The sequence below is a fragment of the Aeromonas sp. L_1B5_3 genome, assembly GCF_963866575.1.
Classification (GTDB): domain Bacteria; phylum Pseudomonadota; class Gammaproteobacteria; order Enterobacterales; family Aeromonadaceae; genus Aeromonas; species Aeromonas jandaei.
The window spans coordinates 1-56,696 of record NZ_CAWMDN010000116.1 but is presented as its reverse complement, the minus strand read 5'-3'; the positions used below and the strand labels follow the sequence as shown (position 1 = coordinate 56,696).

Genomic DNA, 56,696 nt, shown 5'->3' with positions numbered 1-56,696 from the left:
GCAGCGATGGCATCCAATGCACTCAGATCGGCCGGATCAGACATGGCCACCGTCACCCGATCATCGGTGAGATTGACCGCCAGCGCCCGGTAACGGCGCGCCTGCACCTCGGGTAACAGCGGCACGGCGGCAGCATCTATGGTGAGGTTGTTGAGATCGAAGAAAGGCACATCCAGCTGACGGGCGAGGAATTGCAGCAACTGCACCTCGCTGATAAAGCCGAGGTCGATGAGGGTGGTGCCCAGCTTGCGGCCGGTCTGACGCTGCTGCTGCAGCGCGAGCTGCAGCTGATCATCGGAGATGATCTGCTCTTGTACAAGCAGGTCGCCGAGGCGCATTTTCAGTCTGGGTTGTGCCATTGCTACTCCGATTCCTGTTGTTCTCTTCCCCCTTGCTCCATCTGATCCGGTGATCGTCAGGGAGCAAGCTGGGCAATCCGTTGTTCCAGCCAGTTGGTGGATGCTTCACCCAGGTTGCCATGCAGCTGGGCATTACGATAGGCATCGAGGGCACGCTGGCTGTGGCCCTGACCATCCTCGGCCACACCGAGCCCAAGCCACCAGCGTCCCTGATCAGGCTGCTGACGCAGCAGCTTCACATAGAGATTGGCCGCCTCGACATTCTGTCCCAACTCCTGCGCCAGTCCGGCCCAGGTGGCGTAATAGTCCAGATTGCTGGCGAGATCGGGCTGATAACCAGCCAACCAGCCCAGCGCCTGCTGCTGCAACCCCTCGCTAATGGCAAGACGCGCCAGTAGCAGGCGAAAATCGGCCTGTTGCGGATCGAGCCGGATCCCCTCCTCCAGCAGCTGGCGTGCCTCGGTCAGCCGCCCTTCTCCGTAGAGCAAGCCAGCCAGCTGTTCACGGGCGCCCTGGTTATAGGGATCGTGGGCCAGCACGTCGTAGTAGTTGTCCTGCGCATCGCGCATATTGCCCTTGGCCATAGCGGTAGTCGCCTTGCGCTCTGAGAGCGCTGCCAGCTCTTTGGGTGACAGCTCGACCGTTTCAATCTTGAGCACGCTCGGCTTGCGCGGTGCGGCGGCAGCCTGCTGTTCTGCGGCCAGCTCGGCATACAACTCGGGCTGCAGCTCCTCATCGGTCGGCGTCCGCTGGTCAATCTCGCTGGAGGCGTCAAAGGGAGCACCTTCCCCCTGAGCCAGCGATGCCTCGTCTTCTGCCTCTTCCTCTGCAGGTTCCGCCTGACGGGGCAGTGGCAGGGTAGCGGCCACTTCGGCCGATGCGGCTGAAGCGACCGGCTCGGCAACCCGGGCAACCGCATCGGGAGCGGCCTGCTCACTGACTACATTGGCCTGCGGAGCTACCACACGGGTTTGCTGCCAGTAGATCCAGGTGCGCCACCCAAGGATCCCGAGTGCCAGCCCGCAGAGCAGGGTGAGCAGCAACATCCACCAACCCTGCTGGCGCGCCGGAGCGACATAGACGGCAGCCCCTTCGGCGCCTTGCTGGCGCTGCTCCAGATCTTTCAGCATCTGGTTGATCACGCTCATGACCAGACTCCATAAGCCAGGGCACATCCCAGCAATAGCAACAGTGGCCACCAGCGCTGCGGCGCAAAGCGACTGGCATCGTCGGTATCGCGAATGGCGAGCCCTACCAGCCGGCCATCAACCTGACGAGCACCCTGACCATAGGCCAGCATCAGGCACTTGTGCGCCAGGATGTTGATAAGCCTTGGCACCCCGCGCGAGGCGCGCCACAGCAGGCGCAAGGCGCGGCCGGCGAACAGCGGCGCACCACGATAGCCGGAGACCTGCAATCTGTGCTCCAGATAGGCACGAGTCTCGTCAAAACTGAGTGGTCGCAGGCGATAGGAGAAGCCAATGCGCTGGCGCAGCTGACGCAGATTGGTTTTGGCCAGCCGCACATCCAGTTCGGGCTGACCAAACAGCACTATCTGCAACAGTTTGCTCGACTCGGTTTCCAGATTGCCAAACAGCCGAATGGCCTCCAGCGTCTCGTCCGGCAGAGCCTGTGCCTCGTCGATCAGAACCACCACCCGACTCCCCTGCTGATGCAGGCTGATCAGATGGCGATGGATGCGATCGGTGAGATCCAGCTCGCTCTGATCCCGCACTGACAACCCCAGCTCCAGCGCCAGTGCGGTGCGCAGCTCGGCCGGACTGAGGTGGGGATTGGGCAGCCAGGCCAGGCGTACCGGGCACTCTTCCGAGCCCAGCTCGCTCAGCAGTTTGCGGCAGAGCAGGGTCTTGCCGGTACCCACTTCGCCGGTCACCTTGATAAACCCTTCCCCCTGAGCCAGCGCCCAGTTGAGCACCTGCAGCGCCTCTTCATGAGGCGGCAGGCCGTAGTAGAAACCGGTGTTGGGGGTAAGGCTGAACGGCGCCTCCTGCAGGCCGAAATGGGTCAGGTACATCAGTCGTTACCTGCAACCGCGGGCAAGAGGCCTCTGCGAACAAATCGCAGCAGACCATCCGGAATAAGACTGACCGCTCGCTGAGTCATGGGTTAGCCCTTGGAGGGATACCATTTGTCGAGCAGGTCGGCGGAACGCTGCAACTCGTTCTGCCAGGTGCCATCTTCCACCACAGTCGGCTTGAGCAGAATCACCAGCTCTACCTTCCTGTTGCTTTCACTGCGGTTGGTAAAGGCTTCGCCCACCCAGGGGATATCACCCAGTAACGGCACCTTGCTGACAGCCTCCTTCTTGTCAGTCTTCATCAAACCACCGATCACAATGATGTCGCCATTTTTGGCCTGTACCACGGTATCGGACTCACGAATAGAGCTCTTGGCGAGTGGTAATTCCAGGATGTCGCTGTCAGTCACCTTGATGGTCTTGGTTTGCTCTTCGGTATCAATGACTGAGGGGTGAATATGCAGCAGCACTTTACCCTCTTCATCGATCTGTGGCGTGACATCGAGAGAGATACCCGAGAAGAAAGGAGTCAGCTCAACATTGGGCGTAGTTCGGTCACCACTCGCCGTACTCACCGTTGTAGTCGAAGCATTGGTGACAAAATATTCGTCGGTACCGACTTTAATCACCGCCTTCTGGTTATTGGTGGCGGTAACGCGCGGGCTGGAGAGGGTATTCACATCGCCCTGGGTCTTGAGCAGATTGACGGTCACATCGAAGTTGCCGTCGGAGATCTTGAAGCTGGCTCCACCACCGAGCGCGGTAAAGATCTGGTTGGATGTACTGGGCAACTGAGTATTTGCCAGAGAGCCGCCAGTGGTCATCCCCTTGCCATCGGCAGTTGCAGAGAGTTTGTTCCAGTTCACTCCCTGCTCATAGCCTTCGTTAAGCGAGACTTCAAGAATCCGAGCCTCCAGCACCACCTGACGCTTAAGATGATCTTCCGACTGGCTGAGGAACTCACGCACTGCCTTGAGCTCTTTAGGATAGGCCCGCACCGTCACCAGACCCGCCTGTGGGCTAGTGATCACGGCTCGTCCATCCCCGTTACCAATCAGCGTCTGCAGTGCATCGCGCAGATCTGTCCAGTAGTCGCTATTGCTGTCGGTCTCGATCCGGGTGCCATTGCCACTGTTGTTCGAGTTGCTCGAGTTATTTGTCGTGCTATTAGTCGTGCTGTTGCTGGATGAGCTGTCGAAATTGCTGTTGCTACCGTTGTTGTTGTCATTGGCGGTCACCCCGCCAGTACTGACCGAGGTGCGGGAGAGGCCGCGGCGGGAGAGCATCAGATAGTTGACCGGGATGGTCTCGGTACGCAGGCCCGCAGGCCCGCAGGATAGATATGGAAAACACTCCCCTTGCGCTGCACGTCGAAGCCATACATATCGCCAACTACCGCCAGCACTTCGGGCAGGGTGACATCTTTCAGTTCGACCGAGACCAGCCCGGAGACCCCGGGATGCACCGCCACGCTATAGCGGGAGCCCTTGAACAGGGAACCGAAAAACTCCACCGCCTCCACGTCATGGGCAGCAATACGCAGCCGCTTCTCCGGCATGGCAACCGGCATCTGCGGCCGGTTCAGTTGCAGCAACTCGCTCTGCACCGACTTGGGCAGCGTGGTCAGGGGGGCATTTTGCTGCTTCTGCTGCTCATTCATCGCCTGCTTGAGCGCGTCCTTGGCCTGGGTTGGCTCTGGGTGCTTGTAGGTAGTGCAACCTGCGGCCATCATGGCCAAGGTGATCAGACAGAAACGGTGTATTTTCATGTAATTAGTGCACCCTGCAATGAAACTCGATAAACCCGGCTTACCTGCCAATGGCTAGTGCGGCTCAAACCCTGATCTTGCTGGCAAACAGTGCCACCGAATGGCGTTTTCCCGCCTTCTCCAGCACCACCGCATCGGCATTGATGGCCACCAGCTTGTAGCCGTCCACCTGCTGCCCGACCCGATAACTCTTGCCATTGAGCACCGCCAGTGCCGGGCCATTACCCAGCATGATGCTCTGCAGCTTCGGCAAGCCGGCGCTGTTCTGGCCGGTTGCACTCGCGCCAACCGCCACATCGGCCAAGGGCGCAGTGGGATCCTGCAACACTTCGACCGGCTCGGCTTGCGCCAGCAACGCAAAGAGGCACGCCCCCAATGCCAACCATCTAGCCACGAATAAACTCCTTGCTGGTACTCAGGGTGTAGATCTCCATCTCCACCACAGCCCCCGGATAGGCTTTCACCTGATAATCGAACTGTTTCCAGTAAAAGTGGCGAGGCAACGCCTCCAGCGCCTTGAGATATTGATACACATCGAAATAGCCGCCTTCCAGCTGGAGACGGATACCGTGTTTGTAAAGATTGACCTTCTGCCCCTGCTCTCCGGCCATCAGTGGCGTCGGCTCCAGTGAACTGAGTGCCAGCATATGGAGATTGGCAGAGCGGGAGAGCAGCGCCTCCAGCACCTGCGGCATCTCGTGCGCCGGGATCAGGTCGACAGTCTGGGCCTTGAGCGCCTCATCGACAGCGGCAAGATCACTATCCACCCGGGCCAGCTGTTCACGAACCCCCTGATTGGGATCCCGTTGCAGACGAGCCTGCTTGCCCAGATTCTCCAGCCCCAGTATCTCGAGGTCGCGTTCGGCCGCGCTCAGGGCCATGCGATCCTGCCGCAGCCGGGTATCAGCCCCATCCAGCCAGCCATAGACGCAGGCAGCCACCAGCAGCACCAGCCCGGTCAGCAGGATCAGCACCCGCTCCCGCTGGCTCAGGGCGTTAATTCGCCGGGACCACTCCTGCCATTGTGCTTTCAGGTTCATCAGGGCTTCTCCCGCGCAATGCCACTCAACTGGAACGCAAGACGCCCCTCCTTGTCACGACTCAGGGTCAACTCGCCAAACTCCCTGCCCATCAGGGTCGGTGCCTGCTTGAATCGGTTGACCCAGGCCGGCACATCCTGACTGCGACCGGCAAAGCCGGAGAGATTGATCCGCCCTTCGAGGATCTCGATCCGTTGCAGGGAGAGATTGCTGCTGCGAATGCGGGAGAGATCGGCCATCACTCCGGCATACCCCTGCGATTTTTGCAGGGATAAGGATCCCAGCTGGCGCAGCAGCTCCTGTCTGGCCCCCAGATCATCCTGCTTGTTGAGCAACTGCTGCTGCAGAGCCGGATCGGCCAGATGGCGCGCCAGATCTGCATCGAGCCGCTGCGCCTCGCTGCGCTTGAGCGCCAGCTCGGCGTTGACCTGTGCCAGCGCCCTGCTGACACTGTGCTGCTGCCAGCTGTAACCGGCGCCGACCAGCAAGATGACAAGCAGGGTGATGCCCCATGCCAGCACCATCTGGTTGAGGCTGGCCCACTGCCGTTTGGGGTGAAACTCGGCGCCATAGAGGTTTATCTGACGTTTCATCAGGCATCCTCCCCGATGGCGGCAGCATAAGCCGAGAGGTATTCGACACCGGCCAGTACCGCCTTGTTGGCCATGGCGGAGACAGCGAGGCCGAAGGTATGCTCCATGTGGCGAACCAGGGTGCCGATAAAGGGCGAGGCGACGGCCAGCTGCATCTGGCCAATCTCCGGCAGTTTGAGCTGGCCGACCAGATAATCGAACGAGCGCTGGATCTCCAGCGCCAGCGAGTCGAGCAACATGCTGTCAGGCTCCTGTTCGCCGGTCAGGGAGGCAAAGCCGCGCAACTGGCGGGAGAAGCAGAGCCCCCCCTGATGGAAAACCAGCAGTTGCAGATCCTGCCCCTTCGGCTGCCAGAGCAGCATGCGCACCGCCTCATCCGCCTCATAGAGGGAGGTCAGCGCCAGCTCGTCACTGATAATGGATTGCAGGGTGGCAATGCCGTTGATCGCCTCCGCCAGTTGCTGCACCCTGCTTTTAGGCAGGCAGATGACATTGATCCGCGGTCGACCGGCGGGTGGAGTGGGCAGATCCACATAATCCATCGCCAGCTGCAGCACCGGCTCGTTGACATAATCCTTGATGGCCCAGGGGAGCGCCCCCGCCATTTCGGCATCGGGGACGGCGGGCTTGTCGATCTGGATCTGCTGATAGAGCGGGGCGGCCAGGGCAACGCGTACCCGGGATTTGGCAAGGCCGTGGCGAGTGAAAAGTTCGTTGACGGCGAGCGGCCACTCTTGCGGGCTGTTGATGGCGCGCGTAGCAAACACTGGGGGATTGCCCACAGCTGCCAGCATGATCCTGTCATTGGCCAGCAAGAGCCCCACCTGGCGGCTTGGCGTCGACCGTCTGAACAGTTGTTTCATGTAAGCCCGCCCGTCATTAGTGATTAAATGAGTGAAACATTAACATAAACAGCAGATTAGCCTCCAGACAAAAGAGGGACTCACCATTGCAAGCCAACCCTTCACCGTCGGCGTTTGAAATCAGTGCCATTGGCCCGTCACCACTGCAAGCGATCCACCATCCACTGCTGGCCCGCTATGGCGTCGAGCTCTGGTGCAAACGGGACGATCTGCTCCACCCGCTCATCTCCGGCAACAAGTGGCGCAAGCTCAAGTACCATCTGCACCATGCCCGCGAACACGGCAAACGCCACCTGCTCTCCTTTGGTGGCGCTTACTCCAATCATATCCATGCCCTGGCCGCTGCTGGCCATCAATTTGGCCTTCGTACTACAGGTATCATACGGGGCGAAAGTGACTCAGTCAGCAACTCTACCCTGAGCGATGCCAGACGCTGGGGCATGGATCTCGTTTTTGTCGATCGGCAGAGCTACCGGCGGCGGCAGGAGCCGGAATGGCTGGCTCAATTTGAAGCCGCGGACACCCTCATCGTTCCCGAAGGCGGGAGCAGCCCGCTGGCCATCCCCGGTGTCGCTGAACTGGTTGGCGAAGTGCCCTTCTCGCCGGATCTCTGGGTGCTGCCCTGCGCCAGCGGCGGCACCCTGGCCGGCCTGATTGCCGGCAAGCGGGAAAGGGAGCAGATCCTCGCCATAGCCGTGCTCAAGGGAGGCGACTTTATCGCCGACGAAGTGCGCCGCCTCTACTCCGCCGCCGCCACAACCCCAGGCTGGCAGATCGCACTGGATCATCACGATGGAGGTTACGCCAGATTCAGCCCGGCGCTCTGGCAGTGGGTACAGGCCTTCAGCGCCGAAACCGGTCTGCCGCTGGAACCCATCTACAGCGGCAAGGCAATGTACGGGCTGTTTCGCGAGCTGGCTGCGGGTCGCATAGCCCCGGGCAGCAGGATCGTCTTTATCCACACCGGTGGCATGCAGGGGCTGGCCGGGCTCAGAGAGCAGGGCCGCCTCTGAGACATCAGGCCTCGGCCGGTTCCATCACCAGTCGCTCGGGCAGCGCAAACCAGGGGCCCTGCCCCGCATGTACCCCAAGGTGGCGCAGCATCTTCCACTCGTCACCACTCTCGACCCCAACAGCCAATACCCGGGTCGGGGTATTGGCGCAGCCGCCCACCAGACTGCGCACCGCCATCTGGTTCACCTGGCGAGCGTGGATCTCCCGCACCAGGCTGGGGTGGAGCTTGAGGAAGTTGATTTCGAACTCCTTGATGTACTGGGTGCTCACCACATCCTGGCCGGCATGATCGATGGCCAGCATGCATCCGAGCATCCGCAGGGAGCGCAGCGGTCGCTTGAGGGCTTCGAAATGGCGGGTAACCTGCGCCTCGGAGAGCTGCAGGATCAGCCGCTCGTTGGTACTGCGCGGCAGCTGGAACAGAGCGAAGAAGAGCCAGCGCTGGAAGTCGCGATGGAGCAGGCTCTGGGCGCTGAGAGCCAGACTGACCGGACAGCTCTGGTCGGAGCGCTGACGCAGCAACGCCAGGGTCTGTTCCGCCACCAGCCGATCCAGCTGGAGCAACAGCCCCACCTTCTCGGCCATCGGCATGAAGATCCCGGCCGGCAGCGGCCGCCCCTGCTCATCCTCAAGATAGGTGAGCAACTCCTGCTGCAGCACCACCTGCCCGCGATCCTGCTGGATCGGCTGGATATAGAACTCGATGGCCTGCTCCTCGAGGCGGCGGCTGAGCAGAGTACGCCAGCGCACCGTCCCCTTGCTGCTCTGCTCCTCATCCAGCTGCTTTTCGTAGAGGAACCAGCCGTTATGCCCTTGCAGACGGGCGCTCTTGAGGGCCAGCTCCGCCTCCTCCTGTACCTTGAGCAGGGAGTCCTGCGACTGATAGCAGACGGCACCGAGATAAACTGCAGTCTCCGGATTAACCTCCTGCGGCCAATGGAGACGCTGCAGGCTCTTGAGCAGCTGACTGGCACTGTCCACCATCTCGCTTTCGGACATATTGGGCAGCAGCACGGCAAACACTTGCCCAGCATAGCGGGCCTGCAGGGCACCACTGTGTTTGCGCACGAAAGCCCCGATAGTAGCGCTTGCCTCCAGCATCAGGTCATGACCCAGCAGATCGAACTGCTCGGCCTCCAGATCCTCGAGACAGGCGAGATCGATCAGCAGCACGCCGCCGCTCATCACGCTCGCCTCCATGATGGCGCTTTCAAGCCGGTTATCGAAAAAGAGACGGTTGCCAATGCCGGTCATCTTGTCGACGAAAGCATTGCTGCGGATGAAGTTGTCGAAGCGGCTGCGCTCCTTGCGGGCATCCGCCAGCTCGGCCAGCAGATGGTCGAGCGCCTGACTGGCGGCAACCGGCCACTCTTCGGCAGGGTCGTGATTCAGTTTGGAGAGTTTGTCATCGAGGATCAGCTGGGCACGCTCGGCCAACAACTCGGCACCGCGTAGTTGCTGGCGCAGCCAGCGAATGGAGTACCAGAGGCCGAACACCACGATAAAGACGCCGAAGGAGATACCGGACATCGCCTTGATGGAGTACTCCGCCTCCTTGAAGGGGCGCTCCAGCTTCAGATTGGCCTGCATGCCGGCCTGATGGATAAGCGCCTTGCTGTATGGCAGCAACAACTGATCATCGACCGAACGCTGCACATCGCGAAACCAGTAGACACGCTGATCGTTCTGGCGCACCTCCAGCTCGACGACGTGGGAAGCGCGCAGCAGGGTGGGCAGCCAGTGACTCATCTCGTTCATGTCATGGGAGACATCGAGCTGCTTGTCGATCACCTCGACCAGCGCATCGACCTTCTTCTGCTGCAGCTCCATCCCCAGCTCGCGAAAGCTGAACACGCCGCCAATCAGCACGGTCGCCATGGCGGCAATCACGCACAGGGTGATAAACGAGACAAGCTGTGTAGTCAGTTTCATGCGCCTTTCCGTATGCCCAGCATCATCCATGTGACCTCATGGTAGCAGCGGCGATCAGCGCCCTGCTATGGATGGAGATCCCGCTTCTGCAATTTCAAAGGGGCGAGGATACCGAAAGCGGGGGGAGATTACCAAGCGCGGAGCACACGAAGAGAGAAGAGCGGAAAATGGCAGAAAGAAAAATGGTCCCTGAAAAGGGACCAAAAGGAACACTCATATCAAAACTAACACTCTGTGCTACTGACAAAAAACAGATACAGGAGTATTGAACACACGGTGAGTCAAACCGCGGGGCTACTCTAATGCAGTTCGGATAAGTCGGGCAATTGTCATTTATGACAGGTTAACGATTGAATCTCTCAATAACAAAGATACAAAATCATTTAAAATCATTACGTTAATAATTTAATCAAGGCAACTAATAATCCCGCTTCAAATTGATTGTACTAATGCAATAAACTCGATGTTGCCCATATGGGCCCAACCATACAGCAGGTCGCCCCATGCGCACCCCATCAATACTTATCTATTTGTTATTGTTGGTTTTTCCTGTTCTTTTCGGTCAACCGATTGCGTACTGGCTGGCTGAGCCTCTTGCAGAAAGAATGCAGGAGCAGAAGATGGCCGAGATAAAGCAGGCCAACATCGAACGCTACAAAATTATTAACGAGATTCTCTCTACCCAGTTGAAACAGTTCGAGTTCAACTGCGGCGCCAAGGATATGGCGTTACTGCGTAACCCCCGTTTTTACAACACCCATATTCGCCTGCAAGGGTTGGAGCTTGGCTCGGGGCAGGTTTGCTCCAGCCTGGGGCAAGGAATCTCGATTGCCATCAGCCCACAACCTGATGACATCGCCATAGGCCCGTTCGGCCTGACCGCCACACCACCCGGCTTCAATACGGAACAGGAACTGGTGGTCTATTACAGAGCCACCAACGGCAACATTGCCTATTGGGTGCTGGACAACAGCTGGATCCACGAAATCCTTCAGACCCCCTGTGCTGACTGCTTCTATCTCGAATTCAACCTGATCAACAAAGATTCGTACGTCCCCATGCTGCCGCGTGGAGACAAACGAATCAAACAGGAGCCAGGCCCGAACAGTATCGACTCTTATGAACCTAACACCTTGACCAAACAGACGTTGTGGGCAGGCCAGGCGCTGACACGTTATGCCAGAGCGCAGGCTGAAACCCTGGCTTTATGGATTGGCGTTGCGCTGGGTATTCTGCTGGCTGGAGCCTACTGGTTGCATCGCCACTATCAGCGCTCGCTGCAAGGACTGTTGCAGATCGGTTTGAAAAATCAGGAATTTGAACCTTTCTACCAACCGGTAGTGGATAGCCGAACCGGAGAAGTCGTTGGCTTCGAGGCGCTGCTGCGCTGGCGCCGCAGGGGGGAGCTGGTTCCTCCCGGCGCCTTTATCGACTATATCGAAGAGCAGGGGCTGATCCTGCCGATAACAGCCCAATTGCTGGAGCGGGTACTCACAGACCTCTCCTCTATGGCGGCAACTCAGTGGGTCAGCGTCAATCTGGTGGCGGCCCATGTCGAGCAGCCTCTACTGCGCAACCTGCTGCAACAGCATCAGTGGCCCTCCCCCGCCCAGCTCACCTTTGAACTGACCGAGCGCAAACCCCTGACCGATATCAAGAGTGCTACCAGCGAGATCAATGCCCTGCAAGAGCGGGGCTATCACATCAAACTGGATGACTTTGGCACCGGCTATGGCGGCTTCGCCTATCTGCAGAGCCTCGGGATCCGCCAGATCAAGATCGACAAGATGTTCGTCGACACCATAGGCACTGACGACCTCAAACGCAGCGTGCTGGATGCCATCATCGCCTTTGGCCGAGAGTCGGGGATGGAGATGATTGCCGAGGGGGTCGAGACCCGGGAGCAGGTCGACTACCTGTATCGACAGGGAGTCTATCTGATACAGGGCTATGTCTTTGGCAAGCCCATGCCGCTGCAGGAGCTGCTGCTCTGGCAACAGGCCTTCCGCCAACCCATGGCGGAAACGGCCTGACGACAAAGAAGAGAACGCTCTTTCCCGGAGCTTGCTCCGGGATCACTCACTCAGCGGCAGGATAGCGGTACTCACCACCGCGAAAACGGGCCCAGAGGCAGTCGCCCAGATCAAAATGCCACCACTCGCCGGGATAGTTGCTGAACCCTTCCCGCCGCATCAGCCAGAACAGCAGACGGCGGTTGTCACGGATCCGCAACCGCCGCGCCTCGCTCATTCCCGCACAGGGGCGTTCGAAATAGTCGCTCTCGGCCCGCTCGCTGATATCGTCAAAGCCGGTACCAAAGTCGAGCGGCTCGCCACTCGCCAGATCGTGCAGCAGCAGATCGATGGCTCCGCCCGACAGATGGGGCGGTACCGGATAGTGACCGGGGTCAGAGGGATGGGCACAGAAACGGCGAGTCTCCTGCTCAAGCCGGGCGCCATCGCAGTCGAGATTGGCTGCGGCAATTTCGCCCTTGATCCGCTCGAAGATGGCCAGAGACGTGGCGCGACTGCGAAATCCGTCGAGCAAGGTGAGCCCCAATCCCGCAGGCAGCGCTGCGGCTACCCGCGCCAGCGCTTTGGCAACCGGCTCCCGCACCCGGATCTGCGGCTCACTGCCCGCCAGACCGAGCCGGTAATAGACGGGATCGATGCGGATCCTGGCGCTGGCGGCCACGATCACAAGCGGATCACTGGCCGAGAGCGCCGCCTGTTCGGCAGTGCTGGCCGGTTCATAGTCGTGAGAGATGGGTGGCAACGGCATCAAATGGACTCCTGAGCAGAGGGGGAGCCATTTCAGCAGAGCCTTGCCAGCGGGACAAGCCTGCCATCGGCACCGCCACAAACCGAGACCTCTTCCGCTCCAGGCCCCCGATTTACATCTGTTAACAAAATGGGCTGCCCCTCGAGGCCAAGAGCTTTTATCATAAGGGGCTGGTTAGGGTGCAACCGCCCGTTGCACATTCCATTCATCTCCCGACCCACCGGTCGCCCCAGAAGAGAACCATTGCCTATGAAGACAGTTATCCGGCAAGAGATTGCCCTGCCCGTCGGCCTGCTCACCCTGCTCTTTTTCAAGACGCTGGGCAGCGACCTGCTGACAGAGACAACTCCGCTCGGGATCTATCTTCCTGTGTCGGCGGGGCTGCTTGCCATCGTCACCTGGGCCATCTTCTCGGTGGTGCGCCACTCCGATGCCCTCGCCATCAAGCTGGGCGAACCCTTTGGCACCCTGATCCTCACCCTCTCGGTCATCTCGCTGGAGGTGGTGATGATCTCCTCGGTCATGCTGACCGGCGAGCCCAATCCGGTGATGGCCCGCGACACCATGTTCGCCGTGGTGATGCTGGTCACCAACGGTCTGGTCGGCTTCACTCTGCTGTTTGGCGGCTGGCGCTACCACACCCAGAGCTTCAATCTGGACGGGGTCAAATCCTATCTGGTGGCCATCATCCCGCTCGCCCTGCTCTGTCTGGTGCTGCCCAACTTCACCGAAGGGGGCACGGTTGGCAGCATGTCGCGCGCCATGTCATGGATGCTCATCACCATCTCGATCCTGCTCTACGGGGTCTTCCTGCTAATCCAGACCCGCAGCCACAGCCACTTCTTTGTCGACAGCGATCACGAGGATTACGAGGAGCACCACGGCCCGCTGCAGAGCAACGTCTATCACACCCTGCTGCTGCTCGCCTATCTGGTGGTGGTGATCCTGTTGGCCAAGACCCTGGCCATCCCCATCAACTACGGGGTCAAAGTGCTGTCAGCACCGCAGGCGCTCGGCGGCTTTATCGTGGCCTGTATCGTGCTGGCTCCCGAGGCGGTTGGCGCCATCAAGGCCGCCATCAACAATCAGCTGCAGCGGGCCATGAACCTCTACTTCGGCTCGGTGCTGGCCACCATAGCCCTCACCGTCCCGGCCGTGCTGTTTATCGGCTCCATGCTGGGTCAGGAGGTGCGCCTGGGCCTCTCCGCTGCCGACATGGTGCTGCTCATCACTACGCTCATGGTGTGCAAGGTGACTTTCAGCAGCGGCCGTACCAATGTGCTGCACGGCGCCACCCATCTGGTGCTGTTCGTGGTCTATCTGTTCCTGATGTTCGAGCACCAGTGACCGACTATCGCAGAGACGAAAAGACCGCCCGATTGGGCGGTCTTTTGTTATCAGCGCCGGGATCTCACGGACACCAGTGAAGCGTCTTCCCCCTCATCCCATCCCCTTCTCCCGCCAGGGGAGAAGGGGAATCGAGGCTTACAGACTGGGTAGCACCCCGGCCGGAACCAGATCGTTGTAGCTGGCACGGCCCAGCAGCGCGGCAGCAGCCTCGATATCGGGGGCAAAGTACCTGTCCTTGTCGTAGAAGGGGACATGAGCGCGCAGCCGCCCCTTGGCTACTTCCACCCCCTCGCTGGCCCGCAGCGGAGCACGGAAATCGAGCCCCTGCGCCGCCGCCAACAGTTCGACCGCCAGAATGCCACGGGTGTTCTCGGCCATGTCCGCCAGCCGGCGGCCGGCGAAGGTCGCCATGGAGACATGATCCTCCTGATTGGCGGAGGTGGGCAGGCTGTCTACCGAGGCCGGATGGGCCAGGGTCTTGTTCTCGGAGGCGAGCGCCGCCGAGGTGACCTGAGCGATCATGAAGCCGGAGTTGACCCCGCCATTGTTGACCAGAAACGCCGGCAGGCCGGACATCCGCGAGTCGATCAGCAGTGCCATCCGCCGCTCGGAGAGCGAGCCGATTTCGGCGATGGCCAGCGCCAGATTATCGGCCGCAAAGGCCACCGGCTCGGCGTGAAAGTTACCGCCAGAGATGATCTCTTCGTCATCGGCAAACACCAGCGGATTGTCGGAGACCGAGTTGGCCTCGCACACCAACACCTCGGCCGCCTGACGGATCTGGGTCAGGCAGGCCCCCATCACCTGCGGCTGGCAGCGCAATGAGTAGGGATCCTGCACCTTCTCGCAGTTGTGGTGGGACATGCCGATCTCGCTGAGATCACCGAGCAGATGGCGATAAGAGGCAGCGGCATCGATCTGGCCACGCTGACCGCGTACCGCGTGAATGCGGGCATCGAACGGACGGCGGCTGCCAAGGGCCGCCTCCACGCTCATGGCACCGATGGTGATGGCTCCGGCGAACAGATCCTCGGCGTGGAACAGCCCTTCCAGCGCAAAGGCGGTGCTTGCCTGGGTGCCGTTGAGCAGCGCCAGCCCCTCTTTCGGTGCCAGCGCGATGGGCTCAAGCCCGGCGATCCGCAACGCTTCGCTCGCATCGATCTCGCGCCCATCGTGACGAGCCTTGCCTTCACCGATCAGCAGGCAGCTCATATGGGCCAGCGGCGCCAGATCGCCGGAAGCGCCGACGGAACCCTTCTTCGGCACCAGCGGATAGACCTCGGCGTTGACCAGCTTCATCAGCGCCTCCAGCACCGCCAGCCGGATGCCGGAGAAACCCCGCGCCAGCGAGTTGAGCTTGAGCACCATCATCAACCGCACGGTGGCGTCATCCATATAGGTGCCGATGCCCGCAGCGTGGGAAAGCACGATGGATCGCTGCAGCTCGTCGAGCTGATCCACCGGGATCCGGGTGTTGGCCAGCAGGCCAAAGCCGGTGTTGATGCCGTACACCACGCGTCCCTGCTCGATCACTCGGGAGACAGTGGCGGCAGAGGCGTGGATCGCCGGCAACGCCGCCGGATCCAGTGCAATGTGTACCGGCTCGCGGCTGACGCGACGCAGGGTGGCAAGATCCAGCTCGCCCGGGGTAATAGTCAATTCAAACATGGTGTTACACCTTTCCTTTGACACCGTTGGCGCCGTCAATCATCGGCAGATCCAGTTTCTCCTCGCGGGCGCAGTTGATGGCAATTTCGTAGCCCGCATCGGCGTGACGCATCACCCCGGTGGCCGGGTCGTTGCGCAGCACGCGACCGACGCGACGGGCCGCATCGTCGCTACCGTCACAGACGATCACCACACCGGAGTGCTGGGAGAAGCCCATGCCGACCCCGCCGCCGTGGTGCAGGGAAACCCAGGTCGCGCCACCAGCGGTGTTGAGCAGGGCGTTGAGCAGCGGCCAGTCGGAGACGGCATCGGAGCCATCCATCATCGACTCGGTCTCGCGGTTCGGGCTCGCCACCGAGCCGGAATCCAGATGATCGCGGCCGATGACGATGGGGGCTTTCAGCTCGCCGTTTTTCACCATCTCGTTGAAGGCCAGACCGAGGCGTACCCGATCCTTGACCCCGACCCAGCAGATCCGCGCCGGTAGCCCCTGAAACGCGATGCGCTCGCGGGCCATGTCGAGCCAGTTGTGCAGGTGAGGATCATCGGGGATCAGCTCTTTTACCTTCTGATCGGTCTTGTAGATATCTTCCGGATCGCCAGAGAGGGCCACCCAGCGGAACGGGCCTATCCCCTCGCAGAACAGCGGGCGGATATAGGCGGGGACGAAGCCGGGGAAGTCGAAGGCGTTTTTCACCCCCTCCTCAAGCGCCATCTGACGGATGTTGTTGCCGTAATCCAGGGTCGCCGCGCCGCGCTCTTGCAAGGTCAGCATCGCCTCCACCTGACGAGCCATGGAGCGGCGAGCGGCCAGATTCACCTCCTGCGGGGCACTCTGTTGCAGCTCGCGCCACTTTGCCACGCTCCAGCCCTGCGGCAGGTAGCCGTGCACCGGGTCGTGGGCGGAGGTCTGGTCGGTCACCACGTCAGGGGTGATGCCACGGGCCACCAGCTCGGCGAACACATCGGCGGCGTTGCCGAGCAGACCGACGGAGACGGCGCTGCCGCTCTGCTTGGCCTCTTCGACCATGGCCAGCGCCTCATCCAGGCTGTGCGCCTTCTTGTCCACATAACGGGTACGCAGACGAAAATCGATGCGGGTCTCGTCGCACTCCACGGCGATCATCGAGAAACCGGCCATGGTGGCGGCCAGCGGCTGGGCGCCGCCCATGCCGCCGAGACCACCGGTCAGGATCCAGCGCCCTTTGGGTTCACCGTTGAAGTGCTGATTGGCCACCGCGAAGAAGGTCTCGTAGGTGCCCTGCACGATCCCCTGGGTGCCGATATAGATCCACGAACCCGCAGTCATCTGGCCGTACATCATCAAGCCCTTCTTATCGAGCTCATTGAAGTGCTCCCAGTTGGCCCAATGCGGCACCAGATTGGAGTTGGCAATCAGCACCCGCGGCGCATCCTTGTGGGTCTGGAACACCCCGACCGGCTTGCCGGATTGCACCAGCAGGGTCTGGTCCTCCTCGAGCCGGGTCAGCACCTCGACGATCTTGTCAAAGCAGGCCCAGTTGCGGGCGGCGCGACCGATGCCGCCATAGACCACCAGCGACTGGGGATGCTCGGCCACCTCGGGGTCCAGGTTGTTCATCAGCATCCGCAGCGGCGCTTCGGTGAGCCAGCTCTTGGCGGTCAGTTCGGTGCCGCGCGGGGCACGGATCACGCGGTTCGGATCATGACGGGGATCCTGCTGTTGCACAGACATACACACTCCTTGTTGTATCAATAGGGTGTCTTCGGCGACGGGCGGCCAAAGGGTTAACGGGTCAACAGATGAACCAGCCGCGCGGCCACGCGGGCACTGCGGTTGTCCTGATCCAGCGTCGGGTTGTACTCGGCCAGATCGGCAAGCCTGAGCTTGCCGCTGGCCCGGATATGGGCGATCAGCGGTTCGATCACCGCCAGCTCCACGCCGCGGGCGGCGGGGGCACTCACTCCCGGCATCACGGCTCCGGGCAGCACATCAAGATCGATGGTCAGATAGAGGTGATCACAATCGGCGATAAAGGCGTCCAGCCCGCCTAGCAAGGCTGGCAGCTCGGTCTGAGTCATCGCCTCGTCCAGCACATGCCACACTCCCAGCGTCTTGGCTCGGGCAAACAGGGCTTGGGTATTGGCGGTCTCGGCCACCCCGAGGCAGGCGTAATGAAACGGCGTGCCCTGAGCGGCACACTGCTCGGCAATCTGGAAGAAGGGGGTGCCGGAGCTTGCCAATTCCTGCTTCATGCGCAGGTCAAAGTGGGCGTCGAGGTTGATGATCCCGACCCGCCCCTGACCCGCCAGATGCAGGTTGAGGCCACTCCAGCTACCGAAGGCCACCTCGTGACCACCCCCCAGCACCAGCGGGAAGTGGCCCAGATTGAGCGCAGCAGCGACCCGCTCGGCCAGACGGCCGTGGGCGGCATCGAGATCCCCATCGGTACAGCTCACATCCCCGCCATCGTAGACGGGTCGATTCAGGTGCCAGGCGGTATTGGCCAGCAGCTTGCGCACTGCCAGCGGCGCACCGGCGGCGCCGACACGCCCCTTGTTGCGGCGCACCCCTTCATCGCAGGCAAAACCGAGCAGCACTACACCTGCTGCCTCTTGTGCCCCGGCACCCCAGGGCTGCACCTTGTCATGCCAGCGCAGGGCCAGTTCGCCATCTTCCGGATCCTGTCGTCCCTGCCAGAGCGACATGTCGACCGGGTTGAACTTATCCATGGAGGGTCTCCTCGCCGTTGAAGATGCGGCCTGCCAGCTGATCGACGCCGACCATGTAGCTCAGCTCGGCCGGATGGGTGCAGTGCCAGATCAGGAAATCGGCCGCCATCCCCACCCTGAGCTGGCCAAGGCGCTCCTGTTCGCCAAGCGCTTTGGCGGCGTGGCGGGTCACCCCGACCATCGCCTCCACCGGAGTCAGACCAAACAGGGTACAGGCCATGTTCATCGCCATCCGCAGCGAGACGATGGGAGCCGTGCCCGGGTTGATGTCGGAGGAGACAGCCATCGCCACCCCCGCCTTGCGCAGCGCGGCGACCGGCGGCAGTTTGGTCTCTTTAAGAAAATAGAAGGCGGTGGGCAGCAGGGTAGCGACTACGCCGCGCTGGGCCAGCGCCAGGATCCCCTGCGGATCCAGATACTCCAGATGATCCACCGAAAGGGCGCCGAAGTTGGCGGCGAGGGTGCTGCCACCAAGGTTGGAGAGCTGATCCATATGCCCTTTCACCGGCAGGCCGTATTGATCCGCCGCCAGATAGACCTGCTCGGTCTGGGCCAGCGAGAAACCGATATGCTCGCAGAAGACATCCACCGCATCGGCCAGGCCCGCTTTGGCGGCGGCCGGGATAATCTCCTGACAGATGGTCTCGACCCAGCTGTCGGGGTCATCGCGATACTCCGGCGGCACCGCATGGGCCGCCAGCAAAGTGGTTTTGACCCGGATCGGCAACGCCTCACCCAGTCGGCGGGCCACCCGCAGCATCTTGAGTTCATCATCCAGCGTCAGACCATAGCCGGACTTGATCTCCACCGTGGTGGCCCCTTCGCGGATCAGGGATTTCACCCTCGGCAGCGCCAGCTCAAAGAGCTGCTCTTCACTGGCGGCGCGGGTAGCACGCACCGTGCTGATGATGCCGCCGCCCCGACGGGCGATCTCGGCATAGGGCACCCCCTGCTGGCGCAGCTCGAACTCCTCGGCACGGCTGCCGGCAAAGATGAGGTGGGTGTGGCAATCGATAAGGCCGGGGGTGACCAGCTTGCCCTGCATATCCAGCCAATGGGCGGGATACGGCCCCTTCAACTCGGCCATCGGCACCAGGGCGTGGATCTTGCCATCCTTCACGCCGATGGCATGGAGCGGCAGCAGACCGTAATCGGCCAGTCCGGCATTCAGGGTGGCGGGCGTCACGTTGAGCCAGACCCGCTCGCAGTTCAACAGTTCCTTGTTCATAGCGACCTCAAATGTATATACATATCCTTATAATCGATCCATCCGGCGAAAGAAAGAGCAGGATTCACAACCTGATAACAGCGTCACGCTTAGAGTTTAAGCACAAAAAAGCCCACCAGAGGTGGGCTTGAGAAGAATCGATTTGTATAGACAATTAAGACAGCTGCGCCTTGGAGCTCAGCTTGTAGCGGGAACCGGGGGAGAGCAATCTGGCGTAAGAGACCAGATGTCCTTCCGACCAGGTGCGCCTGTGCAACAATAGGCAGGGTGTATCCACGCGAATTTGCAACAATCCCGCCTCACCGGCACTCGGCAACACGGCTTCCACCACGTGCTCCATCTCGGAGAGGGGGCAAAGCTCCATCAGATAGCGATTGGGAGTCTGTTTCGTGAAATCCTGCTCGCCATAACCCGGCAGCCGCTCGGCATCAACGAAGCGCTCCTCCAGTTGCAGCGGCTCGCCATCAGCCTGATGGACGATGAGGCTGTGAAAGATAGGGGCACCAACCCGCAGCCCAAGCTGCACCGCCACCTTCTCGTCGGCGGCCAGCCGCTGCAACCGGATCACTCTGGCGCTGTATTCGCTGCCTCGCTCGGCAATCTCGTCGGCAATGTTGCGAATGGCCAGCAGCGGCGATTCGGTACGCCGATCCGCCACGAAGCTGCCGGATCCGGCGGTGCGCACCAGCCACCCCTCGGCCACCAGTTCACGCAGTGCCCGGTTGACCGTCATCCGGCTCACGGTGAACTGCTCGCACAGGGCCGCTTCGGTCGGGATCCTGTCCCCCGCCTGATAGTGGCGTTCGCGGATCCGATCCAGAATATGCTGCTTGATCTGCAGGTAGAGGGCGGGCGCCAACGGGATGCTCCTTAGCGCCGACGGTGGGGCGGACGCATGTCCGGCCAGGCGCGGTAGACGTCGGGGATCTGATCCGGCCCGCTGATGCAGAGATCGAGATCGTGCAGCAAGCCATCCTTGATCCCGTAGATCCAGCCGTGGACGGCCAGCTCCTGCCCCTTGCGCCAGGCGTTCTGGATGATGGTGGTGTGGCAGACGTTGGCCACCTGCTCGGCCACGTTCAGCTCGCACAGATAGTCGAAGCGCTCGTGCTCATCCTCGATGGCCTCCAGCTCTTCACCATATTTGAAGTAGACATCCTTGATGTTGCGCAGCCAGTTGTCGATGAGCCCCAACTCCTGATTCTGCATCGCCGCCTTGACCCCGCCGCAGCCATAATGGCCGCAGACGATGATGTGCTTCACCTTGAGCACTTCGACCGCATATTGCAGCACCGAGAGGCAGTTGAAGTCGGTGTGAACCACCAGATTGGCGACGTTGCGGTGAACGAAGACATCCCCCGGCAGCAACCCCATCAGCTGGTTGGCGGGCACCCGGCTATCGGAGCAGCCGATCCAGAGGTATTCGGGAGCCTGCTGGGCAGAGAGGGTGGCAAAGAAGGCGGGATCTTCCGCTTTGATCCGCTCGGCCCACTCACGGTTATTGGTAAACAGGTCCTTCAACAGTTTCACTTCTGCTCTCCATCATGTGGCTGTGGCGGCAACATAACATACCCAAGGGTTATCAGGGCAAGCCCCGATTACCGGCCGCAGAAACAAAAACAGGGCCATCAGGCCCTGTTTTCAACGCGGAGGCATCAAGCCTCCATGGCATCTTTCAGCTTCTTGAGCGCATTCTTCTCAAGCTGACGCACTCGCTCGGCAGAGACGCCGTAGGTATCGGCCAGCTCCTGCAGAGTGGTCTTGCTGTCATCATCGAGCCAGCGAGCGCGGATGATGTGCTGGCTGCGCTCGTCGAGAGAAGAGAGAGCCGAGCTCAGACGGCGGGTCGCATGATCGTCCCAGTTGTCATTCTCGATGGTCGCGGCCAGATCGGAGGATTTGTCCTCCAGATAGTGAACAGGTGCGAAACCGCCCTCATCTTCATCATCGCCAACCAGATCGAACGCCTGATCGTAGTTGCTCATGCGCGCTTCCATCTCGGTCACGTCACTCTCGGAAACCCCGAGATCGGCAGCCACGGCCTTCACCTCTTCGTGGTTCAGCCAGCCCAGACGCTTCTTGGATTTGCGCAGATTGAAGAAGAGCTTGCGCTGGGCCTTGGTGGTTGCCACCTTGACCATGCGCCAGTTGCGCAGAACATATTCGTGAATTTCGGCCTTGATCCAGTGCACGGCGAAGGAGACCAGACGCACGCCGACGCTCGGGTCGAAGCGCTTGACCGCCTTCATCAGACCGATGTTGCCTTCCTGTACCAGATCGGCCTGCGGCAGACCGTAACCGGCATAACTCTTGGCGACATGAACGACAAAGCGCAGGTGCGACATAACCAGCTGGCGGGCAGCCTCGAGATCGCCATCCTGCTGCAAACGCTCAGCCAGCTCACGCTCTTCCTCTGCGCTCAGCACCGGAATAGAGTTTACTGCCTGGATATAGCCTTCCAGACTACCTTGCGGAATCAAAGCCATAGTGCGCTGCAATGAAGTTCCCATCTGTTACCTCTTACTTTTCAATCGAACCAGTCTAACACCCCAAGAGGGACTGTCTACTGACCGGGTCTCATTCTGCGGCTTACATCATAGATCACAAGCCCAGCTTTAGACTGGCTTATCTTATGCCCGCAGGATGAATCATGAATGAACAGTCAAAAAAAGGGGGTCACAATGAAGGACCCCCGAAAAGTAGCATGCTAAGTCCATTGTTGCGGAGCTCGCAACCTTCACATGCTTGCCAAGTCTGACGAGCAAGGCATAGGGGCCACACTCGTATAAATTCGTTCAGCTATTTGACTGCTTATAAAGCAGAAGGTTCACAGGATCCAGTAAAGATCCTGAAGATCGCCGTTATTCAGAATACTCCGAGAAGAGTGGCCAAGCCAGAAACGGCCACTCTTTTACTTGATCCGCTTCGCAAAATCCAGCAATTCACAATGTTGATAAATTAATCAGGAAGGCTCGATGTCGCGAATGTGGCGGTGAACCGAGAACCAGGAGGCAATCAGCCCCAGTAGAGCGCCCAGCAGGATCAGGTTCACCCCGTCCACCAGACCCATGCCAACCAGCTGGAAGTTACTGTTATACAAGCCCGCCAGCTCTTTCACCACCCCCTCGCTCCAGATCACCATCACCTCGGTCAGCCACCAGGCCAGCATGCCGCCGATCACCCCGAACCAGATGCCGGTATAGAGGAAAGGACGGTGAATAAAGGCATCGGTCGCCCCCACCAGTTTCAGCACCTCGATCTCGGAGCGCTGGTTGAGGATGTTGAGGCGCAGGGTATTGCCGACAATCAGCAGCACGGCGGAGAGCAGCAGCACAGCAATACCGGTAATGGTGTGGCGCAGCAAGTTCATGATCCCCTGCAACCGGGTCAACCACTGCAGATCCAGCTTGCCCTGTTCCACACCATCCTCGTTGTTGAGCTTGCCGAGCAGCTCGGCGGCCCCTTCCGGATTCTGCCAGCGCGGATCCGGAATGACGCTCAGCACCGGCGGCAGCGGGTTGCTGTCCAGATAATCGAGCGCATCACCGAAACCGGAGATCTCGCGAAACTCCCGCAGCGCATCGTCGCGACTCATATAGGTCACCGAATCCACCTCGGGGTAGAGCAGGATCCTGTGCTGCAAGTCCAGAATGCTCTGCTCCGGCAGATCCTTGCGCAGATAGAGGGAGATCTGGGAGCTGGTCTGCCAGCTCCCCTCCACCACCTCGGCATTTTTCAGCAACACGTGGAAGCAGGAGGGCAGCGCCAGACTGACGCCGAGCACCGCCAGCGTCATCAGGGAGGCGAGCGGGTTGCGCCACAGCTCACCCAGACTGGCAAACGCCTGCCGCGCGTGGTCAACCCCGTACATCATGAGACGGCGCAGCGGCGGCTGCTTGTGACGAACGATAGCCATCAGAGCTCCTCCCCTGCCGAATACATCCGCCCCGCCTTGAGGGTCAGGGTGCGATAGCGCATGCGGGCGATGAGCCCCAGATCGTGAGTGGCGATCAGCACGGAGACGCCGAAGCGGTTGAACTCCTCGAACAGCCGCATGATATCCATGGAGAGCTGGGGATCCAGGTTACCGGTCGGTTCGTCAGCGAGCAGCAACGGCGGCTTGTTGACGATGGCACGGGCGATGCCGACCCGCTGCTGTTCACCACCGGAGAGCATGCGCGGCTGGTAGCGCTCTTTGCCGAGCAGCCCCACCTTGTCCAGCGCCGCGGCGACCCGCTTGTTGATGTCCGCGTGGCTGTAGCCATCGATCACCAGCGGCAACGCCACGTTGTCGAACACGGTGCGGTCCATCAGCAGCCGGTGATCCTGAAAGATCATCCCGATCTGGCGGCGCACATAGGGGATCTGGCTGCGCTGGATATGGCTGACATCGTCGCCATGAAAGAAAACGCGACCATCGGTCGGTCGCTCCATCACGCTGATCAGTTTGAGGAGGGTACTCTTGCCCGCCCCCGAGTGTCCGGTCAGGAAGGCCATCTCCCCCTTGCGCAGGTGAAAGCTGACCTTCTGCAGCGCCTGATGGCCACCGCTGTATACCTTGCTGACCTTGTCAAAACGAATCATAACGGTTCCCTGACATTGACAAACCCCGACCGAAGTCGGGGCATGGGATGTTTACTCATCGCGACTAAACAGGGCCTCGATAAAGTCGTTGGCGACAAAGGGACGCAGATCGTCGATCCCCTCGCCCACCCCGATATAGCGGATCGGGATCTGGAACTTGTCGGCTACCGCGAAGATGACGCCGCCCTTGGCCGTGCCATCAAGCTTGGTAAGGGTGATACCGGTCAGGCCTACCGCCTCGCTGAACAGCTTTGCCTGGCTCAGGGCGTTCTGGCCGGTGCCGGCATCCAGAGTCAGCATGATCTCGTGGGGCGCCTCTTCGTCCAGCTTCTTCATCACCCGCACCACCTTCTTGAGCTCCTCCATCAGGTTGCTCTTGTTCTGCAGGCGACCGGCAGTATCGGCGATCAGCACGTCGGCCCCGCGGGAGCGGGCAGCCTCGATGGCGTCATAAATAACGGAAGCGGAGTCGGCGCCGGTGTGCTGGGCAATCACCGGAATATTGTTGCGCTGACCCCATACCTGCAGCTGCTCGACCGCAGCGGCTCGGAAGGTGTCGCCGGCGGCCAGCATCACGCTCTTACCCTCGGCCTGGAACTGCTTGGCCAGCTTGCCGATGGTGGTGGTCTTGCCGACGCCGTTCACACCGACCATCAGGATGACGTAAGGCTTTTTGCTGGTGTCGATCACCAGCGGCTGCTCCACCTTGGCCAGCATCTCGCCCATGTCCTGCTTGAGCAGGCCATAGAGCGCCTCGGCATCCTTGAGTTGCTTGCGGTCCGCGTGCTGCACCAGCCCCTCGATGATGCGGGTGGTGGTGTCGACGCCAAGATCGGCGGTCAGCAGCTGGGTCTCCAGCTCTTCGAACAGCTCATCGTCGATCTTCTTGCCACGGAACAGGCCGAAGAAACCGGAACCGATATTCTCCTTGGTGCGCACCAGACTGCGCTTGAGGCGAGCAAAGAAGCCCTCCCGCTGCGGCTTGTCCTGGGTGTCGTCGTCCACCTTGGCGGCCAGCGGCAGAGCTGCCAGGGCGGCGGCCTCAGCCTCCATCGCAGCGACCAGACGCAGATCTTCCGCTCGCTGGGCCTCTTTGGCGATACGGGCTTCTTCCGCAGCCTGAGCTTCAGCGGCAATACGAGCCTCTTCCGCCGCACGGGCTTCAGCGGCGATACGCGCCTCTTCCGCAGCATGAGCTTCAGCGGCAATACGAGCCTCTTCCACAGCACAAGCTTCAGCGGCAATACGAGCCTCTTCCGCAGCGCGGGCTTCAGCAGCAATACGAGCTTCTTCCGCAGCACGAGCTTCGGCAGCAATACGCGCCTCTTCTGCAGCACGGGCGTCGGCGGCAATTCGAGCCTCTTCCGCCGCACGGGCTTCGGCGGCAATACGCGCCTCTTCCGCAGCGCGAGCCTCGGCAGCAATACGCGCCTCTTCCGCCGCACGGGCTTCAGCGGCAATACGCGCCTCTTCCGCCGCACGGGCTTCAGCGGCAATACGAGCCTCTTCTGCGGCTTTAACCTCGGCGGCAACACGGGCAGTTTCGGCAGCTTGCGCCTCTGCGGCGGCACGCTCCTCTTCTGCCATCAGGGATTCGTTGACGATCACCGGCTCCAGCTCGGAGGCGCACTCCTCCACCACCAGCGGACCATGATCATCCAGCTCGGTTGGCGGGCAGCAATCGTCGTGCAAAACGGGATTCTGTGCGCTGGCGGGCACTTCGGGTGCAACGGCCGGCGTACTATCGGAAACAATCACATCGGAAACGGGAGCGGGGGTAGCAGCGACCTCAGGCTCAGCGGTAATCGGGGTGGCTTGGGGTGTCTGTGGTTGGACAGCCTCAGCCTCTTCTTTCTTGCGGCCGAAACCCAGCCAGGAAAACAAACCTTTTGCCATCTAAAAAATACTCACTTCGTTGGCTGACTGCTAAGATAGCCGTCCCTTGGCGGGTCGGCATAAAAATGAACCGCCTTATACTACCACTTTATTTTCTGACGATGAAACGCGATGCCCAGAGTGAAATCCAGCCGTAGCAACCCGAGCAAAAGCCCTGCCCCGCAAGGAAAATCAGGCTTTGTAAGAATCATCAGCGGCCAGTGGCGAGGCCGCAAATTGCCGGTCAAGGATGTGGAAGGGCTCAGACCCACCACGGATCGCGTCAAGGAGACCATCTTCAACTGGCTGGCACCCCACATCCGCGGCACCCGCTGCCTGGATCTGTTTGCCGGCAGCGGCGGCCTTGGTCTGGAGGCGCTGTCCCGCTATGCCGAGCAGGTCACCCTGATCGAGATGGACAGAGGGGCGGCAGAGCAGATCAAAAAGAATCTGGCCACTCTCGGCAGCACGCAGGGTCAGGTATTCCAAACCGATGCAGTGAGCTGGCTGCAAGGCCCGGCGACACCATTTGACTTGGTGTTCCTCGATCCGCCATTTCGTCGGGATCTGCTGCCGCAAGTTTGCGAACTGCTGGAACAGCGCGGCTGGCTGGCCCCCGATGCACTCATCTATCTGGAGCGGGAGAAGGAGATGGCCGATCTGGCGCTACCCGCCAGCTGGCAACTACTCAAGGACAAACAGGCCGGTCAGGTCTGCTATCAACTCTATGTAAGGGAGGTAAACAATGAAGCGGGTATTTAATCTGCTGGCGATGGGGCTGGTGCTGTTCTTCTGGTTTGGCGTGCTGATGAGTCTTATCGCCCCCCTGCCCGGCAAACTGAACGGCTTTTTGCCGGTCTGCGGCGTGATTGTCGCCCTGTTCCACTGGCTACAGGCCAGCATGATCAAGGCTGCCTGCAAACGCTACTTCGAAGTGACCAAGGCCGAGTTTGTCGGCGTGCTGGTCTTCGGCGTATTCGGCATGGTGGATATTCGCCATCGCCTGCAGAAGATTGTCAGTGCTGCCAAGCGACCAAAGAATCAGGAGCAGGCATAAAAGAAAAGGGGACGGCTTTCGCCGTCCCCTATAGTCGTGTCGTCCTGTCCGTAGAACTGCAATGCTCCCTGCAATCCCTGACGTTATCCTAATCCCTTGGAATATCCCCTTTCCAATCCGTTGGCGTGTCCTCAGCCTTCCTGGCTTGGCAATTCATCCCGAACTGCTTCACTGTCTCCGTCCTAGAGGTGTCCATTACCACGTCCTGTGGGGTTCCCTGCGTCTTCCTGACCGATAACCATCCGGGTTATCTCGCTTCATCCTGAAGAATCCTGCCCGCATCCAGCGAGTTCCTGCTCATCCTGAAGAACGATGTCCTGTTCGTCCTGCTCTCGTCCTGAGAGTATCCCTGCCGCATCCCGCGGTGTTCCCTCGTTCATCCGTGACGACAGTCATCCAGACCATCGAACTCATCCTGAGGTGTCCCTGTTCACATCCTGCGAACTATTCCATCTTTATGCGCTGCTCTGCGTCCTGCAGAACCAGCTCCGTCCTTGTGAGACCCATAGTAAAGCGTTGCCGGATCAGAACAAGGGGGATTTCTGGAGAAAGATCCTGCCAACCGTTTATCAGACAAAGTGGACTGCAAACATAATCAATTAAAATCAATACCTTATTTAGTTTCAATGGAAAGTGGACTCCACCCTGACTAGCTTCGCGCACGGGTTAAAGCGCCAGCCTCCTACAGCAGCTATGGCAGATCTCTTACACGGCAATCCTGCACCGGAATGGCCAGGGAAAACGGTTCAATTTCGCCGTAAAAGCTTAAAAATAAGTTGAATAAATATGCTCAAAAAAACCGCAAAAAAAGCCGGCACTGGGCCGGCTATTTGCGATTTTCACTATGGTGCCAAACGTACCGTTCAGCTCACCCGATTGCCCGGATTGAGATAGGCTCTGCGCAGCGACTCGGGTGCCAGCACCTCCAGCTCGCCACCGATATTGTTCAACCAGCTGCGAAACTCCGGGGTGTCCTGCACTTCGGTCTCCACCACCACGCTGCGCTTGTCGTAGCGGGTCATCCGCGGGTTGTTGCCCGGGATCTGGTTATCCACCAGCGACTGGCTGTTGGCATCGATCCGGCCGACAAAGCGGATTGGGCCGCTCACATCCTGATAGCCCTGATCGCGGATCAGCTTCTGGATATTGAAATCCTTCGGCTGGGTGGCGCTGAAGTTGGTCAGCTCCACGTTCTTGATATGGTCGAACGGAATGCCGTAAACCTTGGGATCCAGCTCGGACAGGGTACAGAGCAGGATCGGACCATCAGGCTGATTGAGAATGCCGAGCGGATTGATGCGGTCGTAGCAGAGCCACACGGTGCGCTCTTTGATCACCCGCTGGATCTCGGCGCTGAACTTGCGGCCACGCCACAAGGCATCGCGGATCAGGGTGCTGCGGCGGATCTCCGGGTTGCCGGCAAACGGGCGCGGCGACTGGTGCACGCTCTCCAGCCAGCGTTCGGCCAGTTCACTCTGGCTGTCGCGGATAACCTGACTGGCCTTGTCGACCAGCGGGTTCAATTCGGTCAGCACACTCGCGGGCAACAGCTGGCTGGCCTGGTCGCTCCAGGTTTTCAGCGCAACGGCCAGCGAGAGCGGCATGATGTTGGCAAAGTCATTGAGGCCGTGGCGCTCGAAGCACCAGCCATGGGGTTTGCTGCGCTCGTCCGAGGTGAGGTCGAACAGTCCCATGCCGGACATCTCTTCCAGGTCCCGTTGCACGGTACGCAGACTGACGTGGATACCTTCCTCTTCCAGTTTTACCTGAAGTTGGCTGGCGGTCAGCTTGTAAGGGCGGTGCGGGATGCAACGCGCCAAGGTCAGTTGTCGTAACAGCTTCTTACTCATGGTGCATGCCTTCACTGGTTTAGCGTTGACTGTATGCTAAGGGCATCTTGCGACAGTCTATGTCGCAAGTTTTGCCGCGACAACTGTCGCCATTTTCATACAAAACGCACTATGTTATTGATTTATAAATCAAAACAATCAGTAATGAAGGCTAAAAACTGAAAAGATTTGCAGAAAAAACATCAAATTAAAGCTCTGCATCAAATCAATGAGGCAGCATAAAAAACCATTCAATCAATGATTAACAGCCAATCATATAAAAAGAGGAGGAGAAAGCTCTCCTCCTCACCGGATTTACATCAGCCATGACCAGGGCGACTTGGTGACAGCGGCGCCAACCATATAGCCAAACACTGCCAGTGCAGCCAAGCCGGCCAACAGCTTCTGGCCACGGGCCGGACGCTTGAGCGCCATGACACCCAGACCGATATAGAGCACCAGAGCAATCAGCTTGGCCAACAGCCAGGGTTGCAGACCCGGGCTCAGCTGCAAGGCCACCGCCAGCAGAACACCGAGCAGCAGCAGGAAGGTGTCGTTGATATGAGGCAGGATCTTCAGCCACTTCTGCTGCAACCGCGCACTACCGGACAGTGCCAGACTCCAGCGGTAGGCAAACAGCAACAGGCTGACCAGCGCCAGCGTCATGTGCAGGTGTTTGAGCATGGGATAATAGGCAATCATTTTGCTTCCTTGTCGTCGTCGGGTAGCCCGCTGTTCCAGTTGTGGGCATGAATACGTTCCTGCCCCTCCTCATCGTCTTGCAGCAGATCGGAGAGGATCTCCCGGTATTGCAGGCTCTTGTTGATATAGGTGTGTTCGTCGTCGAGATAGTTGACCTGCTCGCGCAGCAACCAGTTGTCGTGTTGTTTGAAGGTCTGGCCCGCCCGCCAGGCCTGATTGGCGCGAAAACCGAGTTGAGTCAGGGCCTCCACCCCCAGATCCACGGCGGAGCCCAGCGTCTCCCGATATACGCTGTCGACACCGTGGCGCAGGATCTCGTGGGCATGGGGACGATCCTGCGCCCGCGCCAGGATCTTCAGATGGGGAAAGTGCTTCTGCACCATCTCGATCACCGCCAGCGAAGTAGCGCTGTCGTTGATGGAGAGCACCAGCAACTTGGCCTTGTGAGCGCCGGCGGCATGGAGCAGATCAAGGCGACTGGCATCGCCATAGAAGACCTGATAGCCATACTTGCGCAGCGTCTCTATCTGGCTGGCGTCCTGCTCGAGGATGGTGGTGCCGATGCCGTGCCCGTGCAGCAGACGTCCCACGATCTGACCGAAACGGCCGAAGCCCGCGATGATCACCGGATGCTCCACCAATTCGGGTTGCTCATGCTGCGGCACCTCGCTCTGGTTACGGTAATCGAACCAGGGTTGGATCACCCGATCGTTGAGGATCAGCAGCAGCGGGGTCAGCGCCATGGAGAGCGCAACCACCAGCGTCAGCAGGGAGATGGTCTCGCCGGGCAGCACCCGGTTTTGCGCGGCAAACGAAAAGAGCACGAACGCAAACTCACCGCCCTGGGCGAGCGCCAGCCCGAAGGTCCAGCGTTGGCTCGGCGAGATGCGCAAGACGAAGCCAAGCGCCATCAACACCAGCCACTTGAGCACCATCAGCCCCACCACCAGCGTCGGGATGAGGAAAGGGTGTTCGGCAAACAGGCCAAAGTTGATGCCAGCCCCCACCGACATGAAGAAGAGGCCGAGCAGCAGCCCCTTGAACGGCTCTATGTCCGCCTCCAGCTCATGGCGATATTCGCTGTCGGCCAATACCACGCCCGCGAGGAAAGAGCCGAGAGCGGGCGAGAGGCCGACCGACTCCATCAGCACGGCGATGGCGATCACCAGCAGCAGGGCGGCGGCGACGAAGATCTCCCGCATGTGGGACTGGGCAATGGCCCGGAACACCGGCCGCATCAGGTAATGGCCACCCAGCACGATGCCGGAGATGGCAGCTACCACCAGCAGGCCGTGCTGCCAGCCCGCCAGCTCGGAGCTGCCATTGTTGCTCACCGGTGCCATGGCCAGCAGCGGCAGGATCGCCAGGATCGGAATGACGGCAATGTCCTGAAACAGCAGCACGGCAAAGGCGGAGCGACCGCTCTCGCTCTGCATCAACTTGCGCTCCTGCAGGCTCTGCAACACGATGGCGGTGGAGGAGAGCGCCAGAATGAGGCCGATGGCCAGCCCCTGTTGCAGCGGCAAAGCGATCAGGTGCGCCACGCCGGTCAGCGCTGCCGTGGTAAGCAGCACCTGCAGGCCGCCGGTGCCGAGGATCGGCCCCTTCAGCTGCCACAAGAGGGCCGGGCGCAACTCAAGACCAACCAGAAACAGCATCAGCACCACGCCAAACTCGGCGAAGTGCATCACATCCTTCTGCTCCCCCACCAGCCCCAGCAGGAAGGGGCCAATGATGATCCCCGCCAGCAGATAGCCGAGCACCGAACCGAGCCCCCAGCGCTTGGCCAGCGGCACCGCAATAACCGCTGCCGAGAGATAGATAAAGGCATCAAACAGGATCCCGTGGCCCATCAGTCAGCCCTCCGTTTCAACGTCTGATCCGGCTCATAAGCTCGGCCAAAATGCAGCCCGTGTTTCATCAGAGCACCTCCAGCAGATCGCGCAGATAGGGGCGGCTGGCCAGCTGCTCCGGCGTGAGTTGCTCGTCACGCAACGCCGTCAGCAGCTGGCAATAATCCTGACCGCAGCGGCGCAGGGCGGCGGGATCCTTGATCTTGTGGAACGAGTGGAGCACAAAGGGCGGCAACCAGTTCATGCCGCACAATCTGGCCGCCTGCTGAAAGGGCAGCAGAAAATCGAGCAGCGGCCGGCTGTTGTACCCCTCGCTACAGTAGGACTCCGGCGCACCGCCGGTGGTAATGGCGCTCAGCCACTGCTTGCCCTTGAGGGCATGAGCTTCGGGGCCGTAGGCGTAGCCATACTCCAGCACCAGATCCATCCACTCCTTCATGATGGCCGGGCAGGAGTACCAGTAAAACGGGTGCTGAAAGACGATGATGTCGTGCTCGGATAGCAGCGCTTGCTCCCGCTTCACATCGATGAACATGTCGGGATAGTGGTGGTAGAGATCATGAACCGTGACCCCCTCCAACCCCTCAATCGCCTGCAACAGCTGCTTGTTGGCCCGCGAGCCCTGCAAGGCAGGATGGGAAAAAATAACCAGAATGCGTTTCATGACAACATCACCCGAACAAGCGCCAGAGCTGGCGCGATAAAAGAGAAAAGGGGTGTGACAGACGCATCGTAAAGATGCACAGGAAAGCGACCTTATCAGGAAGCACCGTGGCCTGCCAACTCGGGGATCAGCTCCCGCAGCGCCGGATTGAGGGTCTGATGAGCGGGGTAACAAAGCCCGATCCGGCGAAACATCCGCGGCCCGCTCACCGGCAGGGTACAGAGCCCCGCCTCATCCTCCACCAGCCCGTCCGGCAGAAAGCTGATGCCAACCCCGGCCAGCACCAGCGCCATCACCAACCCCTTGCTCTCGGCCTTGGCCACCAGATTGAGGGTGAGCCGGTCACAGGCCAGCAAACCTATGGTCTGTTGATGAGCTTCACAGGGTGGGCACTCAATAAAATCATAATGTTGCAGCTCGGCCAGCTCGATTTTCTCACGGCTGGCCAGGGGATGGCCGACCGGCACGCAGAGCACGTAATCCTCTTCCCAGAGCGGCAGAAAGATCTCGTCCTCCCGGCGCAGGGCGTCCAGCGTCAGCCGACAGTCGGCTGGCGTGCCGTAATCGGAGAGGGTGAGATCCAGCTCGGGCAGTACCGTCTGTACCCGTTGCAGCAATCCCGCCACCCGACGCCGGCTCAGGTCGGGCATGATGGCGATATTGAGCCTCGCACGCGTCGCTTTCTGGCGAAACAGCTCCGGCAGACGACGCGCCTCCTCCACCAGCTTGACCGCATGGGGATAGAGATAGTGGGCAGGATCGCGCGCCTCCACCCCCTTCTTGCCACGGATGAAGAGGCTGTCACCGAGCGCCTCTTCCAACTGGCGCAGCCCAGCCGAGAGAGAAGGCTGGCTGACGTGGCAGCGTTCGGCCGCCGCCGTGATGTTCTTCTCTTCATAGATGGCGATGAAGAAACGCAGCAGTCGCAAATCCAGCATAAGTCCAACCATAGTTTTTTCAGATGATAACCAGCGGAAAACAATATTTATCACTTATAGATGCAGTGACTATAGTGACCCTGTTCCGCGCTGGCCAGCAGCTTGTTGGCTCAAACCGACTATCGAATCTGAAGGAAAAAATCATGTCCAAAGCTCTCGTCGTTATCACCGGTGCCTCTGCCGGGATCGGTGCCGCCATCGCCCGTGCCTTCTCTGCTGCCGGTCATCCGCTGCTGCTGCTGGCCCGTCGGGTCGAGCCGATGCAGGCACTCGGTCTGCCCAATACCCTCTGCATCGGGGTCGATGTGACCGACACCGCAGCCATGAAAGCCGCCGTCCAGCAGGCGGAAGCCAAATTTGGCCCGGTCGGCTGCATGGTCAACAACGCCGGCGTCATGCTGCTGGGTCAGGCTGACGTGCAGGATCCGGCCGAGTGGCAGCAGATGCTCAACATCAACGTCATGGGGGTGCTGAACGGCGTCCACTCAGTGCTGGCCGGGATGAAAGAGCGCCGCAGCGGCACCATCATCAACATCAGCTCCATCGCCGGTCGCAAGACCTTCCCGAACCATGCCGCCTACTGCGCCACCAAGTTCGCCGTCCACGCCCTGACCGAGAACATCCGCGAAGAGGTTGCCGATGTCGGCGTGCGGATGGTGACCATAGCTCCGGGTGCGGTAGAGACCGAGCTGCTCAGCCACACCACTGACGAAAGCATCAAGGCCGGTTACCACGACTGGAAAGATCAGATGGGCGGCGTCATCGCGCCGGAAGTGATCGCCGAGGCGGTGCTCTATGCCTGGAACCAGCCGGCCAACGTCTGCGTGCGCGAGATCGTGCTGGCGGCCACCCGTCAGCAACCTTAATCTGCGCTGACGGGCACGATGGGGAGGGCTTGACCCTCCCCGGGGGCACAGGGTTACCATGTGCCCCTTGTTATTTCCGAGTTATTCCATGGTTCTCACCCGTCGCCAACTCGCTCACGCCCGTCGCTGGCTCCCCCTGTGGAGTCTGGTGCTGGTGTTGATGTCGTTTGGCAGCCGGGCCGCAACCGACCTCTGTACCCTGACCACCCACTGCAGCCAGAGCGAACGCTCGCTGGAAAAAGCGATGCCCTGCGGCAGCTTCACCACGGTGCTCTCGATGACGCTGCTGGCCAGCGACAGCCTGACGGTGGCGGTGCTGGAACCGGATAGTCCCGACTTCTCTTCTCCCTCTCTCTATATGCCGGAAGCGCCGCTGGAGCGGCTCGAACGCCCCCCTCGCACTCAGGCCTGAAAGTCATCCCGTATCGGGCATCTTTTCTTTCATCTGAGGTGAGTTATGTACAAACCCCTGTTACTGGCCATGCTGGCCGGTACCGTCAGCTTTTCAGCCCTCGCGGCCGAGAAGATGACCGTCTACAAATCCAAATATTGTGGCTGCTGCCAAAGCTGGAACGAACACATGGAGCAGAATGGCTTCGAACTGGAAGTCATCGAGACCGAGCAGCTCGGCGCAGTGAAACAGCAATACGGTATCGCGCCGGAACTGGCCTCTTGCCATACCGGCATCGTAAATGGCTATGTGATCGAGGGGCATGTACCGGCCGCCGACGTGAAGAAACTCCTCAAGGAGCGGCCTGCCATCCGCGGTCTGACCATTCCGGGCATGCCCCAGAGTGCGCCGGGCATGGATATTCCCGGCCAGCCCTATGAGGTATTGAGCATCAGCAACGAGGGCACGACCAGCAGCTGGTCGCGCTACCCGGGCTGACGACAACTGGCCATGAACCGGCACTCCACTATCATGTGAGGCACACCTGAGCGGACTCTTGCCGCTCATGGCCAGAGAAGGGGCCGCTATCGCGAGATGGCGGCCTTTTTTGTTTGCTTTTCCTTCAATAACAAGGGATTGCTTGCAACAATCGGCAACAAGGGGCAGATTTAACGCCAATTCATGGAGCCGATGCTCAGGTCTGCCAACCCTTTCCAGCGCCAAGGATGCGACATGTTTACCTTTTCCCGAGGAGTTCTGCTGCTAGCCTTTCTGACAGTTCTCCCCCCTACTTATGCCAATGAAGAGCCTGCCATGACGACACCTGACACCTCAATCCAGCCGCCCGTGGCCGCCAAACATCCCCGCACACTGAAAAAGCATGGGGACACCCGGATCGACAACTACTACTGGCTGCGTGACGACCAGCGTCAGGCGCCGGAAGTGCTGCAATACCTCGAGGCCGAGAACGCCTATACCGAAGCCATGCTCAAGCCGACCAAGCCGCTGCGCGAGCAACTCTACAAGGAGATGGTGGCCCGCATCCCCCAGCAGGATGAGTCGGTTCCCTATGTGAAGAATGGCTACCGCTACCAGACCCGCTATGAACCGGGCAAGGAGTACGCAATCTACTCCCGCACCAGGCTGGGAGAGGAGCAGGCAAACCTGCTGCTCGACAGCAACCAGCGGGCAGAAGGGCACGAGTTCTATGCCCTCGGCGCCCTTGAGGTGAGTCGCAACAACCGCTGGCTGGCGGTGGCGGAGGATTATCTCTCCCGCCGCCAATACAAGATCCAGTTCCTCGATCTGGAGAGCGGCAAGTGGGCCGCCGACACGCTGGAGAACACCTCCGGCAATCTGGTGTGGGCCAACGACAACAAGACCGTCTTCTATGTGCGCAAGCACCCGCAGACCCTGCTCCCCTATCAGGTCTACCGCCACACGCTCGGTACGGATCCGGCCACGGACAAGCTGGTCTACGAGGAGAAGGATGACTCCTTCTACGTCAGCCTCTACGCCACCACCTCGGAAGATTTCATCGTCATCGCCCTCTCCAGCACTACCACCGGCGAAGCGCGGCTGATCGATGCCAACCTGCCGGAACACGCACCGCGCCTGTTCCTGCCGCGCAAGGTAGATCACGAATACAGCCTGGATCACTACCGCGGCCGCTTCTATGTGCGCTCCAACAAGGATGGCAAGAACTTCGGCCTCTACGAAACCAAGGAGAGCCCGGTCGATCGCTGGAAGCCGGTGATTGCCCCGAGCCCCGAGGTGCTGCTGGAGAGCTATGCCCTGTTCAAGGATTGGCTGGTGCTGGAAGAGCGCAGCAAGGGGCTGACCCGCTTGCGTCAGGTCAACTGGCAGAGCGGTGAGCAGAAGGAGATCGCCTTCGACGACCCTGCCTACGTCACCTGGCTCGCCTACAACCCGGAGCCGGATACCAGCGCCCTGCGTTATGGCTACTCCTCCATGACCACCCCCTCCTCTACCTATGAGCTGGACATGGCAACCGGCCAGCGCACCCTGCTCAAGCAACAGCCGGTGGCAGGCTTCAAGGCTGATCAATATGCCAGCGAACGGCTCTGGGTCACCGCCCGCGACGGCGTATCGGTGCCGGTATCGCTGGTCTATCGCAAGGACAAGTTCAAGAAAGGTCTCGCCGATTCGGCCAAGAATCCGCTGCTGGTCTATGGCTACGGCTCCTACGGCGCCAGCATGGATCCCGACTTCAGCAGTTCACGCCTGAGCCTGTTGGATCGCGGCTTCGTCTACGCCATCGCCCATATCCGCGGTGGCGAGGAGCTGGGTCGCCCCTGGTACGAAGATGGCAAACTGCTGAAAAAACAGAACACCTTCAATGACTTCATCGATGTTACCAAGGCACTGGTCGAGCAAGGCTACGGTGCCAGGGATCAGGTCTACGCCATGGGCGGCAGCGCCGGCGGTCTGTTGATGGGTGCCGTCATCAATCAGGCGCCCGAACTCTATCGCGGCGTGGTGGCGCAGGTGCCCTTCGTCGATGTGGTCACCACCATGCTGGACGAGTCGATCCCCCTCACCACCGGGGAGTATGACGAGTGGGGCAACCCGAACCAGAAGCGCTACTACGACTACATGAAGAGCTACAGCCCCTACGATCAGGTCAAGGCGCAAGCCTACCCCAACCTGCTGGTCACCACCGGGCTGCACGACTCCCAGGTGCAATATTGGGAGCCCGCCAAGTGGGTCGCCAAGCTGCGCGAGCTGAAGACGGATGATAACAAGTTGTTACTGAATACCGACATGGATGCCGGCCACGGTGGCAAGTCGGGCCGCTTCAAAGCCTACGAAGATATCGCGCTGGAGTACGCCTTTATCCTGGATCTGGCTGCCCCGGCAAACTGATCTCATATGACGCTAGCCCTTGCCACGCAAGGGCTACAAAAGAAACCTTCCGCAACTCCCCACCCGACTCCCGCACAATTAATCCCCGATCAACAAATTAATGATCGGCATCAAACTTTTCGATATTAAACGCTGCTTTTTTGCCCTTTTGTTTGATTGTTGTTGGCGAGATGTGCTTAATCGAAGCCGTTACAACTTTTTCTTTGGCCCCTCAGGGGCCAAATTATCTTCTGCCGGCAGGACGCCGGTTATCTCACCGCAGGATGATGGTGGCTTTTTTGGGAGGGGGTAACAGCCCGACCTTTTCCTCGTACGAGGCCCTATCGGTCAGCCCGGCTCCCGCCGCAGGCTCGCCATAAATTCACTCGTGGAACGGGTGAGATAACTCAATGAAAAGGATGGAAAACATGAAAGGATTATCCCTGGCATGCGCCCTGTCGGCTGCTCTGGTCGGCGTATCGTTTGGTGGCCCGGTACAGGCGCAGGAGCGCTTCGTGACCATAGGCACCGGCGGCCAGACCGGCGTCTACTATGTCGCGGGCCAGTCGATCTGCCGCTTCCTCAATCGCGGCGCGTCCGATCACCAGATCAAGTGCAATGCCCCGGCCAGCGGCGGCGGTGTGGCCAACGTCAACGGCATTCGCAGCGGCGAATTCAACTTCGGCATCATGCAATCCGATCACCAGTTCAAGGCGATGAAAGGGCTGCCCCCCTTCCAGGCGGAAGGAGCCATGGATGACATGCGCGCCGTCTTCTCCCTGCAGAGCGAGGTGTTCACCATCCTGGCTCGCAAGGATGCCAAGGTCGCCGGCTTCGATGATCTCAAGGGCAAGCGGGTCAATATCGGCAACCCGGGCTCAGGCCAGCGCGACACCATGGAAGAGATCATGGCGGTCAAGGGCTGGCAGAAGGGCGACTTCGGTCTGGTTTCCGAACTCAAGCCGGCCGAACAGGCCTCCGCCCTCGGTGACAACAACATCGACGCCATGAGCTACTTCGTCGGCCACCCCAATGGCGCCATTCAGGAAGCCTCCACCACCACTGACGCAGTGCTGGTGCCGGTCACCGGCGCCGAGATCGACAAGCTGCTGGCCGAGAAGAGCTACTACACCAAGGCTGAAATTCCGGGTGGCATCTACAAGGGCAGTGACCAGCCGACCCCCTCCATTGGTGGCAAGGCGGTACTCTCCACCAGCGCCAAGACCGACCCCGAAGTGGTTTACCAGCTGGTGAAGTCGGTGTTCGACAATCTGGATCGCTTCAAGCGCCTGCACCCGGCCTTCGCCGACCTCCAAGAGGCCGACATGATCAAGGTGGGGCTCTCAGCACCGCTCCATGAAGGGGCTGCCCGCTACTACAAAGAGCGCGGCTGGATCTAAGCGCGGACCCCGGGCCGCTGTCACTCTCACCGACCCCCGTCTGCCGCACCCCTGATTGCGGGGGCGGGTGTCGCTCTTGTTGTACTGGTGGGCACAAATTAACCCTATGCAAGACAAACAACTCTCTACCGAGGAGCTGATCGCCCAGGATGTGGGCGCACGGCTCCCTGCTGGTGCCATGGGTGGCATCATCACCCTGCTGGCGCTGGCCTGGTCACTGTTCCAGCTCTGGATCGCCTCGCCGCTCCCCTTCATGCTCGGCTTTGGCGTGCTCAATGACACCGAAACCCGCTCCATTCACCTCACCTTTGCCCTGCTGCTGGCATTTCTGGTGTTTCCGGCGTTTCGCACCTCACCGCGAGATCGGGTCCCCTTTAGCGATATCGCCCTCGCCCTGATCGCGGCCGGCGCGGCCTCCTACCTCTTCGTGATGTATCAGGCACTGGCCCAGCGACCGGGCAACCTCACCACCGCCGATCTGGTGACGGCCTGTATCGGCATACCTTTGCTGCTCGAAGCGGCGCGTCGTGCGCTGGGGCCGGCGCTGGCGGTCATCGCCATCGTCTTTCTCACCTACAGTCTGGCGGGCTCCTGGATGCCGGGGCTGCTGGCCCACCGCGGAGTGAGCTTCACTGCGCTGGCCAACCACCAGTGGATCACCACCGAGGGGGTTTTTGGCATCGCCCTCGGCGTCTCCACCAGCTTCGTCTTCCTGTTCGTGCTGTTCGGCGCCTTGCTGGAGCGGGCTGGTGCCGGCCACTACTTCATCCAGCTCGCCTTCAGCCTGCTGGGTCACCTGCGCGGCGGCCCGGCCAAGGCGGCGGTAGTTGCCTCCGGCCTCACCGGCCTCATCTCCGGCTCCTCCATCGCCAACGTAGTCACTACCGGCACCTTCACCATTCCCATGATGAAGCGGGTGGGGTTCTCGAAAGAGAAGGCGGGCGCAGTTGAAGTGGCCTCCTCGGTCAACGGCCAGATCATGCCGCCAGTGATGGGGGCTGCGGCTTTCCTGATGGTCGAATACGTGGGCATCCCCTACGTGGAGATCATCAAGCACGCCTTTCTGCCTGCGGCCATCTCCTACATAGCGCTGCTCTACATCGTCCATCTGGAGGCGCTCAAGCTCGGCATGCAGCCCATCGGCAACCATCAGCCGAAACCCTGGCTGCACCGTCTGACCGGTTTTGCCTTTGGCGCGGCCCTCATCAGCGGACTGTCGATGGCGGTCTACTATGGCTTGGGCTGGCTCAAACCGGCGCTGGGCGACTATGCCCTGCCCGGTATCGGCCTGCTGCTGGCCATCGCCTATCTGGGTCTGCTGAAGATCGCAGCCAGCAATGATCCCCTGCCGACGGAAGATCCGGACAAGCCCCTTGAAGAGTTGCCCAACACCCGCACCGTGCTGCTCTCCGGCCTTCACTTCCTGCTGCCGGTCGTGGTGCTGGTGTGGTGCCTGATGGTGGAGCGCCTCTCGCCCGGCCTTTCCGCCTTCTGGGGTACCGTGATGCTGGTGATTATCCTGCTGACCCAGCGACCGCTGCTCAACTGGCTGCGCCGCGACGGCAAGCACGACTACGGCAACTTCAACGACGGCATTGTCGATCTGCGCGAGGGACTGGTTGCCGGTGCCCGCAACATGATCGGCATCGGTATTGCGACCGCTACGGCGGGGATCATAGTCGGTGCCGTCTCCCAGACCGGCGTCGGGCTGGTACTGGCGGATCTGGTGGAGATGCTCTCCATGGGCAATCTGCTGCTGATGCTGCTGCTGACCGCCCTGCTCAGCCTGATCCTCGGCATGGGGCTGCCGACCACTGCCAACTACATAGTGGTCTCCAGCCTGCTGGCGCCGGTAGTGGTGACGCTCGGGCAGCAGAACGGGCTGATCGTGCCGCTCATCGCGGTGCATCTGTTCGTCTTCTACTTCGGCATCATGGCGGATGTGACGCCACCGGTGGGTCTGGCTTCCTTTGCGGCAGCCGCCGTGTCAAAAGGGGATCCCATCCGTACCGGTCTCACCGCCTTTTACTACAGCCTGCGCACCGCAGCGCTGCCGTTCCTCTTCATCTTCAATACTGACCTGCTGCTCATCAACGTGGACTTCGCCCACGGGGTGCTGATCTTCATTGTGGCCACCATTGCCATGCTGATCTTCGCCGCGGCGACTCAGGGCTACTTTCTGGTGAAGAGCCGCTGGTACGAGAGCATCCTGCTGCTGCTGGTCGCCTTTACCCTGTTCCGCCCCGGCTTCTGGATGGATCTGGCCCACGATCCCTATCGCCAGACACCGCCTGCCCAGCTGGCCCGGACCATGGGCGAGGTGGAAGCGGAAAGTCCCCTGCGCGTCCGGGTCATGGGAGAGGATGCGGTCGGCAAGCCGCGCCAGTTCACCCTGCTGGTGCCCGTACCGGAAGGGGCCACGGGTGAAGAGCGGCTGGCCAATCTGGGGCTCACCCTCTATGAGCAGGATGGCAAGACGCTAATCGACAGCGTCGCCTTCGGCAGCCCGGCCGCCGCCATGGGGCTGGAGTTCGATCAGGAGATCCTGGCCGTCAAGGCGCCGACCGACCGCTGGCGCAAAGAGCTAATGTGGATCCCGGGCTTCCTGCTGTTTGGCGCCATCATCTGGCTACAGCGCCGCCGCGTGACGGTCAGCGCAGGCTGATGGATTCCCGCATCTGTATGAGAAACGAGAGAGGGCCGCGACAGCGGCCCTCTTTTTTGAAGCGCTGATACCAGGGGATAACCCCCGCCTTCAGCCAGAAAAAAAGTGGGGTGACATATCCATGTCACCCCCTCGCAAATAAGCATGTTCCATATTGGAATCCGGTCGTCGCGGGCGCCTCTCCGAACCTCCCGAAAGTTCGCTACCCATCAGAAGTCAGCGCCAGTTGCAGCGATACAAGTGGCCAGCAACCCGTTACAACCCTCTTCCACACGGCAGCAAGCCACCGTGTTTGTCCTTGCAACTGAAATATTACGCAGAAAAACAAAATAAAAAACGATTTTATGCCCAATCCATTCACATGTCGGTACAAAAAACAGCCTTATCACCACCATGAACTGGTTATAAAACAGTTAGATAGACTCGGTTATGGCTATTCACCCGCGATGTGCATCGGCAAAGGCCTACACGCCTTTGCGAGATCTCGCACAAAAAATGGTCAGCTCACAACCAGCGATGCAGTGGCAACCAGTCGCTGAGCCTGGCAACCAGACGCCGTGACCACCCTTCCGCTTTGCGTGGTTCACCCTGCCCTTGCCACTGCAACAACCACGCCTGCAACTGCTTGCAGATGGGCGCACACTCCAGCTGCAACATCAGTTCGGTATTGAGAAATAGCGAGCGGGGATCGAGGTTGAGGCTGCCAAACAGGGCGCGCTCCTCTCCCAACAGGATCAGCTTGGCGTGCAGGCTGCCTTGCCCTTCATCAAACTCGCACAACCGGATCCCCTGACGCAGCAACCAACCCCTGTGACGCTGGTAGGCTCCATGCACCAGCGGCACATCCGTGCTGGCCAACGAGTTGGTGAGGATCTCGATCACCACTCCCTGCCGACGCAACCGCTGCAAACGGCGCCGAAAACCGCCCGTGAGGATCAGATAGGGAGTCACCATGCGGAGCGTGGAAGGAGCCTCAGCCAACTGTCGCCAGAGCTGGCGAGCGGTCACCGGGCGGGAAACCAGCCCTTTGCCGGGGCGGTCAAACCAGACCTCGGCCCGACCGGTATGCCATGCAAGCGCAGGCTCGTTGCCGTCAAACAGGGAGGCAGGCAGATCATAAACGGCAGCGACCGCGGGATCCGCCATGGTGAGGAGGAAATCGTTGACCACACGAATTTCGGCGGGCTGCAATCTTCGGCGCAACAGATGACGGATAGGGTGGCTCCAGCGGCTCTGCCAGAACTGGGCGAAACCCGCCATCATCTGCTCGCAAATAGCCCCCTGACAGGCAAGATCGAGATCCACGAAAGGAGCTTCCGGATCCAGCCCGAAATAACGATCACCAATATTGCGGCCACCGATAAGCGCCAGCTTGCCATCCACCAGCAGCAGCTTGTTGTGCATCCGGTGATTGATGCGACGAAAGGTGAAGATCCCCTCCAGCAGCAGGGCCAGCGGCCGCCAGCCCCTTAACCAGAAGGGGTTGAACAGCCGCACTTCGATACCGGGACAGTGAGCCACCATCTCCAGAAAGCGGTTGTCCCCGGCATAGAGATCATCCACCAGCAGCTGTACCCTGACTCCGCGCCGGGCGGCATGGAGCAGCTCACCCAGCAGCAGCTTGCCACTGCTGTCCTCCTCCCAGCTGTAGTACTGCGCCTGGATCTGCTCGCGGGCGGAGCGGATCCAGTGGCAGCGCACCTTGAGCGCCAGGGCCGGGTCGTCGATCAGGGCAAAGGATCCGGGGATCATCTTGTCATCCTGCTGTCATGGCCAGGTGTCATAACGCAGCAAGCCTCTTCGTATATCGACACTTTGAGTATCTCGAAACAGGGAGTTGCTATGGAACTGCACGATACCCCTATGCTGCGCTATCTGGGCCAGCTCCACCAGCCGGATCAAACACCCGGCACCGAGTCGGCCCACTGGTTCTTGCTGCACAGGGATGGTGGCTGGCCGCTACCGACCACGCCGGAGGCTCAGCCGGTCAATCGGCTTATGGTTGAGCCGCTTCGATAGCCGCAGCCTTGCCCTCGATCTGGGGCAGGCTGAAGCGATAGCCAACATAGTACTTGTAGATAGTGCCGACATAGTTGATCGGCCCCTGCCCCACCTCGTTGGCCACCAGCTGATCCACGTTGCCGAACCAGACATTGGGATCCAGCCCCAGCCTGCCCGCCTTGTCCCGCAGGGCCTGAACCCGGTTCGGCCCGGCATTGTAGGCAGCAAGCGCAAAGAGGTGGCGGTTGAGCAGATCCAGATTGGGATCGTTGAAGTAGGTATCGAGGATCAGGCGCAAGTAGCGGCAGGCCGCCTCGACGTTGCCATCCAGCGTCGTCAGTCTGGCCCCCGTGATATTGACCTCGCGACCGGTGCTGGGCAGCAGCTGCATGATGCCGACAGCCCCCTTCTCGGAGCGGATAGCGGGGTTGAGACCGGACTCCTTGTATGCCAGCGCTGCCAGCATCAGCCAGTCCAGCTCGTACTGCTTGGCATACTTCTCCAGTACCTTGCGAATGGTTGCCAGCCGCCCCATGGGGTCAGGTGCCAGTATGTTGCTCATCTGGTCGCTGCGGGCCAGCAGGCGGCGCAGGGTCATGTCGCTATAGAGACTGTTGCGACTGGCCCCCGCCAGATAGCGGTTGACCGCTTTAAGGAGGTCGGGGCTGTTCTTGCGCAGCGCCCAGGCACTGGTGCCCTTGCTGCGCAGGGGGATCAGCTTGTGCGCCTTGAGGCCTGAGATCATCCCCCCCAGCCAGATCCGCCCCTTGTAGCTGTCGGTCACCGTCAGCGGAATGATGCCGGCCGCCACCATCTCCAGCAGATCGCCATCCTGCAGATACTCGGGCACTGTCTCGATATAGACAGGAGGCAGCCCCAGCTCGCGAAACAGCCAGTTGAGCTGGCGCAGACTCTCGCAATAGCTGGAGCTGGCGCGCACCCAGACCCGCCGGCCGGAGAGCTGGGTAATGCGGTTGAAGGCGGGTAGCGTATTCTGGCTGACCACCCACTCCTCGATGGAGGAGATCAGCGGCCGGGAGAAGGTCACCTGCTCGCGCCGGGTGGGAGTCACCGTCATATTGGCCGCCACCAGATCGCCGCGCCCCTCCGCCAGATAATCGAGCAGCTTGTCCTGCCGAACCGGGATATAGACCACCTTGAGCGGCACCTTCTCCCTGGCAAGATAGGTCTTGTTCAGCCAGCGCTCGAACCCTTGCAGCTGATTGACCAGAATGCCGTACTGGGCACCCTTGTCGAGGAAATAGAAGCCGCGCTCATAGACCACCAGAGCCCTGAGTTCGCGCTTTTGCAAAATGGATTCGAGATCCCCGGGTTGGGGAAGACGCTGAGGCTTGAGATCGGCCGCCAGCAGAGGGAGAGACCAGAGAGCCAGCAGGCCCCAGATCCAGTGCCGCATCATGATGTTGTCGCCTTCTGTTGGCCGACTCGCGCCGGGCAAAACCGTCTGTGGGATAGAGTAACTATAGAACGCAGACCCACAGCAGAAGGGTCAACACGGCAGGACTGGCCTGCCGCGTCATCAGAGGGCTCAGATAGAGCGGGCCCGCATTTCGAAGATCAGTTTTTCGGCGGTGCAGGTAAATTGCAGGCGGGCTTTCAGGATCACGCCGTTGGCGCCCTGGGTCAGTTCACTGCTGCTCTTGGCTTCGGCAGTCACCTGCTTGGCCAGAGCTTCATAGGCAGCCAGCTTGGCACGGGCATCAGCCTCGGCAGCGGCTTCGATCACCAGTTCCATCACATCATCGCCTTCACCGATGATGGTGCCGATCTCGGCAAAACAGCCACAGCTGTCGCAGGTTTCGTTCAGTTCAACTTTCTCGTCAACAGACATACTTTACTCCTACTGCTTATTTCGGATGATTTTCATCGTCACGCATGGCTTTACGAAAATCCCTGATGGCGGTTCCCAGATCCTCACCCGCACTGGCCAGACGCTTACTGCCAAACACCAGCACAACCACCAGCAAGAGGATCAACATGTGCCAGATATGAATTCCACCGAGTCCCATAGGGATGCTCCTCAAAGAGAGATATCTATCAGTTGTATCAAAACAGAGCGCAAGAATTGTTGGGCAAAATCAAGGCGGGTGCAAGTGAGCAAATAAATCACTACAAAAAATAGGGCGACCCGAAGGTCGCCATATTGATTGTGCTACGTGTCCCCTCAACCGCTACATCCTGTACCAGTGGCTCATCCGAGCCAGAGACAAATTGAGGATAAGATCGCCAAGATATGAAAACAAATGGTATAAATTCATCTTAGAATTGAAGAGGATTCATATCGTGCTGCTGGAACAACTGGGTCGCATCGACCTCAATTTGCTGATTATCCTGCAGGTTCTGCTGGAGGAGCGCAACGGCAGCAAGGCGGCCAGACGACTGCATTTGAGTCAGTCCGCCGTCAGCAAGGCGCTCGGCCGACTGCGGGAAACCTTCGACGATCCCCTCTTTATCCGCTCCGCTTACGGGCTGGAACCGACCCCCCGCGCACTGGTGCTGCAACAGCAGCTGCAACCCATCCTGCTGTCGCTGGACAACCTGATCCAGCCGCCGGAGTTCGACCCCGCCAACTCGGATCGGGAGTTTGTCATCGCCAGCATGGACAGCGCCTTCACCCTGTTTGCCCCGCTCTACCTGAGCGAGCTGAAGCGACAGGCCCCCAGATTGCGGCTGCGCTATGAGGAGTGGACCGAGCACAGCCTGACCGAGATGAGTCAGGGACAGGTGGATATCGCCTTCACGGTGCGGGAGAACTGTATCGACTCCGACTACCGCCTCGATACCCTGCCTGGCAGCATCTGCCAGCGACTGCTCGCCATCGATGGCCTCACCTGTCTGGTGCAACAGCACCACCCCGCCCTGCAGGAGCCACGCTGGGATCTCGACCACTACCTCAGCTATCCCCATGTCCAGACCTACTGCGAAGGGCGGGATCGCTGGATGCTGGATCACAAGCTGGCAGAGCACGATCTCTACCGGCGTATCGAGGCGAGTGTTCCCTCATTCGAAGCAGCGCTGCGGATGGGTATGCACTCCGATATGATCGTCACCCTATCCAAGCTCTATGCCCGTCACGCGACCCAGGTCTACCCACTGTTGCAACTGCCGCTGCCCATCGAGCTGGACAGCATCTCGCACCTGCTTATCTGGCATCAGCGTCATGAGGAAGATCCCGGCCATCGCTGGCTGCGGGAAACTCTGCTGACCCTGATCCTGAGTCAGCTGGAGTCACGCGCCGATCAAGGCGCGCCCGTTACCTGCAAGTAGTGGTGAACCCCGTCCAGCAGCATCTGGACCGAGATCATCACCAGCAGCATCCCCATCAGCCGCTCCACCGCAGTGAGTCCACGCTCACCCAGCAGCTTGTTGAATACCTCGTAGAACATCAGGATCACCGCGCTGGCGGCCCATGCCATGAAGAGCGCCAGCGACCAGTCCACCATGCGGGTGGGCTCCTGATTGGCCAGCAGCATCAAAGAGGCGAGGATCGAGGGGCCGGCGATCATCGGGATCGCCATCGGCACCAGGAAGGGCTCCTCGCCCGCCGCCAGTCCGGTCACGCCTCCTTCACTCGGGAAGATCATCTTGATGGCGATCAGGAACAGGATGATGCCGCCGGCAATGCTGACCGCTTCCTGTCGCAGGTTGAGGAAGCCGAGGATCTGCTGACCGACAAAGAGGAAGAGCATCATGATGGCCAGCGAGAAGAGCAGCTCGCGGATCATCACCTTGCGCCGCCGCTTGGGATCGATATGGCGCAGGATGGAGAGGAAGACCGGCAGGTTGCCCAGCGGGTCCATAATCAGAAACAGCATGACTGCGGCAGAGAAAGTATCCATACAACGCCCGGGCTACGCCTTGAATTGGGAATGGGAGGGGGCGAAATATAGCAAAGGGCGAGAAGTTGAGCGAGCGCCATCACGCGCTCGCCAAGGGGGTTATCCGTGATTGCAGATCTTGTCGGCACGGGTCTGGAAACCCTCGCCTGCTTCGATGAACTTGCCGCGAGCGGCCAGGAAGTCGATCAGCGCTTCGGCATCCATCTCGCTGGCGCTGCAGGTATGAAAACGGGCATCGGCACCGAACCGCTGTGCCATCGCCTGCTTGAGGCTGGCACGGGTAAATTGACCATCCTGTTCCAGCATCATCTCCATCACTTCGTGACCATGTACCGATTGCGACATCTTGCACCTCAATAATGAACATATTTAATGTCAATTAAATCCTCTCCCGTCAGGAGGGATCTTGATATAGGCCAATAAATAACGGATTACCCTGCTGCGAGAGTGGCCAGCGACGCCGCTTTGTCGATAATGTGGCAACCCACTGCAGGGATCGCTACACTAGCGCCCCATTTTTGGTCACCGCAGACATTTGATAAGGATATTGGCGCCATGCTGTTCCATGGAGAGGCAAGCAAACCCTGGCAGATCTGGACCCGTCGCCCGCTCTGGCTGAAGACCCTGATCGGCATGCTGACCGGGGTCGCCCTTGGCGTCGGCTTCGAGGAGCAGGCTCAGCTGCTCAAACCCATCGGCGTGCTCTTCGTCAACACCATCCAGATGCTGATGGTGCCCCTGATCTTCTGCTCGGTTATCGCCGGCCTCACCTCACTGCTCAAGGGCAAGGCGCTCGACCGCATCGGGATCAAGGCGAGCTGCCTTTACCTCTGCTCCACCGCCATCGCCATCTGCATCGGCCTGATGATGGGCTGGCTGCTGGAACCCGGCATGGGTGCCGACATGGGCCCCTACCAACGACCCGGCATGACCACACCACCGACTCTGGCCAGCGTGCTGAGCCATCTGGTGCCGAGCAATCCGGTCGAGGCGATGGTGGACAGCAAGATCCTGCAGGTGATCGTCTTTGCGGTGGCACTGGCCGTAGCACTCAATGCCTGTGGCCGCCGCGGTCGCCCCGCTATCCTCTTCTTCACCTCGCTGGCGGAGGGGATGTTCAAGCTGACCCAGATGGTGATGGCGCTGGCCCCGTACGGCGTCTGTGCCCTGATGGCCTGGATGACCAGCAAATATGGCATCGACCTGCTGCTGCCCCTGCTCAAGGTAATCGGCGCCGTCTATCTCGGCTGTCTGCTCCATGTACTCGGGGTCTACAGCACCCTGCTGCTCCTGTTGGCGCGGCTCAATCCGATCCACTACTTCAAGAGCATCGTCGATGCCCAGGCAGTGGCCTTCACCAGCAGCTCCAGCAGCAGCACCCTGCCCATCAGCCTCGCCTGCGCCGAGAAGCGGCTCGGGGTCTCACCCGCCATCACCGCCAAGGTGCTGCCCATCGGCGCCACCATCAACATGGATGGCACGGCGCTCTATCAGGGGGTCACAGCCCTGTTTGTGGCACAGGCATTTGGGGTGGATCTGCATCTGGTGGACTACCTGACCATCATCAGCATCGCCACCCTGGCCAGTATCGGCACCGCAGGCACTCCGGGCACCGGGCTGATGCTGCTGACGCTCACGCTGACCGCGGTCGGACTGCCGCTGGAAGGGGTTGCACTGATTGCGGGGATTGACCGGGTGCTCGACATGGCGCGCACCGCGGTCAACGTCTCGGGGGATATTCTGGTTTCCGTACTGATCGCCCGCAGCGAAAACGAGCTGGATCTGGCGACCTATCACGATGAACACGCCGGGGAAGATATCGACGTCCCCCTGCGCTAGGGAGGATCAGCTGTCGTGGGGATCGTGATGGCAGCGCCAGCACACTTCGAAGTTGGCGCCGTTCTCCTCCCCGCACTGACCGCACAGCCAGCCGTTACCCTGGCGCTGCTGATAGCGTTCGATCACCCGCCCTGCCTTGCTGCGATCCTCGGCGCGCACCATCAGGGTCACCTGCAGCAGATCCGCCGCCAGTTCGCCAAAGGCCCCTGACAGGCCGTCGCCATTGAGGCGTACCGGCACCCCTTCCGCCTCCAGCGCCCCCTTGAGAGCATGAGCCTCCAGAGTGTGAGAGGCGCGATAGAGATTGATCCAGTTATCCATAGCTCCCCCTTACAGCAGCTTGTCGATGCCGAACTCGGCCCCGTTCTCCACCATGAAATCGATGAACGCCCGCAATTTACGCGGCATAAGTTGTCGCTCCGGAAACAGCAGGTAGATCGACACCTTGGGTTGCTGCCACTCTGGCAGCACCGCGACCAGCTCGCCACTGGCCAGCTCCTCCTGACAGAGCATGGCCGGGATCGAGGCCAGTCCGAGACCCGCCTTCGCCGCCTCGCGGGCACAGGTAATATTATTGACCCGAAAACGGGAGGGAGGGTCAACCAGCACCTCTTTGCCATCCAGCTCGAAACACCAGTGGGAAGCGAGAAAGCCGTTGCTCACCGTCACCCGCTCATGGTTGGCCAGATCCTCCGGCCGCTTGATCGCCGGGCTGCGCGCCAGATAGGCCGGACTGGCACAGAGCAGCTTCCCGGTGCTCCAGAGGCGGCGCGCGGCCAGATTGGAATCGCTCATATCGCCGATCCGCACCACCGCATCCAGCCCTTCGCTGATGGGGTCAACCACCCGGTTGGTCAGCTCCAGCTCCACCTGCAGGCCGGGATAAGCCTGTAAAAACTTGGCGACCAGGCGCCCGACCACCAACTGACCCGTCTCGATGGGCACGGCCATCTTGAGAGTGCCGGTCACCTCTTGCTGGCTGGCGCTCAACATCAGCTCCGCTTCCGTCAATGCCTCCACCGCCTTGCTGCAGTGCCGGTAGTACTTCTCCCCCTCCTCGGTCAGGGTGAGCTGACGGGTGGAACGATAGAGCAGCCGCACCCCGAGCCGCTGTTCCAGCTCGGCAATCCGCCGGCTGACCATCGCCTTGGTCATGCCCAGCTCCTGGGCCGCGGCAGTAAACGAGCCCTTGTCGACAATTCGTACCAGAATTAACGCAGCATTGAGGTCCATTGTTGCACCTGTGAAACTGTATATCTCGTGAACCAATACTAATCGAAACAGTCGAGCAGTGTTAGCCTGCGCCCCTTACGTTCAGGAATCTCCAAAATGAGTCAACACAAGAAAATCCCTCTCCTGGCCGCCATGATCCTGGCCCTGCTCGCTCTCCTCTTCTCCGCCTACTGGTATCTCCACGGCCGCTATTTCGAGAGCACCGACAACGCCTATCTCCAGAGCGAGGTAACCGGGATCAGCTCCAAGCTGCCCGGCTATATCAGCGAAGTGCTGGTGACCGACAACCAGCCGGTCAAAGCGGGCCAGCTCATCGCCCGTCTCGATGATCGCGAATACAAGACCAAGGTCGCGGAGGCCGAGGCCGATCTGCGCCTCAATCAAGCAACCGCCGAGAATCTGGCCGCGACCCGCATCCAGCAGCTGAGCCTGATCCAGCAGGCCGAAGCCAAGGTTGCCTCCGCCAAGGCCGAGCAGCTGCGTGCCAGCCAGCAGGTAACCCGGATCAGCCAGCTCAACCAGCGCCACTACAGCTCGCAAGACAGTCTGGATGAAGTGCGGGCTGGTCTGCAGGTCAATCAGGCACAGGCACAAGAAGCCAAAGCGGCCTTGCAGGCAGCCCGCGAACGGCTGCTGGTGCTTGATGCCGAAGCCAAGCAGAACCAGGCCAAGCTCGCCTTGAGCGAAGCACAGCTGGAGCAGGCCAGACTGGAGCTCGGCTACACCGAACTGCGCGCACCGGCCGATGGCATCATCGGCAAGCGCAGCCTGCGGGAGGGGCTCTACGTCCAGTCCGGCATGCAGGTCGCCAGTCTGGTGCCGCTGCAGCAGGTGTGGGTCGAGGCCAACTTCAAGGAGACCCAGCTCGCCCATATGCAGCCCGGCCAGAAGGTCGAAGTGGTGCTTGATGCCTATCCGGATCAGCCGGTCGAGGGGGTCATCGACAGTCTGGCGCCAGCCACCGGTGCCAAGTTCGCCCTGCTGCCACCGGAGAACGCCACCGGCAACTTCACCAAGATTGTGCAGCGGGTACCGGTCAAAATCCGTATCCCAGAGCCGGGTCAGCTCGCCGGCAAGCTGCTGCCGGGCCTCTCCAGCGAAGTGACGGTAGATACCCGTACTCCTGATGCCATGACGGCCGCCAACTGATGGAACCCATTCCACGTCGCCACTGGATCGCGGTCATCGGCGGCCTTATCGGCGCCTTCATGGCCATCCTCGATATCCAGATAACCAACGCCTCCCTGAAGGACATTCAGGGGGCGCTCTCTGCCACCCTGAGCGAAAGCTCCTGGATCTCCACCTCCTATCTGGTGGCGGAGATGATCGCCATCCCCTTGAGTGGCTGGCTGAGCCGGGGGCTGAGCGTGCGCCGTTACCTGCTGTGGACCACGGGCGCCTTTATCGTCTCCTCTGTGCTCTGCTCCTTCAGCTGGAACCTCACCAGCATGATCGTCTTCCGGGCGATGCAGGGCTTCACCGGCGGGGCACTCATCCCGATGGCCTTCTCCCTCATCGTTACCCTGCTGCCGCTGCAGAAGCGGGCAACGGGCATGGCACTGTTCGGTCTCTGTGCCACCTTCGCCCCTGCCATCGGCCCAACCCTCGGCGGCTGGCTCACCGAGCAGATGTCGTGGCACTACATCTTCTATCTCAACGTCCCGCCGGGACTACTGGTGATGGCCATGCTGGCGCACGGGCTGGACAAGAAGGCGGTGGACTGGGAGGTGATCAAGCGGGTCGACCTTATCGGCATCGTCACCATGGCGCTCGGTCTGGGCGTGCTGGAGGTGGTGCTGGAGGAGGGTAACCGGGAGGACTGGTTCGGCTCGACCTTCATTGTGCGCCTGACCATCATCTCGGTCGTCTCACTGGTCTTCTTCGTCATCAGCCAGCTGCTGCGCCGCCACCCGCTGGTCAATCTGCGGCTGCTGCACAACCCGCGCTTCGCGCTGGCCTGCTTCGCCTATCTGATCCTCGGCATGGCGTTGATGGGCTCCATCTATGTGCTGCCGCTCTACATGACCCAGATCCACAACTACAACGCGCTGGAGATTGGCGAAGTGCTGATGTGGATGGGGCTGCCCCAGCTGCTGGTGCTGCCGCTGGTGCCCAAACTGACCCACAAGGTCGATCCGCGCTATCTGGTGAGCTTCGGCTTTCTCATCTTCGCCGTCAGCTGCTTTATGAACGTCAACATGAGTGCCGACTATGCCGGTCCGCAGCTCATTCAGTCGCTCATCGTGCGGGCGCTGGGGCAGCCCTTCATCATGGTGCCGCTCTCCCTGGTCGCCACCGCCAGTCTGAGTCATGACGAGGTGCCATCATCCTCCACCCTGCTCAACGTACTGCGCAACCTGGGGGGCGCCTTTGGTATCGCCATCATAGCGACCATGCTCGACAACGACACCCGCACCCATATGCTCCAGATCGGCAGTACCCTGCCTGCCAGCAGTATCGAGGGACAAACCTATCTGCTGCAGCTGGCCCAGAGCATGATGGCACAGGGTTCCGGCCCCGAGCTGGCCGAGCAGCAGGCCCACGCCATACTCGCCAACACCATCAACCGGGAAGCGGCCATCATGGCCTACAACCAGGTCTTCTACATCATGGGGATCTTCCTGCTGGTCGCCAGCGGTCTGATGCTGCTGCTCAAATCCCCCGCCCCGCGGGCAGCGGATGCCGAGCCGATAGAGGCGTAAAAAAGCAGCCGGGAAATAAAACGAAAAACGGGCCAACGCCCGTTTTTCTTTATCTGTTGCCTGCATTCAACTGCATGGCGTCATCCCGCCAGCGACCCCGCAATCAGGAACTGGGCGGCAAAGTAGCTGCTCATCACCCAGGCTCTGGCGTGGGGGAAGGGGCGGCGGAAACGATCGAGCGCCAACATGCTGTCGGAGAAGAGGAACATCAGGGCACCAGCCAACGCCGCCGCACTGCCCGCGGTGAGCGAAGCGTGCCAGGCACCGGCAGCCACCCAAGCCATGCCAATAATCACCAGCATGTAGCAGAAGACCGGGATCCGCATCTCTCCCAGCTTGCCCCACAACAGGCCAAACACCAGCGCGGCGATGAGCAGGAGCAGCAAGCCATCTACCAGATTGAGCACCAGCGGCCCCTGGGCAAAGCCGACTATGTAGCAGAGGTGCGCGACAAGAAATGCCGCCAGGCCCTGAATAAAGCGGTCGCTTGGCAGCATCAACAGCACATCGCCCGCCAGCGAGAGACAGAGGCCGAGCAGGATCCAGGCGTGGGAACCATCGTGGTCATAGCTCTGATAGCCAAACGCCAGCGCGATGATGAGCAGCATGGTCAGCGGCTTGCTGATATAGAACTGGCGGCTGTCTGAACCATAGGCGGCGCGGATGTGCCACCAACCGGAAGCGATGATCAAGAAACTCAATAACATGCCCTGCTCCTCACCCGTTGCTCGCTGTCATACGGCAACCGTTTTTATATCAGGGTGCAGGGTAACAAATTCCCCCACCGAGTGGCAGGGGGCGGATCAAAGGGTGAGACTAAGCCTAAAGTCTAATTGCCGCGCCAGACCATTCAGGGCATAAGAGACGGGTCTGGAGGATCACCATGGAAGAAGCTATGAAAAACTATCTGCCCGCCATCGATATCATGATGTGCCATCTGGGGATCAGCTTTGAGCAGGCGTGTGAGCAACTGGGGCTCAGCCAGCAGGAGCAGCAGGCTCTGGATCAGTTGCAGCAACAGCAGAGCCAAGCCAACTAGCCCTCCCGTTATTGGATATCATGATGTGCCATCTGGGGATCAGCTTTGAGCAGGCGTGCGAGCAACTGGGGCTCAGCCCGCTGGAACAACAGACCCTGAGCCAGCTGCAAGAGCAGGATCACCCCGAATAAGCCGAGATGCTGGCGCCAAACCGGCGCGCAGGATCCACCAAAGAGAAGACCGCCGAGTGGCGGTCTTCTCTTTTCTGCTTGTTTACACTGGGGCTCTGGCAATACCTGCCAGCAAGCGACTCCAGTTGCGTTTGCTGGCGATGAAACCATCCCGCAAGGCGCGATATTCCAGCTGCACCTTGAGGCGGTCATAGCGCGCCAGCGCCTTGCGCTTGCGCAGCTCAAGCAGCCGCTTGCGACTGGCATAGTAGTGCTGCAACTGCTGACTCAGCTTGGCGTACTCCTCCTGCAGCAGTGCTTGCCACAGCTCGCGATCATCCTGTTTGACGAGCCTTGCCTGCGCCCGTTTGAGCTGCATCTCCAGCCTGGCCTGCTCGATGCGCTCCTCTGGCGATGAACGCAGATCTCTCGCCAGCCCGCACCATGAGGCAAACCGGATCAGCCATTTGGTCGGATCAAACTGCCACCACTGGATACCGTTGCGGTAATCGTTCTCGAACAGATGGTGAAAGTTGTGATACCCCTCGCCGAAGGTGAAAAAGGCCAGGATGCCGTTGTCACGGGCGGTATTGCGATCCGTGTAGGGCTGGCTGCCCCAGATATGGGCCAGCGAGTTGATAAAGAAAGTGGTGTGGTGCGTCATCACCATCCGCAAGACGCCCGCCAGCAGCAACATGCCGAGCAGGTCTCCGTGGATCAGACCAAACAGCAGCGGCAGGCCCAGATTGGTCGCCAGCACCAGCGCCAGATAGTGGCGGTGCTGAAACATGACCACAGGGTTGTTCTGCAAATCCCGCACATTGCTGTAATCACCATATTGCTCCCCCTGATACTCCCGCAGCATCCAGCCGATATGGGAGTACCAGAAGCCACGCCCCGCGCTGTAGGGATCCTTGTCGTTGTCATCCACATGACGATGATGGCGGCGATGATCCGCCGACCAATGCAGCGCCGAGTTCTGCAACGCCAGCGCACCGCCGATGGCAAACAGCCACTGCAACGCCGGATGAGCCTTGTAAGCCTTGTGCGACCAGAGGCGGTGATAGCCCGCCGTGATCGAGAGCCCGCTCAAACAGAACAGCAGCAGGAACGTAGCCCACTGCCAGAGATCGTAACCGTGGCTCATCCCATACCAGGGCACGGCAACCAGCGCCACCAGTCCGGAGAGAGAGAACAACAGGGTATTGGTGAGAATAATCGGGGGTCTAGCCATCTTCTTGCATCCTTTCAGCGAACAGCTGTTAGCCATTTTCCATGGCGACTTCACCAGGGTCAATGGTAAAAAAGTAGGATACAAACCTGATCCTGAGGCGCCTTCGGGTTATCATTTGTCCTCGTTAAGCTGAAGGTGACTGATTTCGTGGGTATTCGCGCTCAACAAAAAGAAAAAACCCGGCGTACATTGATCGATGCTGCATTCAGCCAACTGTGCGCCAACCGGAGTTTCTCCAATCTCAGCCTGCGGGAAGTGGCTCGTGAAGCGGGCATCGCCCCCACCTCCTTCTATCGCCATTTTCGCGATATGGAAGAGTTGGGCCTAACCCTGGTCGATGAGGGCGGTCTGACTCTGCGTCAGCTGATGCGCCAGGCACGCCAGCGCATTGCCGGTGGCGGCAGCGTCATCAGCACCTCGGTGCAGACCTTCATGGAGTTCGTCGAGAACAACCCCAACGTCTTCCGGCTGTTGCTGCGAGAGCGCTCCGGCACCTCGGCCGCATTTCGTCAGGCTGTCGCTCGCGAGATCCAGCACTTTATTGCCGAGCTGACCGATTATCTGGAGGCCACCACCCAGGCACCGCGGGAAGATGCCTATATCCAGGCCGAGGCCATGGTTACCATCGTATTCAGCGCCGGTGCCGATGCGCTCGACATGACCAGTGAAGAGTGCCGGGCACTCTCCGATCGCACTATTCGCCAACTGCGGATGATTGCCATGGGCGCCGAGGTACAGAACCAGAAGCGCCGTGAACCTCACCCATGACCACAGGACGGAGAACGATATGACTGAACAGCTTGTGATCCCCAAAAAACCGCTCGCCATGGCGATGCTGATCGGCATCTGTGGCGATGCGTCTCTGGCGGTGCTGACCAACGCGGTCGTACCCTTCTCCTTCTTCCCGCTGATCGCTCTCTGGCTGGCTGCCTATCAGCTGTTCCAGCACTATCGCCACGAACCCATGGTGGGCAATACCCCCATCTGCACCCTGCTCTGCTTCTTTATCGGCGCCTTCGGTCACTCGGCCCTGCTCAAGGTGCAATACCCGGAGCTTGGCAGCAACTTCTTCTCCCTGATCATGATGTTACTGTTGCTGGCGGTACTCTCCATCAAGCTGGGTCTAAGCATCGGCAAGAAAGAGAAACCCTGATTAGTCGACAAAGTGGTCGCAATCGCTTGATAGATAAAGAAAAGAGGCCTTCCCAACGGGAAGGCCTCTTTGTTTGCGCTACGCAGATTTATCAGGCATGACCACGCCGAGCAAACGCAGCATGGTAACCCTTGCCAGGCGACTCGGCTTTACCATTGATGTCCAGATGGAGGAGGGGGTGGTCAATATGGCCCTTCTCTGTGGGGCTGGAGTCCGGTGATGGGGATGGGTGGCTGCGAGTAATCCAGTACCAATGGTTGCGAATCATCCGGAAAAATGACCGCAATTACATACCAAAAGGAGGGAATAGCGGGCCTGTCAGCGGCCCTCCCTTAGGCAAGAGCCACTGTTCAGTGGCCTCTGGACGCTGAAAACACCAAAGCCCGGTCTGATAACCGGGCTTTGGTGTCTATTCAGGCGTGCAACGCTGTGGCCAACAGGCAAATCGCCCATAGCAAAAAGGCCTTCCCAATCGGGAAGGCCTTCTATT

At 60.2% G+C, this 56,696-nt stretch carries 53 protein-coding genes and 1 pseudogene (1 of these 54 running past the window's edge); 19 read left to right on the top strand and 35 right to left on the bottom strand.

Annotated features, from left to right (window positions below):
• From mshE to AACR93_RS12610, 8 genes and pseudogenes are all read right to left on the bottom strand, one after another.
• Positions 1–359, bottom strand: the 5' portion of a protein-coding gene (gene mshE / locus AACR93_RS12645; RefSeq protein WP_043851015.1) for an MSHA fimbrial ATPase MshE. The gene continues 1,351 nt to the left of window position 1, outside the view; 359 of the gene's 1,710 nt are visible here — the first part of the coding sequence; the start codon lies at positions 357–359; its stop codon lies beyond the left edge, outside the window.
• Positions 360–415: 56 nt separating this feature from the next.
• Entirely contained in the window at positions 416–1,507 is a 1,092-nt protein-coding gene (locus AACR93_RS12640; RefSeq protein WP_043851014.1) for a tetratricopeptide repeat protein, read from the bottom strand.
• Positions 1,504–2,394, bottom strand: a complete 891-nt coding sequence (locus AACR93_RS12635) for an ExeA family protein (RefSeq protein WP_043851013.1) — start codon at positions 2,392–2,394, stop codon at positions 1,504–1,506. The genes AACR93_RS12640 and AACR93_RS12635 overlap by 4 nt, the downstream gene beginning before the upstream one ends.
• Before the next feature lie 92 nt (positions 2,395–2,486).
• A pseudogene (gene mshL, locus AACR93_RS12630) lies at positions 2,487–4,165 on the bottom strand (pilus (MSHA type) biogenesis protein MshL).
• Positions 4,166–4,229: 64 nt separating this feature from the next.
• Positions 4,230–4,559 carry a SctD/MshK family protein gene (locus AACR93_RS12625; RefSeq protein ID WP_043851012.1) on the bottom strand — a complete coding sequence of 110 codons (330 nt, stop codon included), beginning with the start codon at positions 4,557–4,559 and terminating at the stop codon, positions 4,230–4,232.
• A complete protein-coding gene (locus AACR93_RS12620; RefSeq protein WP_041209619.1) occupies positions 4,552–5,205 on the bottom strand; it encodes a hypothetical protein in 654 nt (217 codons plus the stop codon). Before AACR93_RS12620 ends, AACR93_RS12625 begins: the two co-directional genes overlap by 8 nt.
• The gene (locus AACR93_RS12615; protein ID WP_043851011.1) at positions 5,205–5,798 is read right to left on the bottom strand and encodes a PilN domain-containing protein; all 594 of its coding nucleotides are present in this window, start codon (positions 5,796–5,798) and stop codon (positions 5,205–5,207) included. The genes AACR93_RS12620 and AACR93_RS12615 overlap by 1 nt, the downstream gene beginning before the upstream one ends.
• Positions 5,798–6,661 carry a hypothetical protein gene (locus AACR93_RS12610; RefSeq protein ID WP_043851010.1) on the bottom strand — a complete coding sequence of 288 codons (864 nt, stop codon included), beginning with the start codon at positions 6,659–6,661 and terminating at the stop codon, positions 5,798–5,800. The genes AACR93_RS12615 and AACR93_RS12610 overlap by 1 nt, the downstream gene beginning before the upstream one ends.
• A gap of 86 nt (positions 6,662–6,747) precedes the next feature.
• Here AACR93_RS12610 and AACR93_RS12605 point away from each other — a divergent pair, with 86 nt between their 5' ends.
• Positions 6,748–7,674 carry a 1-aminocyclopropane-1-carboxylate deaminase/D-cysteine desulfhydrase gene (locus AACR93_RS12605; protein ID WP_043851009.1) on the top strand — a complete coding sequence of 309 codons (927 nt, stop codon included), beginning with the start codon at positions 6,748–6,750 and terminating at the stop codon, positions 7,672–7,674.
• Positions 7,675–7,678: 4 nt separating this feature from the next.
• Here AACR93_RS12605 and AACR93_RS12600 read toward each other — a convergent pair whose 3' ends face one another.
• On the bottom strand, positions 7,679–9,607 hold the full coding sequence (locus AACR93_RS12600) for an EAL domain-containing protein (RefSeq protein WP_033112567.1): 1,929 nt from the start codon (positions 9,605–9,607) through the stop codon (positions 7,679–7,681).
• Positions 9,608–10,110: 503 nt separating this feature from the next.
• Here AACR93_RS12600 and AACR93_RS12595 point away from each other — a divergent pair.
• Positions 10,111–11,640: an EAL domain-containing protein gene (locus tag AACR93_RS12595; protein WP_043851007.1), complete on the top strand. Its 1,530-nt coding sequence runs from the start codon at positions 10,111–10,113 to the stop codon at positions 11,638–11,640.
• A 46-nt stretch (positions 11,641–11,686) separates the two neighbouring features.
• Here AACR93_RS12595 and AACR93_RS12590 read toward each other — a convergent pair whose 3' ends face one another.
• Complete coding sequence (locus tag AACR93_RS12590) at positions 11,687–12,388, bottom strand: M15 family metallopeptidase (protein ID WP_043851006.1); 702 nt, start codon at positions 12,386–12,388, stop codon at positions 11,687–11,689.
• 249 nt (positions 12,389–12,637) lie between these two features.
• Between AACR93_RS12590 and AACR93_RS12585 the strand changes: the two genes are divergently transcribed.
• On the top strand, positions 12,638–13,735 hold the full coding sequence (locus AACR93_RS12585; protein WP_043851005.1) for a calcium:proton antiporter: 1,098 nt from the start codon (positions 12,638–12,640) through the stop codon (positions 13,733–13,735).
• A gap of 138 nt (positions 13,736–13,873) precedes the next feature.
• Here the strand turns inward: AACR93_RS12585 and hutH are convergent, their stop codons facing one another.
• The 10 genes from hutH to ftsY all read right to left on the bottom strand — a co-directional run bounded on the left by hutH (position 13,874) and on the right by ftsY (position 25,826).
• Positions 13,874–15,406, bottom strand: coding sequence for a histidine ammonia-lyase (hutH, locus tag AACR93_RS12580; RefSeq protein WP_043851004.1), 1,533 nt, complete (start codon positions 15,404–15,406; stop codon positions 13,874–13,876).
• A gap of 4 nt (positions 15,407–15,410) precedes the next feature.
• The gene (gene hutU / locus AACR93_RS12575; protein ID WP_043851003.1) at positions 15,411–17,120 is read right to left on the bottom strand and encodes a urocanate hydratase; all 1,710 of its coding nucleotides are present in this window, start codon (positions 17,118–17,120) and stop codon (positions 15,411–15,413) included.
• Positions 17,121–17,173: 53 nt separating this feature from the next.
• Positions 17,174–18,118, bottom strand: coding sequence for a formimidoylglutamase (gene hutG / locus AACR93_RS12570; RefSeq protein ID WP_043851002.1), 945 nt, complete (start codon positions 18,116–18,118; stop codon positions 17,174–17,176).
• Positions 18,111–19,346 (bottom strand): imidazolonepropionase, encoded by a 1,236-nt coding sequence (hutI, locus tag AACR93_RS12565; protein ID WP_043851001.1) that lies wholly within the window; start codon positions 19,344–19,346, stop codon positions 18,111–18,113. The genes hutG and hutI overlap by 8 nt, the downstream gene beginning before the upstream one ends.
• A gap of 154 nt (positions 19,347–19,500) precedes the next feature.
• Positions 19,501–20,205: a histidine utilization repressor gene (gene hutC / locus AACR93_RS12560; RefSeq protein ID WP_042032267.1), complete on the bottom strand. Its 705-nt coding sequence runs from the start codon at positions 20,203–20,205 to the stop codon at positions 19,501–19,503.
• Positions 20,206–20,216: 11 nt separating this feature from the next.
• Entirely contained in the window at positions 20,217–20,876 is a 660-nt protein-coding gene (can, locus tag AACR93_RS12555; RefSeq protein ID WP_033112576.1) for a carbonate dehydratase, read from the bottom strand.
• A 125-nt stretch (positions 20,877–21,001) separates the two neighbouring features.
• Entirely contained in the window at positions 21,002–21,856 is an 855-nt protein-coding gene (gene rpoH / locus AACR93_RS12550; RefSeq protein ID WP_041209606.1) for an RNA polymerase sigma factor RpoH, read from the bottom strand.
• A 452-nt stretch (positions 21,857–22,308) separates the two neighbouring features.
• Positions 22,309–23,262, bottom strand: coding sequence for a permease-like cell division protein FtsX (gene ftsX, locus AACR93_RS12545; protein ID WP_043851000.1), 954 nt, complete (start codon positions 23,260–23,262; stop codon positions 22,309–22,311).
• The gene (gene ftsE / locus AACR93_RS12540; protein ID WP_033112579.1) at positions 23,262–23,930 is read right to left on the bottom strand and encodes a cell division ATP-binding protein FtsE; all 669 of its coding nucleotides are present in this window, start codon (positions 23,928–23,930) and stop codon (positions 23,262–23,264) included. The genes ftsX and ftsE overlap by 1 nt, the downstream gene beginning before the upstream one ends.
• 51 nt (positions 23,931–23,981) lie before the next feature.
• The gene (gene ftsY / locus AACR93_RS12535; protein WP_082044108.1) at positions 23,982–25,826 is read right to left on the bottom strand and encodes a signal recognition particle-docking protein FtsY; all 1,845 of its coding nucleotides are present in this window, start codon (positions 25,824–25,826) and stop codon (positions 23,982–23,984) included.
• A 111-nt stretch (positions 25,827–25,937) separates the two neighbouring features.
• Here ftsY and rsmD point away from each other — a divergent pair, with 111 nt between their 5' ends.
• Both rsmD and AACR93_RS12525 read left to right on the top strand, forming a co-directional pair.
• Entirely contained in the window at positions 25,938–26,567 is a 630-nt protein-coding gene (rsmD, locus tag AACR93_RS12530; protein ID WP_041209602.1) for a 16S rRNA (guanine(966)-N(2))-methyltransferase RsmD, read from the top strand.
• A complete protein-coding gene (locus AACR93_RS12525; protein ID WP_043850999.1) occupies positions 26,551–26,862 on the top strand; it encodes a DUF1145 domain-containing protein in 312 nt (103 codons plus the stop codon). The genes rsmD and AACR93_RS12525 overlap by 17 nt, the downstream gene beginning before the upstream one ends.
• An 863-nt stretch (positions 26,863–27,725) precedes the next feature.
• Here the strand turns inward: AACR93_RS12525 and AACR93_RS12520 are convergent.
• From AACR93_RS12520 to AACR93_RS12500, 5 genes are all read right to left on the bottom strand, one after another.
• Positions 27,726–28,712, bottom strand: a complete 987-nt coding sequence (locus tag AACR93_RS12520; protein WP_033112583.1) for a helix-turn-helix transcriptional regulator — start codon at positions 28,710–28,712, stop codon at positions 27,726–27,728.
• 294 nt (positions 28,713–29,006) lie between these two features.
• The gene (locus AACR93_RS12515; protein WP_043850998.1) at positions 29,007–29,393 is read right to left on the bottom strand and encodes a SirB2 family protein; all 387 of its coding nucleotides are present in this window, start codon (positions 29,391–29,393) and stop codon (positions 29,007–29,009) included.
• Positions 29,390–31,246 (bottom strand): monovalent cation:proton antiporter-2 (CPA2) family protein, encoded by a 1,857-nt coding sequence (locus AACR93_RS12510; RefSeq protein ID WP_043850997.1) that lies wholly within the window; start codon positions 31,244–31,246, stop codon positions 29,390–29,392. Before AACR93_RS12510 ends, AACR93_RS12515 begins: the two co-directional genes overlap by 4 nt.
• A 67-nt stretch (positions 31,247–31,313) precedes the next feature.
• Complete coding sequence (kefF, locus tag AACR93_RS12505) at positions 31,314–31,910, bottom strand: glutathione-regulated potassium-efflux system oxidoreductase KefF (RefSeq protein ID WP_041209600.1); 597 nt, start codon at positions 31,908–31,910, stop codon at positions 31,314–31,316.
• 95 nt (positions 31,911–32,005) lie between these two features.
• Positions 32,006–32,848: a LysR family transcriptional regulator gene (locus tag AACR93_RS12500; protein WP_043850996.1), complete on the bottom strand. Its 843-nt coding sequence runs from the start codon at positions 32,846–32,848 to the stop codon at positions 32,006–32,008.
• A gap of 143 nt (positions 32,849–32,991) precedes the next feature.
• On the opposite strand from AACR93_RS12500, the gene AACR93_RS12495 reads away from it, so the two are divergent.
• The 6 genes from AACR93_RS12495 (at position 32,992) to AACR93_RS12470 (ending at position 41,035) form a co-directional block, all read left to right on the top strand.
• Positions 32,992–33,714 carry an SDR family oxidoreductase gene (locus tag AACR93_RS12495; protein ID WP_043850995.1) on the top strand — a complete coding sequence of 241 codons (723 nt, stop codon included), beginning with the start codon at positions 32,992–32,994 and terminating at the stop codon, positions 33,712–33,714.
• 88 nt (positions 33,715–33,802) lie between these two features.
• Positions 33,803–34,126 (top strand): hypothetical protein, encoded by a 324-nt coding sequence (locus tag AACR93_RS12490; RefSeq protein ID WP_043850994.1) that lies wholly within the window; start codon positions 33,803–33,805, stop codon positions 34,124–34,126.
• A 45-nt stretch (positions 34,127–34,171) separates the two neighbouring features.
• Positions 34,172–34,603, top strand: a complete 432-nt coding sequence (locus tag AACR93_RS12485) for a DUF411 domain-containing protein (RefSeq protein WP_042032277.1) — start codon at positions 34,172–34,174, stop codon at positions 34,601–34,603.
• Positions 34,604–34,837: 234 nt separating this feature from the next.
• Positions 34,838–36,991: a S9 family peptidase gene (locus AACR93_RS12480; RefSeq protein ID WP_043850993.1), complete on the top strand. Its 2,154-nt coding sequence runs from the start codon at positions 34,838–34,840 to the stop codon at positions 36,989–36,991.
• Positions 36,992–37,398: 407 nt separating this feature from the next.
• On the top strand, positions 37,399–38,370 hold the full coding sequence (locus AACR93_RS12475; RefSeq protein ID WP_041209596.1) for a TAXI family TRAP transporter solute-binding subunit: 972 nt from the start codon (positions 37,399–37,401) through the stop codon (positions 38,368–38,370).
• Between the two features lie 106 nt (positions 38,371–38,476).
• Entirely contained in the window at positions 38,477–41,035 is a 2,559-nt protein-coding gene (locus AACR93_RS12470; protein ID WP_043850992.1) for a TRAP transporter permease, read from the top strand.
• A 504-nt stretch (positions 41,036–41,539) separates the two neighbouring features.
• Here the strand turns inward: AACR93_RS12470 and AACR93_RS12465 are convergent.
• The gene (locus AACR93_RS12465; RefSeq protein ID WP_043850991.1) at positions 41,540–42,787 is read right to left on the bottom strand and encodes a phospholipase D family protein; all 1,248 of its coding nucleotides are present in this window, start codon (positions 42,785–42,787) and stop codon (positions 41,540–41,542) included.
• A gap of 90 nt (positions 42,788–42,877) precedes the next feature.
• Between AACR93_RS12465 and AACR93_RS12460 the strand changes: the two genes are divergently transcribed.
• Positions 42,878–43,054: a hypothetical protein gene (locus AACR93_RS12460; RefSeq protein ID WP_197077957.1), complete on the top strand. Its 177-nt coding sequence runs from the start codon at positions 42,878–42,880 to the stop codon at positions 43,052–43,054.
• Here the strand turns inward: AACR93_RS12460 and AACR93_RS12455 are convergent.
• From AACR93_RS12455 to tatA, 3 genes are all read right to left on the bottom strand, one after another.
• The gene (locus AACR93_RS12455; protein WP_043850990.1) at positions 43,032–44,456 is read right to left on the bottom strand and encodes a lytic transglycosylase F; all 1,425 of its coding nucleotides are present in this window, start codon (positions 44,454–44,456) and stop codon (positions 43,032–43,034) included. The two genes, AACR93_RS12460 and AACR93_RS12455, sit on opposite strands and share 23 nt — an antisense overlap.
• Positions 44,457–44,585: 129 nt before the next feature.
• Positions 44,586–44,888 (bottom strand): YfcZ/YiiS family protein, encoded by a 303-nt coding sequence (locus AACR93_RS12450; RefSeq protein WP_033112596.1) that lies wholly within the window; start codon positions 44,886–44,888, stop codon positions 44,586–44,588.
• A gap of 16 nt (positions 44,889–44,904) precedes the next feature.
• Positions 44,905–45,066, bottom strand: coding sequence for a twin-arginine translocase TatA/TatE family subunit (tatA, locus tag AACR93_RS12445; protein WP_033112597.1), 162 nt, complete (start codon positions 45,064–45,066; stop codon positions 44,905–44,907).
• A 274-nt stretch (positions 45,067–45,340) separates the two neighbouring features.
• Here tatA and AACR93_RS12440 point away from each other — a divergent pair, with 274 nt between their 5' ends.
• Entirely contained in the window at positions 45,341–46,324 is a 984-nt protein-coding gene (locus AACR93_RS12440) for a LysR substrate-binding domain-containing protein (protein WP_043850989.1), read from the top strand.
• On the opposite strand, the gene AACR93_RS12435 is transcribed toward AACR93_RS12440, so the two are convergent.
• On the bottom strand, positions 46,297–46,896 hold the full coding sequence (locus AACR93_RS12435; RefSeq protein WP_042032284.1) for a YhgN family NAAT transporter: 600 nt from the start codon (positions 46,894–46,896) through the stop codon (positions 46,297–46,299). The two genes, AACR93_RS12440 and AACR93_RS12435, sit on opposite strands and share 28 nt — an antisense overlap.
• A 99-nt stretch (positions 46,897–46,995) precedes the next feature.
• Positions 46,996–47,241, bottom strand: a complete 246-nt coding sequence (locus AACR93_RS12430; RefSeq protein ID WP_033112600.1) for a YecH family metal-binding protein — start codon at positions 47,239–47,241, stop codon at positions 46,996–46,998.
• A 210-nt stretch (positions 47,242–47,451) separates the two neighbouring features.
• Here AACR93_RS12430 and AACR93_RS12425 point away from each other — a divergent pair, with 210 nt between their 5' ends.
• Positions 47,452–48,735: a dicarboxylate/amino acid:cation symporter gene (locus AACR93_RS12425; protein WP_041209590.1), complete on the top strand. Its 1,284-nt coding sequence runs from the start codon at positions 47,452–47,454 to the stop codon at positions 48,733–48,735.
• A gap of 6 nt (positions 48,736–48,741) precedes the next feature.
• Here the strand turns inward: AACR93_RS12425 and AACR93_RS12420 are convergent, their stop codons facing one another.
• A complete protein-coding gene (locus AACR93_RS12420) occupies positions 48,742–49,056 on the bottom strand; it encodes a putative signal transducing protein (protein ID WP_033112602.1) in 315 nt (104 codons plus the stop codon).
• A gap of 9 nt (positions 49,057–49,065) precedes the next feature.
• Entirely contained in the window at positions 49,066–49,968 is a 903-nt protein-coding gene (locus AACR93_RS12415) for a LysR family transcriptional regulator (RefSeq protein WP_041209589.1), read from the bottom strand.
• Positions 49,969–50,064: 96 nt separating this feature from the next.
• On the opposite strand from AACR93_RS12415, the gene AACR93_RS12410 reads away from it, so the two are divergent.
• A complete protein-coding gene (locus AACR93_RS12410) occupies positions 50,065–51,117 on the top strand; it encodes an HlyD family secretion protein (RefSeq protein ID WP_043850988.1) in 1,053 nt (350 codons plus the stop codon).
• Entirely contained in the window at positions 51,117–52,670 is a 1,554-nt protein-coding gene (locus AACR93_RS12405) for a DHA2 family efflux MFS transporter permease subunit (protein ID WP_041209587.1), read from the top strand. Before AACR93_RS12410 ends, AACR93_RS12405 begins: the two co-directional genes overlap by 1 nt.
• A gap of 80 nt (positions 52,671–52,750) precedes the next feature.
• On the opposite strand, the gene AACR93_RS12400 is transcribed toward AACR93_RS12405, so the two are convergent.
• Positions 52,751–53,377, bottom strand: a complete 627-nt coding sequence (locus tag AACR93_RS12400; protein WP_043850987.1) for a lysoplasmalogenase — start codon at positions 53,375–53,377, stop codon at positions 52,751–52,753.
• Between the two features lie 188 nt (positions 53,378–53,565).
• On the opposite strand from AACR93_RS12400, the gene AACR93_RS12395 reads away from it, so the two are divergent.
• The gene (locus AACR93_RS12395) at positions 53,566–53,709 is read left to right on the top strand and encodes a hypothetical protein (RefSeq protein WP_162182404.1); all 144 of its coding nucleotides are present in this window, start codon (positions 53,566–53,568) and stop codon (positions 53,707–53,709) included.
• Positions 53,710–53,922: 213 nt separating this feature from the next.
• Here AACR93_RS12395 and AACR93_RS12390 read toward each other — a convergent pair whose 3' ends face one another.
• The gene (locus AACR93_RS12390) at positions 53,923–55,053 is read right to left on the bottom strand and encodes a fatty acid desaturase (protein WP_043850986.1); all 1,131 of its coding nucleotides are present in this window, start codon (positions 55,051–55,053) and stop codon (positions 53,923–53,925) included.
• 147 nt (positions 55,054–55,200) lie between these two features.
• On the opposite strand from AACR93_RS12390, the gene fabR reads away from it, so the two are divergent.
• On the top strand, positions 55,201–55,821 hold the full coding sequence (gene fabR, locus AACR93_RS12385) for an HTH-type transcriptional repressor FabR (RefSeq protein ID WP_033112608.1): 621 nt from the start codon (positions 55,201–55,203) through the stop codon (positions 55,819–55,821).
• 19 nt (positions 55,822–55,840) lie between these two features.
• Complete coding sequence (locus AACR93_RS12380) at positions 55,841–56,206, top strand: YijD family membrane protein (RefSeq protein ID WP_042032290.1); 366 nt, start codon at positions 55,841–55,843, stop codon at positions 56,204–56,206.
• Positions 56,207–56,696: the final 490 nt, after the last annotated feature.

Bases quoted from the DNA above. Each gene is read 5' to 3' on its own strand.
- AACR93_RS12640 (WP_043851014.1), bottom strand. From the start codon at position 1,507: ATGAGCGTGATCAACCAGATGCTGAAAGATCTGGAGCAGCGCCAGCAA.
- AACR93_RS12635 (WP_043851013.1), bottom strand. From the start codon at position 2,394: ATGTACCTGACCCATTTCGGCCTGCAGGAGGCGCCGTTCAGCCTTACC.
- AACR93_RS12620 (WP_041209619.1), bottom strand. From the start codon at position 5,205: ATGAACCTGAAAGCACAATGGCAGGAGTGGTCCCGGCGAATTAACGCC.
- AACR93_RS12615 (WP_043851011.1), bottom strand. From the start codon at position 5,798: ATGAAACGTCAGATAAACCTCTATGGCGCCGAGTTTCACCCCAAACGG.
- AACR93_RS12610 (WP_043851010.1), bottom strand. From the start codon at position 6,661: ATGAAACAACTGTTCAGACGGTCGACGCCAAGCCGCCAGGTGGGGCTC.
- AACR93_RS12600 (WP_033112567.1), bottom strand. From the start codon at position 9,607: ATGAAACTGACTACACAGCTTGTCTCGTTTATCACCCTGTGCGTGATT.
- AACR93_RS12595 (WP_043851007.1), top strand. From the start codon at position 10,111: ATGCGCACCCCATCAATACTTATCTATTTGTTATTGTTGGTTTTTCCT.
- AACR93_RS12590 (WP_043851006.1), bottom strand. From the start codon at position 12,388: ATGCCGTTGCCACCCATCTCTCACGACTATGAACCGGCCAGCACTGCC.
- AACR93_RS12585 (WP_043851005.1), top strand. From the start codon at position 12,638: ATGAAGACAGTTATCCGGCAAGAGATTGCCCTGCCCGTCGGCCTGCTC.
- hutH (WP_043851004.1), bottom strand. From the start codon at position 15,406: ATGTTTGAATTGACTATTACCCCGGGCGAGCTGGATCTTGCCACCCTG.
- hutU (WP_043851003.1), bottom strand. From the start codon at position 17,120: ATGTCTGTGCAACAGCAGGATCCCCGTCATGATCCGAACCGCGTGATC.
- hutG (WP_043851002.1), bottom strand. From the start codon at position 18,118: ATGGATAAGTTCAACCCGGTCGACATGTCGCTCTGGCAGGGACGACAG.
- hutI (WP_043851001.1), bottom strand. From the start codon at position 19,346: ATGAACAAGGAACTGTTGAACTGCGAGCGGGTCTGGCTCAACGTGACG.
- rpoH (WP_041209606.1), bottom strand. From the start codon at position 21,856: ATGGGAACTTCATTGCAGCGCACTATGGCTTTGATTCCGCAAGGTAGT.
- ftsX (WP_043851000.1), bottom strand. From the start codon at position 23,262: ATGGCTATCGTTCGTCACAAGCAGCCGCCGCTGCGCCGTCTCATGATG.
- ftsE (WP_033112579.1), bottom strand. From the start codon at position 23,930: ATGATTCGTTTTGACAAGGTCAGCAAGGTATACAGCGGTGGCCATCAG.
- ftsY (WP_082044108.1), bottom strand. From the start codon at position 25,826: ATGGCAAAAGGTTTGTTTTCCTGGCTGGGTTTCGGCCGCAAGAAAGAA.
- rsmD (WP_041209602.1), top strand. From the start codon at position 25,938: ATGCCCAGAGTGAAATCCAGCCGTAGCAACCCGAGCAAAAGCCCTGCC.
- AACR93_RS12525 (WP_043850999.1), top strand. From the start codon at position 26,551: ATGAAGCGGGTATTTAATCTGCTGGCGATGGGGCTGGTGCTGTTCTTC.
- AACR93_RS12520 (WP_033112583.1), bottom strand. From the start codon at position 28,712: ATGAGTAAGAAGCTGTTACGACAACTGACCTTGGCGCGTTGCATCCCG.
- AACR93_RS12515 (WP_043850998.1), bottom strand. From the start codon at position 29,393: ATGATTGCCTATTATCCCATGCTCAAACACCTGCACATGACGCTGGCG.
- AACR93_RS12510 (WP_043850997.1), bottom strand. From the start codon at position 31,246: ATGGGCCACGGGATCCTGTTTGATGCCTTTATCTATCTCTCGGCAGCG.
- kefF (WP_041209600.1), bottom strand. From the start codon at position 31,910: ATGAAACGCATTCTGGTTATTTTTTCCCATCCTGCCTTGCAGGGCTCG.
- AACR93_RS12500 (WP_043850996.1), bottom strand. From the start codon at position 32,848: ATGCTGGATTTGCGACTGCTGCGTTTCTTCATCGCCATCTATGAAGAG.
- AACR93_RS12495 (WP_043850995.1), top strand. From the start codon at position 32,992: ATGTCCAAAGCTCTCGTCGTTATCACCGGTGCCTCTGCCGGGATCGGT.
- AACR93_RS12490 (WP_043850994.1), top strand. From the start codon at position 33,803: ATGGTTCTCACCCGTCGCCAACTCGCTCACGCCCGTCGCTGGCTCCCC.
- AACR93_RS12485 (WP_042032277.1), top strand. From the start codon at position 34,172: ATGTACAAACCCCTGTTACTGGCCATGCTGGCCGGTACCGTCAGCTTT.
- AACR93_RS12480 (WP_043850993.1), top strand. From the start codon at position 34,838: ATGTTTACCTTTTCCCGAGGAGTTCTGCTGCTAGCCTTTCTGACAGTT.
- AACR93_RS12475 (WP_041209596.1), top strand. From the start codon at position 37,399: ATGAAAGGATTATCCCTGGCATGCGCCCTGTCGGCTGCTCTGGTCGGC.
- AACR93_RS12470 (WP_043850992.1), top strand. From the start codon at position 38,477: ATGCAAGACAAACAACTCTCTACCGAGGAGCTGATCGCCCAGGATGTG.
- AACR93_RS12465 (WP_043850991.1), bottom strand. From the start codon at position 42,787: ATGATCCCCGGATCCTTTGCCCTGATCGACGACCCGGCCCTGGCGCTC.
- AACR93_RS12460 (WP_197077957.1), top strand. From the start codon at position 42,878: ATGGAACTGCACGATACCCCTATGCTGCGCTATCTGGGCCAGCTCCAC.
- AACR93_RS12455 (WP_043850990.1), bottom strand. From the start codon at position 44,456: ATGATGCGGCACTGGATCTGGGGCCTGCTGGCTCTCTGGTCTCTCCCT.
- AACR93_RS12450 (WP_033112596.1), bottom strand. From the start codon at position 44,888: ATGTCTGTTGACGAGAAAGTTGAACTGAACGAAACCTGCGACAGCTGT.
- tatA (WP_033112597.1), bottom strand. From the start codon at position 45,066: ATGGGACTCGGTGGAATTCATATCTGGCACATGTTGATCCTCTTGCTG.
- AACR93_RS12435 (WP_042032284.1), bottom strand. From the start codon at position 46,896: ATGGATACTTTCTCTGCCGCAGTCATGCTGTTTCTGATTATGGACCCG.
- AACR93_RS12430 (WP_033112600.1), bottom strand. From the start codon at position 47,241: ATGTCGCAATCGGTACATGGTCACGAAGTGATGGAGATGATGCTGGAA.
- AACR93_RS12425 (WP_041209590.1), top strand. From the start codon at position 47,452: ATGCTGTTCCATGGAGAGGCAAGCAAACCCTGGCAGATCTGGACCCGT.
- AACR93_RS12420 (WP_033112602.1), bottom strand. From the start codon at position 49,056: ATGGATAACTGGATCAATCTCTATCGCGCCTCTCACACTCTGGAGGCT.
- AACR93_RS12415 (WP_041209589.1), bottom strand. From the start codon at position 49,968: ATGGACCTCAATGCTGCGTTAATTCTGGTACGAATTGTCGACAAGGGC.
- AACR93_RS12410 (WP_043850988.1), top strand. From the start codon at position 50,065: ATGAGTCAACACAAGAAAATCCCTCTCCTGGCCGCCATGATCCTGGCC.
- AACR93_RS12405 (WP_041209587.1), top strand. From the start codon at position 51,117: ATGGAACCCATTCCACGTCGCCACTGGATCGCGGTCATCGGCGGCCTT.
- AACR93_RS12400 (WP_043850987.1), bottom strand. From the start codon at position 53,377: ATGTTATTGAGTTTCTTGATCATCGCTTCCGGTTGGTGGCACATCCGC.
- AACR93_RS12395 (WP_162182404.1), top strand. From the start codon at position 53,566: ATGAAAAACTATCTGCCCGCCATCGATATCATGATGTGCCATCTGGGG.
- AACR93_RS12390 (WP_043850986.1), bottom strand. From the start codon at position 55,053: ATGGCTAGACCCCCGATTATTCTCACCAATACCCTGTTGTTCTCTCTC.
- AACR93_RS12380 (WP_042032290.1), top strand. From the start codon at position 55,841: ATGACTGAACAGCTTGTGATCCCCAAAAAACCGCTCGCCATGGCGATG.